Source organism: Stenotrophomonas sp. Steno-Z2 (assembly GCF_056393235.1).
This window is the reverse complement of the sequence record NZ_JBWJOY010000003.1, coordinates 1-55496: the sequence shown is the minus strand read 5'-3', so window position 1 is coordinate 55496 and position 55496 is coordinate 1. Positions and strand designations below refer to the sequence as shown.

General features: G+C 70.3%; 52 protein-coding genes and 4 tRNA genes (1 of these 56 running past the window's edge). 34 read left to right on the top strand and 22 right to left on the bottom strand.

The window, feature by feature from the left end; translation table 11 throughout:
* Positions 1-259: the start of an N-acyl-D-amino-acid deacylase family protein gene (locus tag AC06FP_RS09715; RefSeq protein WP_478075339.1), read on the bottom strand. The gene continues 1349 nt to the left of window position 1, outside the view; 259 of the gene's 1608 nt are visible here — the first part of the coding sequence; it begins with the start codon at positions 257-259; its stop codon lies beyond the left edge, outside the window.
* Positions 260-432: 173 nt separating this feature from the next.
* On the opposite strand from AC06FP_RS09715, the gene AC06FP_RS09710 reads away from it, so the two are divergent.
* The 3 genes from AC06FP_RS09710 to AC06FP_RS09700 are packed head-to-tail and all read left to right on the top strand — an operon-like array spanning position 433 to position 3078.
* Positions 433-630 (top strand): zinc-finger domain-containing protein, encoded by a 198-nt coding sequence (locus AC06FP_RS09710; protein WP_456118234.1) that lies wholly within the window; start codon positions 433-435, stop codon positions 628-630.
* An 8-nt stretch (positions 631-638) separates the two neighbouring features.
* Positions 639-1751, top strand: a complete 1113-nt coding sequence (locus AC06FP_RS09705; RefSeq protein ID WP_456118235.1) for a glycosyltransferase — start codon at positions 639-641, stop codon at positions 1749-1751.
* Complete coding sequence (locus tag AC06FP_RS09700) at positions 1732-3078, top strand: O-antigen ligase family protein (protein ID WP_478075338.1); 1347 nt, start codon at positions 1732-1734, stop codon at positions 3076-3078. The genes AC06FP_RS09705 and AC06FP_RS09700 overlap by 20 nt, the downstream gene beginning before the upstream one ends.
* Here the strand turns inward: AC06FP_RS09700 and AC06FP_RS09695 are convergent.
* On the bottom strand, positions 3060-3989 hold the full coding sequence (locus AC06FP_RS09695; protein ID WP_456118237.1) for an LpxL/LpxP family Kdo(2)-lipid IV(A) lauroyl/palmitoleoyl acyltransferase: 930 nt from the start codon (positions 3987-3989) through the stop codon (positions 3060-3062). The genes AC06FP_RS09700 and AC06FP_RS09695 overlap by 19 nt on opposite strands.
* 122 nt (positions 3990-4111) lie before the next feature.
* Between AC06FP_RS09695 and waaA the strand changes: the two genes are divergently transcribed.
* The gene (gene waaA, locus AC06FP_RS09690; RefSeq protein ID WP_478075337.1) at positions 4112-5407 is read left to right on the top strand and encodes a lipid IV(A) 3-deoxy-D-manno-octulosonic acid transferase; all 1296 of its coding nucleotides are present in this window, start codon (positions 4112-4114) and stop codon (positions 5405-5407) included.
* Between the two features lie 149 nt (positions 5408-5556).
* Here the strand turns inward: waaA and AC06FP_RS09685 are convergent, their stop codons facing one another.
* The 3 genes from AC06FP_RS09685 to AC06FP_RS09675 all read right to left on the bottom strand — a co-directional run bounded on the left by AC06FP_RS09685 (position 5557) and on the right by AC06FP_RS09675 (position 8383).
* On the bottom strand, positions 5557-6915 hold the full coding sequence (locus AC06FP_RS09685; protein ID WP_478075336.1) for a TolC family outer membrane protein: 1359 nt from the start codon (positions 6913-6915) through the stop codon (positions 5557-5559).
* 24 nt (positions 6916-6939) lie between these two features.
* Entirely contained in the window at positions 6940-7587 is a 648-nt protein-coding gene (locus AC06FP_RS09680) for a protein-L-isoaspartate O-methyltransferase family protein (RefSeq protein WP_456118240.1), read from the bottom strand.
* Positions 7588-7717: 130 nt separating this feature from the next.
* The gene (locus tag AC06FP_RS09675; protein ID WP_478075335.1) at positions 7718-8383 is read right to left on the bottom strand and encodes a TetR/AcrR family transcriptional regulator; all 666 of its coding nucleotides are present in this window, start codon (positions 8381-8383) and stop codon (positions 7718-7720) included.
* A 103-nt stretch (positions 8384-8486) separates the two neighbouring features.
* On the opposite strand from AC06FP_RS09675, the gene AC06FP_RS09670 reads away from it, so the two are divergent.
* From AC06FP_RS09670 to pip, 4 genes are all read left to right on the top strand, one after another.
* Entirely contained in the window at positions 8487-9608 is a 1122-nt protein-coding gene (locus AC06FP_RS09670; RefSeq protein WP_478075334.1) for an efflux RND transporter periplasmic adaptor subunit, read from the top strand.
* A 3-nt stretch (positions 9609-9611) separates the two neighbouring features.
* On the top strand, positions 9612-12773 hold the full coding sequence (locus AC06FP_RS09665; protein ID WP_456118243.1) for an efflux RND transporter permease subunit: 3162 nt from the start codon (positions 9612-9614) through the stop codon (positions 12771-12773).
* 189 nt (positions 12774-12962) lie between these two features.
* A complete protein-coding gene (locus tag AC06FP_RS09660) occupies positions 12963-15851 on the top strand; it encodes a ligand-binding sensor domain-containing protein (protein WP_478075333.1) in 2889 nt (962 codons plus the stop codon).
* Between the two features lie 61 nt (positions 15852-15912).
* Positions 15913-16854, top strand: a complete 942-nt coding sequence (gene pip / locus AC06FP_RS09655; RefSeq protein ID WP_456118245.1) for a prolyl aminopeptidase — start codon at positions 15913-15915, stop codon at positions 16852-16854.
* A 53-nt stretch (positions 16855-16907) separates the two neighbouring features.
* Here pip and AC06FP_RS09650 read toward each other — a convergent pair whose 3' ends face one another.
* The 4 genes from AC06FP_RS09650 to AC06FP_RS09635 are packed head-to-tail and all read right to left on the bottom strand — an operon-like array spanning position 16908 to position 19775.
* Positions 16908-17720, bottom strand: coding sequence for an N-formylglutamate amidohydrolase (locus tag AC06FP_RS09650; RefSeq protein WP_478075332.1), 813 nt, complete (start codon positions 17718-17720; stop codon positions 16908-16910).
* Positions 17717-18268, bottom strand: coding sequence for an NUDIX hydrolase (locus tag AC06FP_RS09645; protein WP_478075331.1), 552 nt, complete (start codon positions 18266-18268; stop codon positions 17717-17719). Before AC06FP_RS09645 ends, AC06FP_RS09650 begins: the two co-directional genes overlap by 4 nt.
* Positions 18265-19203 (bottom strand): 5'-3' exonuclease, encoded by a 939-nt coding sequence (locus AC06FP_RS09640; protein ID WP_478075330.1) that lies wholly within the window; start codon positions 19201-19203, stop codon positions 18265-18267. Before AC06FP_RS09640 ends, AC06FP_RS09645 begins: the two co-directional genes overlap by 4 nt.
* Positions 19200-19775, bottom strand: a complete 576-nt coding sequence (locus AC06FP_RS09635) for a nitroreductase family protein (protein WP_478075329.1) — start codon at positions 19773-19775, stop codon at positions 19200-19202. Before AC06FP_RS09635 ends, AC06FP_RS09640 begins: the two co-directional genes overlap by 4 nt.
* Positions 19776-20087: 312 nt before the next feature.
* Here AC06FP_RS09635 and AC06FP_RS09630 point away from each other — a divergent pair, with 312 nt between their 5' ends.
* Genes AC06FP_RS09630 through AC06FP_RS09620 form a run of 3 tightly spaced genes read left to right on the top strand, consistent with a single transcriptional unit; the run spans position 20088 to position 23892 of the window.
* Entirely contained in the window at positions 20088-22391 is a 2304-nt protein-coding gene (locus AC06FP_RS09630; protein ID WP_478075328.1) for a DUF1631 domain-containing protein, read from the top strand.
* Between the two features lie 57 nt (positions 22392-22448).
* Complete coding sequence (locus AC06FP_RS09625; protein ID WP_478075327.1) at positions 22449-23552, top strand: NAD(P) transhydrogenase subunit alpha; 1104 nt, start codon at positions 22449-22451, stop codon at positions 23550-23552.
* Between the two features lie 4 nt (positions 23553-23556).
* Positions 23557-23892: a hypothetical protein gene (locus AC06FP_RS09620; RefSeq protein WP_478075326.1), complete on the top strand. Its 336-nt coding sequence runs from the start codon at positions 23557-23559 to the stop codon at positions 23890-23892.
* Between the two features lie 170 nt (positions 23893-24062).
* Here AC06FP_RS09620 and AC06FP_RS09615 read toward each other — a convergent pair whose 3' ends face one another.
* The 3 genes from AC06FP_RS09615 to AC06FP_RS09605 are packed head-to-tail and all read right to left on the bottom strand — an operon-like array spanning position 24063 to position 25383.
* Entirely contained in the window at positions 24063-24482 is a 420-nt protein-coding gene (locus AC06FP_RS09615) for a DUF3106 domain-containing protein (RefSeq protein ID WP_478075325.1), read from the bottom strand.
* A gap of 5 nt (positions 24483-24487) precedes the next feature.
* Positions 24488-24844: a hypothetical protein gene (locus AC06FP_RS09610; RefSeq protein WP_456118254.1), complete on the bottom strand. Its 357-nt coding sequence runs from the start codon at positions 24842-24844 to the stop codon at positions 24488-24490.
* The gene (locus AC06FP_RS09605) at positions 24841-25383 is read right to left on the bottom strand and encodes an RNA polymerase sigma factor (protein WP_478075324.1); all 543 of its coding nucleotides are present in this window, start codon (positions 25381-25383) and stop codon (positions 24841-24843) included. The genes AC06FP_RS09610 and AC06FP_RS09605 overlap by 4 nt, the downstream gene beginning before the upstream one ends.
* 134 nt (positions 25384-25517) lie before the next feature.
* On the opposite strand from AC06FP_RS09605, the gene AC06FP_RS09600 reads away from it, so the two are divergent.
* From AC06FP_RS09600 to AC06FP_RS09590, 3 genes are read left to right on the top strand one after another with little or no spacing between them, the layout of a single operon-like run.
* Positions 25518-25826, top strand: a complete 309-nt coding sequence (locus AC06FP_RS09600) for an NAD(P) transhydrogenase subunit alpha part 2 (protein WP_456118256.1) — start codon at positions 25518-25520, stop codon at positions 25824-25826.
* Positions 25823-27280, top strand: a complete 1458-nt coding sequence (locus AC06FP_RS09595; RefSeq protein WP_478075323.1) for an NAD(P)(+) transhydrogenase (Re/Si-specific) subunit beta — start codon at positions 25823-25825, stop codon at positions 27278-27280. The genes AC06FP_RS09600 and AC06FP_RS09595 overlap by 4 nt, the downstream gene beginning before the upstream one ends.
* A 43-nt stretch (positions 27281-27323) precedes the next feature.
* Positions 27324-28037: a DUF4410 domain-containing protein gene (locus AC06FP_RS09590; protein ID WP_478075322.1), complete on the top strand. Its 714-nt coding sequence runs from the start codon at positions 27324-27326 to the stop codon at positions 28035-28037.
* A gap of 6 nt (positions 28038-28043) precedes the next feature.
* Here AC06FP_RS09590 and AC06FP_RS09585 read toward each other — a convergent pair whose 3' ends face one another.
* Complete coding sequence (locus tag AC06FP_RS09585; protein ID WP_478075321.1) at positions 28044-28466, bottom strand: hypothetical protein; 423 nt, start codon at positions 28464-28466, stop codon at positions 28044-28046.
* 107 nt (positions 28467-28573) lie between these two features.
* Between AC06FP_RS09585 and sufT the strand changes: the two genes are divergently transcribed.
* Both sufT and AC06FP_RS09575 read left to right on the top strand, forming a co-directional pair.
* Positions 28574-29125 carry a putative Fe-S cluster assembly protein SufT gene (gene sufT, locus AC06FP_RS09580; RefSeq protein WP_478075320.1) on the top strand — a complete coding sequence of 184 codons (552 nt, stop codon included), beginning with the start codon at positions 28574-28576 and terminating at the stop codon, positions 29123-29125.
* A 66-nt stretch (positions 29126-29191) separates the two neighbouring features.
* On the top strand, positions 29192-30289 hold the full coding sequence (locus AC06FP_RS09575; RefSeq protein ID WP_456118260.1) for a branched-chain amino acid aminotransferase: 1098 nt from the start codon (positions 29192-29194) through the stop codon (positions 30287-30289).
* Positions 30290-30546: 257 nt separating this feature from the next.
* Here AC06FP_RS09575 and ybaK read toward each other — a convergent pair whose 3' ends face one another.
* The 4 genes from ybaK to wrbA all read right to left on the bottom strand — a co-directional run bounded on the left by ybaK (position 30547) and on the right by wrbA (position 32672).
* A complete protein-coding gene (gene ybaK, locus AC06FP_RS09570; RefSeq protein ID WP_478075319.1) occupies positions 30547-31023 on the bottom strand; it encodes a Cys-tRNA(Pro) deacylase in 477 nt (158 codons plus the stop codon).
* A 1-nt stretch (position 31024) separates the two neighbouring features.
* Positions 31025-31510: an asparaginase domain-containing protein gene (locus tag AC06FP_RS09565; RefSeq protein ID WP_456119393.1), complete on the bottom strand. Its 486-nt coding sequence runs from the start codon at positions 31508-31510 to the stop codon at positions 31025-31027.
* Positions 31511-31746: 236 nt separating this feature from the next.
* Positions 31747-32082 (bottom strand): DUF2069 domain-containing protein, encoded by a 336-nt coding sequence (locus tag AC06FP_RS09560; protein ID WP_478075318.1) that lies wholly within the window; start codon positions 32080-32082, stop codon positions 31747-31749.
* A complete protein-coding gene (wrbA, locus tag AC06FP_RS09555; protein ID WP_456118263.1) occupies positions 32079-32672 on the bottom strand; it encodes an NAD(P)H:quinone oxidoreductase in 594 nt (197 codons plus the stop codon). Before wrbA ends, AC06FP_RS09560 begins: the two co-directional genes overlap by 4 nt.
* 77 nt (positions 32673-32749) lie before the next feature.
* On the opposite strand from wrbA, the gene AC06FP_RS09550 reads away from it, so the two are divergent.
* Entirely contained in the window at positions 32750-34024 is a 1275-nt protein-coding gene (locus tag AC06FP_RS09550; RefSeq protein ID WP_456118264.1) for a YihY family inner membrane protein, read from the top strand.
* Positions 34021-34605 carry a TlpA family protein disulfide reductase gene (locus tag AC06FP_RS09545; RefSeq protein ID WP_478075317.1) on the top strand — a complete coding sequence of 195 codons (585 nt, stop codon included), beginning with the start codon at positions 34021-34023 and terminating at the stop codon, positions 34603-34605. The genes AC06FP_RS09550 and AC06FP_RS09545 overlap by 4 nt, the downstream gene beginning before the upstream one ends.
* A 135-nt stretch (positions 34606-34740) precedes the next feature.
* On the opposite strand, the gene ppk2 is transcribed toward AC06FP_RS09545, so the two are convergent.
* Positions 34741-35520: a polyphosphate kinase 2 gene (gene ppk2, locus AC06FP_RS09540; protein WP_478075316.1), complete on the bottom strand. Its 780-nt coding sequence runs from the start codon at positions 35518-35520 to the stop codon at positions 34741-34743.
* A gap of 161 nt (positions 35521-35681) precedes the next feature.
* Here ppk2 and AC06FP_RS09535 point away from each other — a divergent pair, with 161 nt between their 5' ends.
* Genes AC06FP_RS09535 through AC06FP_RS09525 form a run of 3 tightly spaced genes read left to right on the top strand, consistent with a single transcriptional unit; the run spans position 35682 to position 38440 of the window.
* Positions 35682-36821, top strand: a complete 1140-nt coding sequence (locus AC06FP_RS09535; protein WP_456118267.1) for an SPFH domain-containing protein — start codon at positions 35682-35684, stop codon at positions 36819-36821.
* A 21-nt stretch (positions 36822-36842) separates the two neighbouring features.
* Positions 36843-38195: a TFIIB-type zinc ribbon-containing protein gene (locus AC06FP_RS09530; RefSeq protein WP_478075315.1), complete on the top strand. Its 1353-nt coding sequence runs from the start codon at positions 36843-36845 to the stop codon at positions 38193-38195.
* Positions 38192-38440, top strand: coding sequence for a hypothetical protein (locus tag AC06FP_RS09525; protein ID WP_456118269.1), 249 nt, complete (start codon positions 38192-38194; stop codon positions 38438-38440). The genes AC06FP_RS09530 and AC06FP_RS09525 overlap by 4 nt, the downstream gene beginning before the upstream one ends.
* Before the next feature lie 9 nt (positions 38441-38449).
* Here AC06FP_RS09525 and AC06FP_RS09520 read toward each other — a convergent pair whose 3' ends face one another.
* The 3 genes from AC06FP_RS09520 to hemA form a co-directional block, all read right to left on the bottom strand.
* Positions 38450-40150: an O-linked N-acetylglucosamine transferase, SPINDLY family protein gene (locus tag AC06FP_RS09520; protein ID WP_478075314.1), complete on the bottom strand. Its 1701-nt coding sequence runs from the start codon at positions 40148-40150 to the stop codon at positions 38450-38452.
* A gap of 103 nt (positions 40151-40253) precedes the next feature.
* Positions 40254-41339, bottom strand: a complete 1086-nt coding sequence (gene prfA / locus AC06FP_RS09515) for a peptide chain release factor 1 (RefSeq protein ID WP_456118271.1) — start codon at positions 41337-41339, stop codon at positions 40254-40256.
* Positions 41317-42600: a glutamyl-tRNA reductase gene (gene hemA, locus AC06FP_RS09510; protein WP_478075313.1), complete on the bottom strand. Its 1284-nt coding sequence runs from the start codon at positions 42598-42600 to the stop codon at positions 41317-41319. The genes prfA and hemA overlap by 23 nt, the downstream gene beginning before the upstream one ends.
* Before the next feature lie 68 nt (positions 42601-42668).
* Between hemA and AC06FP_RS09505 the strand changes: the two genes are divergently transcribed.
* The 8 genes from AC06FP_RS09505 (at position 42669) to ychF (ending at position 49556) form a co-directional block, all read left to right on the top strand.
* Positions 42669-44357, top strand: a complete 1689-nt coding sequence (locus AC06FP_RS09505; RefSeq protein WP_478075312.1) for a tetratricopeptide repeat protein — start codon at positions 42669-42671, stop codon at positions 44355-44357.
* On the top strand, positions 44354-45004 hold the full coding sequence (lolB, locus tag AC06FP_RS09500; protein ID WP_478075311.1) for a lipoprotein insertase outer membrane protein LolB: 651 nt from the start codon (positions 44354-44356) through the stop codon (positions 45002-45004). The genes AC06FP_RS09505 and lolB overlap by 4 nt, the downstream gene beginning before the upstream one ends.
* Complete coding sequence (ispE, locus tag AC06FP_RS09495) at positions 45001-45873, top strand: 4-(cytidine 5'-diphospho)-2-C-methyl-D-erythritol kinase (RefSeq protein WP_478075310.1); 873 nt, start codon at positions 45001-45003, stop codon at positions 45871-45873. The genes lolB and ispE overlap by 4 nt, the downstream gene beginning before the upstream one ends.
* A gap of 11 nt (positions 45874-45884) precedes the next feature.
* Positions 45885-45961, top strand: a tRNA-Gln gene (locus tag AC06FP_RS09490).
* A gap of 122 nt (positions 45962-46083) precedes the next feature.
* On the top strand, positions 46084-47043 hold the full coding sequence (locus AC06FP_RS09485; RefSeq protein ID WP_153190512.1) for a ribose-phosphate diphosphokinase: 960 nt from the start codon (positions 46084-46086) through the stop codon (positions 47041-47043).
* Positions 47044-47149: 106 nt separating this feature from the next.
* Positions 47150-47755 (top strand): 50S ribosomal protein L25/general stress protein Ctc, encoded by a 606-nt coding sequence (locus AC06FP_RS09480; RefSeq protein WP_433853766.1) that lies wholly within the window; start codon positions 47150-47152, stop codon positions 47753-47755.
* Between the two features lie 51 nt (positions 47756-47806).
* Positions 47807-48388, top strand: a complete 582-nt coding sequence (gene pth / locus AC06FP_RS09475) for an aminoacyl-tRNA hydrolase (protein WP_478075309.1) — start codon at positions 47807-47809, stop codon at positions 48386-48388.
* 76 nt (positions 48389-48464) lie between these two features.
* Positions 48465-49556, top strand: a complete 1092-nt coding sequence (ychF, locus tag AC06FP_RS09470; protein WP_456118277.1) for a redox-regulated ATPase YchF — start codon at positions 48465-48467, stop codon at positions 49554-49556.
* A 299-nt stretch (positions 49557-49855) separates the two neighbouring features.
* On the opposite strand, the gene AC06FP_RS09465 is transcribed toward ychF, so the two are convergent.
* Positions 49856-52651, bottom strand: a complete 2796-nt coding sequence (locus tag AC06FP_RS09465) for a TonB-dependent receptor plug domain-containing protein (protein ID WP_478075308.1) — start codon at positions 52649-52651, stop codon at positions 49856-49858.
* 188 nt (positions 52652-52839) lie between these two features.
* On the opposite strand from AC06FP_RS09465, the gene AC06FP_RS09460 reads away from it, so the two are divergent.
* The 5 genes from AC06FP_RS09460 to AC06FP_RS09440 all read left to right on the top strand — a co-directional run bounded on the left by AC06FP_RS09460 (position 52840) and on the right by AC06FP_RS09440 (position 55449).
* Positions 52840-53853: a cyanophycinase gene (locus AC06FP_RS09460; protein ID WP_478075471.1), complete on the top strand. Its 1014-nt coding sequence runs from the start codon at positions 52840-52842 to the stop codon at positions 53851-53853.
* A gap of 142 nt (positions 53854-53995) precedes the next feature.
* Positions 53996-55015 (top strand): isoaspartyl peptidase/L-asparaginase family protein, encoded by a 1020-nt coding sequence (locus tag AC06FP_RS09455; protein ID WP_456118279.1) that lies wholly within the window; start codon positions 53996-53998, stop codon positions 55013-55015.
* Between the two features lie 134 nt (positions 55016-55149).
* A tRNA-Tyr gene (locus tag AC06FP_RS09450) sits at positions 55150-55235 on the top strand.
* A gap of 27 nt (positions 55236-55262) precedes the next feature.
* Positions 55263-55336: transfer RNA gene (locus AC06FP_RS09445), tRNA-Gly, on the top strand.
* A gap of 37 nt (positions 55337-55373) precedes the next feature.
* Positions 55374-55449, top strand: a tRNA-Thr gene (locus tag AC06FP_RS09440).
* Positions 55450-55496: the final 47 nt, after the last annotated feature.

Sequence of the window (55496 nt, the reverse complement as noted above, 5' to 3'; positions counted from 1 at the left end):
CGATGAAGCCGGGCGCGACTATCCTGCCGGTGGCGTCGATGGTGCGCATGGCCGTGTAGCGCCTGCCGGCACCGGGGCCGACCGCGACCACCCGGTCGCCGGCGACGACCACGTCGCCGACCACCGCCGGCGCGCCGCTGCCGTCATGGACGTACCCGCCGGCGATCACCAGGTCGGCCGCCTGGCGGGCCGCGGCCCGGCCAGGGGAGCACAGCGACAGCAGGGCGATGGCGGCGGCAAGACGGACGATGGGCGGCACGGCGATTCCCCGGACGGCGCGATGGATGCCAGGCCACCATAGGAGGGCGCCGCCGCCCGGACCACTGAAAAGAGTGGCGACGGGCATGGCGCGCGGTTATGCCCGGCCAGGCTCATGCCCTGTCCGGCGCTGCTAGAATTGGCCGGTCCCGGTTTTCCTGTGTGAATGACGCCATGAGCCATACCGCCACCGCGCCCGCCAACGCGCAGAAACGCTACAACGTGCACCGTGCCGACCTGCCGTTGAGCTGCCCGACGCCGGAGATGGCGCTGTGGAATTCGCATCCGCGGGTCTACCTGCCGATCGAGAACGAACCCAACGGCGAAGCCGCCTGCCCGTACTGCGGCGCGGTGTTCGTGCTGGTCGACTGAACGCCCGCATGCGCCGCCTGACCGTGGTGCAGTTGCTGCCGGCGCTGCACTCCGGTGGCGTCGAGCGCTCGACGCTGGAAATCGCCCAGGCGCTGGTGGAGGCGGGGCATCGCGCCATCGTGGTCTCCGCCGGCGGTCGCCTGGTGCAGCCGCTGCTGGATGCCGGCGCCGAACACCTGGCGCTGGACATCGGCCGCAAGTCGCTGCTGACCCTGCGCCACGTGGTGTCGCTGCGGCGGCTGTTCGCCGAGACCGGCGCGGACATCGTGCACGCGCGTTCGCGGCTGCCGGCCTGGCTGGGCTGGCACGCGCTGCGCGGCCTGCCGCGCGAGCGGCGTCCGCACTGGGTCACGACCATGCATGGGCTGAACTCGCCGGGCCGCTACAGCGGCATCATGGCCAGCGGCGAACGGGTGATCTGCGTGTCCAGGACCGTGCGCGACTACCTGCTCGCGCATTACCCGGCCACCGACCCGCAGCGCCTGCGGGTGGTTCCGCGCGGCGTGGACCCGGCGCAGTTCCCGCACGTGGCGTCCACCGACCGTCGCCCGCGGCTGGCGGTGGACGCCCTGCATCCGGCGCTGGCCGGCGGCGGACCGCTGCTGCTGCTGCCCGGCCGCGGCACGCGCCTGAAGGGGCATGCGCACGCGCTGCGCCTGCTGGCGGCGCTGCATGCGCAATCGGTGCCGGCGCGGCTGTGGATGCCCGGTGCGCGCGAACCCGGGCGCGAGGCCTACGTGCGCGGGCTCGAGCAACAGGCCGCGGCGCTGGGCATCGCCGACGCACTCGCCATCACCGGGCCGACGGCGCGGATCGCACAGGCCTATGCGGCCAGCGACCTGGTGCTGCAGCTGTCGGACAAGCCCGAAGCGTTCGGCCGCACCGTGCTGGAAGCGCTGGCCGTGGGCCGCCCGGTGCTGGGCTGGGACCACGGCGGCGTGGGCGAACTGCTGGCCGAACTGCAGCCCGGCGGCGCGGTACCCAGGGGCGATGCGACGGCGTTGGCGGCGCGCGCCCTGGAACTGCTGCGGCAACCGCCGTCGCTGCCGCGACGGATTCCCTACACCCTGCGCGCGATGCAGCGCGCGACGCTGGATATCTATGGCGAACTTGTCGGTTGATTCCCGCCCGCCGTCCGCGACGCTTCCTGGGAAGTGGGCGCCGGCCTGGGTGATTGCCTTCGTCGCGGCGTGGCCGGCGCCCGGCATCGCCGAGGCGGTGCTGGCGCTGGGTGCACTGTTCACCGCGTCGCGCCTGCTGCAGCTGCGGCTCAACGGCGGCATCCGCCCCCTGCTCAGCGTGCCGGCGTGGGCGCTGACCAGCGTGCTGTTCTTCGCCTACTGGCTGCCGCAGCTGCTGTCGGCGATCGGTGCGGCCGATCCGTCCAGGGCATGGGGCAAGGCGGCCGCGGGCCTGCGCTATCTGCCCTTCATGTGGCTGGTCGCCATCGCGGTGGCGACGGCGGCGCGGCGCCGCATCACCTTCACCGGGCTGGCGGTCATCGTCGCGGTGTGGGTGCTGGATGCATTGGCGCAGGCGGCGGCCGGAACCAGCCCGCTGTTCTGGTCGATGGACCAGCTCAAATGGCTGGTCAACGGCCATGGCCTGTGCAGCGCCGAGGAAGTGGCGGCGGCGGACCGGCTCAGCGGCGTGTTCGGGCCCTGCAACCTGAAGTTCGGCCAGGTGCTGGCCAGCGTTTCGCCTTTCCTACTGTTCGCCAGCGCGTCGCGCTGGGGGCGCGCCGGCTGGTTGCTGTCGGCGCTGCTGGTCGGCGTGGTGATCGTCCTGGCCGGTTCGCGCGCGTCATGGATCACCTATGCGCTGGTGCTGCTGTTTTCCGGCTGGCGCCTGCTCGGCAGGAAGTGGATGGCGCTGGCGCTGCTGTCGGGCGCCTTGGGCATGGTGGTGCTGGCCGGCGTTTCCACGCAGGTGCGCGAGCGCATCGCGCGCACCACGCTGGCGATGAGCGGCGATGCCGCCGGCGTCGACGCGGCGCTGTCCGGGCGCAGCCAGATCTGGTCGGCGGCGCTGTGCATGGTGCGGGAGAACCCGCTCAACGGCGTGGGCGTGCGCGAGTTCCGCAACGCCTATCCGCACTGCGATCCGGCGGCCGGGCAGCAGGCCGCTTGGGGCGCGGGGCCGGCCTTCCACGCGCACCAGATCGTGCTGGAAATCCTGGCCGAAACCGGCCTGCTGGGGCTGTTGCTGTGGCTGGCCGGTGCGGCGATGGCATGGCGGGCCTGGCGCTATGCCGATGAGGCGGCGCGCGCGCGCGCGCGTCCGGCCGCGCTCGCGCTGGCGGTGACGGTATTCCCGTTCAACACCCACCTGGCGTTCTATTCGGCGTTCTGGGGCAGCCTGACCCTGCTGTTGGCGGCGCTGTTCGCCGGCGCGCTGCTGGCCGTATCCGACGACGCGGACGCGGGCGTTCAGCGCTTCCGTTCGTAGAAGCGGCTGCGCCCTTCCGGCTGCCGCTTGAAGCGGCGGTGGATCCACAGGTACTGCGCCGGCGCCTCGCGCACCATGTCCTCGATGGCGGCATTGACGCGCGCGGTGTCGGCGACCGCGTCTTCGGTGGGGAAATCCGGCAGCGGCGGGGCGATCTTCAACAGGTAGCGCCCGCCCTCGCGGCGATGGAAGTAGGGCACCACGGCGCAGCCGGTCAGGCGCGCGAACTGGTGCGTGGCGGTGATGGTGGACGCCGGCATGCCGAAGAACGGCACGAACACCGAATCCTTGCCGCGCATGTCCTGGTCGGGCGCGTACCAGAGGAAACCGCCCTTCTTCAGGTGGCGCACGGTGGCGCGGATGTCCTCGTTGGCGAACATCGCGCACGCATAACGCAGGCGGCCGCGCTTGACCGCCCATTCCATCACCGGATTGCGGTAGCGGCGGTACATGCCGGCCAGCGGCACGTGGTCGCACAGCAGGCGCCCGCACATCTCCAGGGTCATGAAGTGGCCGGAGACCAGCAGCACGCCGCGTCCTTCGGCCTGCAATGCCCGCAGGTGTTCCAGCCCTTCGATCTGCACCCGCGGGCGGATGGCGTCGATGCCGCCCCACCAGGCGCGCGCGAACTCGAAGATGCCCACGCCCAGCGCATCGAAGCTGTCGCGCAGCAGTTGCCGGCGCCAGGCCTCGTCCTGTCCGGGAAAGCACAGGCGGATGTTCACTTCGGCGGCATGCCGGCGGGAGCGGGCCAGGTGCAGCGCCAGCCAGCCGATGCCGCGGCCGATCGCACGCTGCAGGAACCAGGGCAGGCGCGCGCCGAGCATGGCCAGCGCCAGCCAGGCGAACGTCGGCCAGTGGCGGGGCTGCCACAGCGGTGGGCGGGTGGCGGTGGTGGGGCTGTCGGACATGGGGGGATTCTAATGAGGAACGCGTGCAGAAGAACGGGAACAGGTGGAAGCGGCTGTGCCGGGACGGTTGCTTTCACCCGTTTCCCCCCCACTCGTTCCCCGCACCTAGGTATCCTCGCCGCATGCGCAAGGATCCCGTCGAACTGCTGCTGCGGGGCCTGTATTCGGCCCTGCTGTACCTGCTGCTGCCCATCACCGTCTATCACCTGGTCTGGCGCGGTTTCCGCGTGCGCGAATACTTCCAGCGCTGGGACGAACGCTATGCGTCCTATCCGGAGAGCGGCCACCGGCCCTGCGTCTGGCTGCACGCGGTGTCGGTGGGCGAGGTCAATGCCGCCGCGCCGGTGGTGAACGCACTGCGCCGGCAGCGTCCGGACATCCGCTGGGTCATCACCACCATCACCCCGACCGGGTCGCAGCGGGTGCGCGCGCTGTGGGGCGAGGCGGTGGACCATGTCTACCTGCCGTACGACGTGCCGGGCAGCGCCGGGCGTTTCCTCGACCATTTCCGCCCGAGCCTGGCGCTGATCCTGGAAACCGAGCTGTGGCCGAACCTGCTGTTCGGCTGCCGCGACCGCGGCATTCCGGTCTACATCCTCAACGCGCGGCTGTCGGCACGGTCGCTGAAGGGCTACCGGCTGTTGCGGCCGCTGGTGGGGCGCGCGCTGCGCACGGTGGCCTGCGTGGCCGCGCAGTCGCGCGAGGATGCGCGCCGTTTCGTCGTGCTGGGCGCACGACAGGAGCAGGTCTGCGCGCTGGGCAACCTGAAGTTCGACATCCATCCGCCGGACCCGGCGCCGCTGCTCGTCGCCTTCCACGCGCATGTGCCGGCCGGGCGCGTGGTGTGGATCGCCGCGAGCACGCACGAGGGCGAAGAGCAGGCGGTCATCGACCTGCATGCGCGCGTGCTGGAGCGCCATCCCGACGCCCTGCTGCTGTGGGCGCCGCGGCACCCGGAGCGGTTCGGCAAGGTGGAAGCGTCGGTGCGGGCGCAGGGCTGGCGCGTGGCCACCCGCAGCGCGGAGCGTTGGCCAGGCGCGGACACGCAGGTGTTCGTGATCAACACGCTGGGCGAACTGGTGCCGTTCTTCGCCTGCGCGCAGGTGGCCTTCGTCGGCGGCAGCCTGCAGGCCATCGGCGGGCACAACCTGCTGGAGCCGGCGGCGATGGGCGCGGCGGTGATCACCGGTCCGCACCTGCACAACTTCGCCGAGATCTCGCGGCGCATGAGCGAAGCGGGCGCGCTGCGCATCCTCGAGGACGCCGCCCGGCTCGGCGACGAACTGCTGCATCTGCTGGGCGACGCGCCGGCCCGCCAGCGGATGGTCGAGGCCGGCGCCGAACTGGTCGCCAATGGCCGCGGCGCGCTGGAACGGACGCTGGAGCTGATCGGGCCGCGCCTGCCGGCACCGGAGTAGGTGCGGGGCCGGCCCCGCAGGAACGTCGCCGGAGGTCCATGCGGGCGAGCCCCGCATCTACAGAACCCGGCATCGCCGGTGGTTGCGCCAAATACGGAAAAGGCGGGCCGAAGCCCGCCTTTTCCGTTTCCACGCCGGGTGCGGCGGGATTACTGCAGGTTGCCCGGCGCCAGCTGCGCTTCGGCATCCTGGGTCAGCAGGCGGTTGACGTCCTGCACCTCGGCCACGTCCAGCGCGCCGATGGCCTGGCTGAGCTGCAGGCGGCTGAGCAGGAAGTTGTAGCGGGCCTGGGCATAGTCGAGCTTGGCCTGGAACAGGGTGCGCTGGTTCTGCACCACGTCCAGCACGGTACGGGTACCGACTTCCAGGCCGACCTGCGAGGCATCGTAGGCGCTCTGCGCGGACACCACGGCCAGGCGGCGCGCCTCGACCTCGCTGATGCCGGCCACCACCGCCTGGTAGGCGTTGCGGGTATTGCGGTCCAGCGCGCGCTTCTGCTGCTCGTAGCCGTCCTGGGCCATGTCGCGCTGGGCCAGGGCCTGGCGCACGTAGGACTGGGTGGCGCCACCGGCGAAGATCGGCACGTTCAGGGTCAGGCCGATCGAGTTGGTGGTCGCATCCGGGCCGGACGACGAGGCGCCGACGCTGTCGCCCCAATTGGCGCTCTTGCCCCAGCTGCCGCCCAGGGTGAGGGTCGGGTAGTGGCCGCCGCGGGCGGCCGAGACGCTGGATTCGGCGGCGTTGACCTTCAGTTCCTGCGCCTTCAGCGCCGGGTTCTGCGCGATCGCATCGGCCACCAGCTTGTCGACGTCGCCGCGGTTGGCCGGCAGTTCCGGACGGAAATCCTCCGGCAGGCTGCGCAGGCCCTGCACCGGCTGGCCGGTCAGCTCGCTCAGCGCCTGGTAGGCGTCGGCCAGCGTATTGCGGGCGAGGATGGTGTTGGCGCGCGCCTGGTCGTACTGGGCGCGGGCTTCGTGCACGTCGGTGATCGGCGCCAGGCCCACTTCCAGGCGCTTGTCGGCGTAGTCGAACTGCTTCTTGGCCGCCGCTTCGTTGGTCTGCGCCGCGCTGAGCGATTCGATCGCCACCAGCACGTTGAAGTAGGTGGTGGCGGTGCGCACGATCAGGTCGTCGTTCGCCGATTCCAGGTCGAAGTCGGCCGCCTTGCTGATCTCGCGCTGCGCGCGCAGGTTGGCGAACTGGGTCCAGTTGAACAGGGTCTGCTCACCGTTGATGCCGTAACGGCGCGCGGTGCCGGTGGTCGATCCGCTGACGCCTTCCAGCGAAGTGCGGGTACGGTTCAGCGTGGCCTGGCCGTTGAGCGAGGGCAGCAGCGCCGCGCGCGCCTGCACCTGGCCTTCCTTGGTGTACAGCCGGTTGGACTCTGCGGAGGCCAGCTGCGGATCGCCGTTGCGGGCCATTTCGTAGACCTGCAGCAGGTCGGCGGCGTTGGCCGCCAGCGGCGAGAGGGCGACAGCCAGCGCAAGGGCGAGGGATCGGCGGATCATTGCGGCTTCCTTGGATGTAGCGGATCAGAGATGGAACTGCGGGGCCGGAGCGGCACCCTGCAGATAGTCGATGTCGGTTTCGAACAGGGACTGCACGCTGCCGTCGGCCTTGACCAGCACCGCTTCCATCACCGGCGAGCGGCCCTGCACGACGAACAGGCGGCCGCCGGGGCGCAGCCACTTCAGGATGTGCGCCGGCACGGCATCCACCGCGCCGGTGATGCAGATGGCGTCGAAGTGGCGCTGGGTCTGCCACTGCAGCGCGTCGGCGACCTCGATGCGCACGTTGGAGCCCAGCTTGGCGGCATCCAGGCTGGCGCGGGCGCGCTCGGCCAGTTCCGGCTGGATTTCCAGGCTCAGCACTTCACGCGCCAGTTCGCCCAGGCAGGCGCTGATGAAACCGCTGCCGGTGCCGATTTCCAGTACTTCGTCGCCCGGCTGCAGGTCCAGCGCCTGCAGCATGCGGCCTTCGACGACCGGCTTCATCATCTTCTGGCCATGGCCCAGCGGCAGTTCGATGTCGGCATAGGCCAGGGCCTTGTGCGACTCGGCCACGAAGGCTTCGCGCGGCAACCGCGCCAGGACGTCCAGCACGCGCAGGTCCAGCACGTCCCAGGGACGTACCTGCTGTTCGACCATCAGTTCGCGGGCGTGGGAGTAATCGATCGTCATGGTGTCTCGTCAATCCGGCGCAGTGGGCCGGCCATTTTACCGGTTGGCGCGGGCAGTGCGGGGCAAGCATCGCCGTGCCCGTGGCAGGTCCGCAGTGCCGGAAGTCATCACGACCTCCGGTTCGTTCAGGTTACGGGCGGGGCGCATAGGCGCGGATGAAGAAATCGACCGTGGTGGCGATGTGGGCATCGGCGTCGCGCTGCTCCGGTGCCGGGCACAGCCCGCACATCATGTGCGCGTGCAGCTCGCCCTTGATCAGGCAGAAGAACTGGCGCGCGGCCAGGTGCAGGTCGTCGATGGCCAGCTCGCCGCGCGCCACGCGGGCGCCGAGGAACTCGGCCAGCGCCATCTCGGTGCGCTGCGGGCCGGCCTGCCAGAACATCTGCCGGATCCGGTCGTCGGTCTCCGGCGTCATCATCATGCGCTGGGTGGCGATGGCCGCGTCGCTGCTGATCAGGGCGAAGAACGCCTGGCCGATGCCGCGCAGCTGGTCGCGCAGCGGGCCTTCGCTGTCGGTCACGAACAACTCGTCCGGCATCATCTCCGCGCACTTGGCCTGGATCGCCTCGGAGAACAGGGCCTCCTTGTCGCCGAAATGGCTGTAGACGGTGAGCTTGGAGACGCCGGCGCCGGCGGCGATGCCGTCCATGCTCACGCCGTTGAAACCCAGTTCGATGAACATTTCCTTGGCCGTTTCCAGGATCGCGGCGCGCTTGCCCAGGTCCTTGGGGCGGCCGGGACCGGCGCCGCGCGGGGCGGGCTTGCCGGAGGTGGGGGAGGACGGATGCGAAGACATGCGCGAATACTAGACCAATTGGTTTTGTATTTATACTATACCGCGTCGTTCAGTAATGGCGGCGAACCCGCCATCCCTTTCCCCCACCCTGCGATCCTCACCCATGAAAACTGCTCGATGGATTGGCGGTTCCCTGTTGTTGGCCCTGCTGGCCGCCTGCGGCAAATCCGAGCCCGCTCCCGCACATGCCGTACCGGTCCTGGTCGTCCACCCGCAGGGAGGTGGCGACGCCGTCACCGCCTATCCGGGCGAAGTACGGGCCCGCGAGGAAGCGGCGCTGTCGTTCCGGGTGGGGGGCAACCTGCTGCGGCGCGAGGTCGACGCCGGCCAGCGGGTGAAGAAGGGCCAGCTGCTGGCCGAACTGGACGTGGCCGATTACGCGCTGCAGGCGCGCGCGGCGCAGGCGCAGTACGCCGCCGCCGAAGCCGACCTGGTGCGCGCACGCGACGAGCACCGGCGCTATGCCGCGCTGGCCGGGCAGCAACTGGTCAGCCGTTCGGCGCTGGACGCGCAGACCGCCGCGCTGAAGGCGGCGCAGGGGCAGGCCGACGCGGCCCGTTCCAACCTGGACGTGGCCCGCAACCAGGCCGGCTATGCGCAGCTGCGCGCGCCCGCCGATGGCGTGATCGCCAGCCGCCAGGCCGAAGCCGGGCAGGTGGTCGCCGCCGGCCAGACCATCTATACGCTGGCGGCCGACGGCGCCCGCGAGGTCGCCATCGCCCTGCCGGAAAGCGGCATCCGCGATTTCGCGGTGGGCCAGGCGGTGGAAGTGGAACTGTGGAACAGCCCCGGCAGGCGCTGGCCCGGCACGATCCGCGAGATCGCGCCGGCCGCCGACGCGCAGGCGCGCACCTACGCCACGCGCGTGAGCCTGGCGGCCGAGGCGCTGGATGCGGTGGAACTGGGGCAGAGCGCGCGCGTCTACGTGGCCCACGGCAAGGGCGGCGCGCTGAGCGTGCCGCTGGCGGCGGTGCAGCCGGGCAAGGGCCCGCAGCAGGCTGGCGTGTGGGTGGTGGACCCGGCCAAGGGCATGCTGCAGCTGCGCGAGGTGCGGCTTGGCGCCTACGGTGCGGACAGCGTGCCGGTGCTGTCGGGCCTGCAGCCCGGAGACTGGGTGGTCGCCGCCGGCGGCCACCTGCTGCGCGAGGGGCATCCGGTGACGGCGGTGGACCGGGCCAACAAGCCGGTGCTGGCCGCCCCTGCTTCCGCCAGGCAGGAGGACTGAGGCGTGCGCCGCTTCAACCTCTCCGAATGGGCGCTGGGCAACCGCGCGCTGGTGCTGTTCATGATGATCGCGCTGGCGGTCATCGGTGCCTGGTCCTACAAGCACCTCGGCCAGTCCGAGGACCCGCCGTTCACGTTCAAGGCGATGGTGGTGCAGACCGCGTGGCCGGGCGCCACCGCCGAGCAGGTCTCGCGGCAGGTGACCGAGCCGATCGAGAAGGCGCTGATGAACACCGGGCAGTTCGAGTTCATCCAGTCGTACTCGCGGCCGGGCGAATCGCAGGTGATCTTCATGGCGCGCGATTCGATGCGCTCCAAGGACGTGCCGGAGCTGTTCTACCAGGTGCGCAAGAAGGTCGGCGACATCCGCTCGCAGCTGCCGGCCGAGGTGGTCGGGCCGTTCTTCAACGATGAGTTCGGCGATACCTTCGGCAACATCTACGCGCTGACCGGCAAGGGCTTCGACTACGCGCTGATGCGCGACTACGCCGACCGCATCCAGCTGGAACTGCAGCGCGTGGCCGACGTCGGCAAGGTGGACCTGCTCGGCCTGCAGGACGAGAAGGTGTGGATCGAGCTGTCCAACACCAAGCTGGCCACGCTGGGCGTGTCGCTGCAGCAGGTGCAGCAGGCGCTGGCCGACCAGAACGCGATCACCCCGGCCAGCTGGTTCGAGACCGCCAGCGACCGCGTGCAGCTGCGCGTGACCGGCCAGTTCCAGTCGGTGCAGGACATCGCCGCGTTCCCGATCCGCGCCGGCGACCGCACCGTGCGCCTGGGCGACATCGCCCAGGTCAAGCGCGGCTTCGCCGACCCGGCCTCGCCGAAGATGCGCTTCATGGGCGAGGACGCCATCGGCATCGCGGTGGCGATGAAGGACGGCGGCGACATCCTCAAGCTCGGCAAGGCGCTGGACGACGAGTTCGCGCGGCTGCAGAAGACGCTGCCGGCGGGCATGGAGCTGCGCAAGGTTTCCGACCAGCCGCACGCGGTGAAGGAATCGGTGGGCGAGTTCGTCAAGGTGCTGACCGAGGCAGTGGTGATCGTGCTGTTGGTGAGCTTCTTCTCGCTGGGCTGGCGCACCGGGCTGGTGGTGGCGGTGTCGATCCCGCTGGTGCTGGCGATGACCTTCTTCGTCATGCACCAGTTCGACATCGGCCTGCACAAGATCTCGCTGGGCGCGCTGGTGCTGGCGCTGGGCCTGCTGGTGGACGACGCGATCATCGCGGTGGAGATGATGGCCACCAAGATGGAGCAGGGCTACGACCGCCTGCGCGCGGCCAGCTTCGCCTGGGAATCGACCGCGTTCCCGATGCTGACCGGCACGCTGATCACCGCCGCCGGCTTCCTGCCCATCGCCACCGCCGCCTCGAGCACCGGCGAGTACACCCGTTCGCTGTTCCAGGTGGTGACCATCGCCCTGGTGGTGTCGTGGATCGCCGCGGTGCTGTTCATCCCGTACCTGGGCGACAAGATGCTGCCGGACCTGCACAACCCGCAGCCGCCGAAGCCGGGCAGCCTTGCCGGGCGCTGGCACGCGCTGCGCCTGCGCTGGGCCGACCGCAATCCGGCGCTGGCCAACCTGGTGCGGCCAAAGCAGCTGGCGCACGACCACGACCCGTACAAGAGCGCGTTCTACCAGCGCTTCCGCGCGTTCCTGGACGCCTGCCTGCGCCGCCGCTGGCTGGTGATCTTCGCCACCATCGGCCTGTTCGTATTCTCGCTGGCGATGTTCCGTTTCGTGCCGCAGCAGTTCTTCCCGGACTCGACCCGGCCGGAACTGATGGTGGACATCGAGCTGGCCGAGGGCGCGTCGCTGACCGCCACCCAGGCGCAGGCGCGCAAGCTGGAAGCACTGCTCAAACAGCGCGAGGGCATCGCCAACTATGTCGGCTACGTGGGCAGCGGCTCGCCGCGCTTCTACCTGCCGCTGGACCAGCAGCTGCCGGCGACCAACTTCGCCCAGTTCGTGGTGCTGGCGCAGGACATCCATGCGCGCGAGGACGTGCGCGACTGGCTGCTGAAGGAAGTGGTGCCGCAGTTCAGCGACGTGCAGCTGCGCGTGACCCGGCTGGAGAACGGCCCGCCGGTGGGCTACCCGGTGCAGTTCCGCGTGTCCGGCGAGCACATCGAGCGGGTGCAGGCCATCGCCCGCCAGGTGGCCGACAAGGTGCGGCAGAACCCGCACGTGGCCAACGTCAACCTCAACTGGTCCGAGCCGAGCAAGGTGGTGCGGCTGGTGGTGGACCAGGACCGCGCTCGCGCGCTGGGCGTGAGCAGCGCGCAGATCGCGCACTTCCTGGGCAGTTCGCTGTCGGGCATGCAGGTCAGCACCTACCGCGAAGGCAACCGACAGATCGGCATGCTGCTGCGCGGCCCGGACGAGGAGCGCGCCCAGCTGGACCTGCTCGCCAGCCTGGCCATTCCCACGCCCAGCGGCACCGCGGTACCGCTGTCGCAGGTGGCCCGGCTCGAGTATGTGTTCGAAGACGGCATCATCTGGCACCGCAACCGCCTGCCCACGGTCACCGTGCGCGCGGACATCGCCGACGGCCTGCTGCCGCCGGAGGTCACCGGGCAGATCCTGCCGACCCTGGACGGCATCCGCGCCGCGCTGCCGGACGGCTACCTGCTGGAAGTCGGCGGCACGGTGGAGGATTCGGCGCGCGGGCAGAACTCGATCAAGGCCGGCATGCCGCTGTTCCTGATCGTGGTGGTGACCCTGCTGATGCTGCAGCTGCGCAGCTTCTCGCGCGCGGCGATGGTGCTGGTCACAGCGCCCTTGGGCATCATCGGCGCGACCCTGTTCCTGCTGATCTTCCGCGTGCCGTTCGGCTTCGTGGCGCTGCTGGGCACCATCGCGCTGGCGGGCATGATCATGCGCAACTCGGTGATCCTGGTGGACCAGATCCAGCAGGACATCGACGCCGGCCACGACCGCTGGCACGCCATCATCGACGCCACCGTGCGCCGCTTCCGCCCGATCGTGCTGACCGCGCTGGCCGCGGTGCTGGCGATGATCCCGCTCTCGCGCAGCGCGTTCTACGGCTCGATGGCGATCTCGATCATGGGTGGGTTGATCGTCGGCACGGTGCTGACCCTGGTGTTCCTGCCGGCGCTGTACGCGGCCTGGTTCCGGGTGCGGCCGGACGAAGCGGCAAGCTGAACACGCGTCCGCCGGGGGCGCCGGCGGGTGCCCATGCCTTCGCGGTGGTAGATTGGCGCGGCGCGGCGGGCCTCGGTGGCCGGCCGCGCCAAGCCGCGAAGGGGGACGGTTCTGTTGGCCCGTAGTATCGAGATCGCCCGGGGCAGGAGTTCCCGCTTGCGCGCCGCGGGGCGGGCGCCGTGGTGGTGCATGCTCCTGGTGCTCGCCGCCCTGGTCCTGCCGGCGGCGCGGGCCGCGGATGGCCGCCATTACATGGTCAGCGACTGGACCATGGCCGACGGGCTGCCGCACAACCTGGTGCATGCGCTGGCGCAGGACCGCGACGGTTTCATCTGGGCCGGCACCTGGGAAGGCGTGGTCCGCTTCAACGGCCGCCACTTCACCGTTTTCGACCGCCAGAACACCCCGGGCGCGGAACTGTCGGGCGTGTTCTGCGTGCTCGCCGAAGCCGATGGCGGCGTGCTGTTCGGCACCGCCGCCGACGGCGTGTTCCGCTATCACCGCGGGCGCTGGCAGCACCTGGGCGGGCCCGCCGCGCGGCGCCTGCCGGTCACCGCGCTGCTGCGCGACGCCGCCGGCAGCCTGTGGATCGCCTCGGCCAACCGCCTGCTGCGGATGGATGGCGGCGGCCGCCTCCATGACGTGGGCGCCGACGCCGGCTTGCCCGGCGTGCGGGTCAACGCGCTGGCCCGCGGCGGCGACGGCGCCGTCCTGGTCGGCACCGACGCCGGCGCCTACCGGCTGCAGGGCGGGCGCGCCGTGCCCTGGGCCGCCGACTGGGCGGGCACCCACGCCGTGCGCGGCATCGCCGCCGACGGCGCAGGCGGCTGGCTGCTGGCCACCGACGACGGCGTGTACTGGCGCGACGGCAATGGCCGGGTCGAACACCTGCAGGCCGGCAAACGCGTCGAAGCCGCCCTGCGCGACACGGTCGGCGCGATCTGGATGAGCCTGTCCAGCGGCGACCTGCTGCGGCATGCCGGCGGCAGCGACGAGCGCCTGGCCATCGCCGGCCCGGTGAGCCCGGCGCTGCTCGCCGACCGCGAAGGCCTGATCTGGAGCGGCAGCACCGACGGCCTGCACCGCGTGGCGGAAGTGGCCGCGGTGGGCTTCACCCGCAAGGACGGGCTGGGCAGCGACTACGTGCGCGTGGTGCTGCAGAGCGAGGACCGGTCATTGTGGATCGGCCATGCCGACGGCCTGGACCGCTGGTACCAGCGGCGCATGCACCCGGTACGGCTGGGCGACGGCAGCGGCCGCGACCCGTCGGTGCTGGCGCTGGCCTGGCGCGACGGCACGCTGTGGGCGGGCACCTACGACAAGGGCGTGTTCCGGCTGGACGCGCAGGGCAGGGTGCAGCAGCGGATCCGGCTCGGCACCCACGGCGAGCCCATCGTGCGCGCCCTGCTGGCCGATCCCGACGGCGGGCTGTGGATCGGTGGCACCCACGGCCTGAGCCATTATCGCGATGGGCGCCTGCAGCTGCGGCTGGACAGCAGGGGCCAGCCATCGGCGACGGTGCAGGCGCTGTACCGCGACGACGACGGCACGTTGTGGATCGGCACCGCCGGCGGCATGGCCGCGCTGGGCGCCGACGACCAGCTGCGTACCTGGAACGCCGAGGTCGACATTCCCGCGCAGTACGTATTCGACTTCCTGCGCGACCCGGACGGCGACCTGTGGATCGCCAGCGACCGCGGCCTGCTGCGCATGCACGACGGCGCCTTCCGGGTCTACGACCACCGCCACGGCCTGCCGCGCGACAAGCTGTTCCGCATCATCGACGACCAGGCCGGCAACCTGTGGCTGCCCAGCAACATCGGCGTGTTCCGCATCGCCCGCAGGGAGCTGGACCAGATCGACGCCGGCACACGCAGGCAGCTGTCGGTGCACGTGCTGGACCACAGCGACGGCATGCCCGGCAGCCAGGGCAATGGCGCCTCGATGCCGGCCGGCTGGCGCGCCAGCAACGGCGCGCTGCTGTTCCCGACGTCGGCGGGGCTGGGGCTGATCGATCCGCAGATCGCCGGCCGCTACGACGGCAAGGCCTCGCCGGTGGTGTTCGAGGCGGTGGCGGTGGACGGCGTCGCCCAGGCGCCGACCGCGCGCCTGCGGCTGGAGCCGGGCGCGCGCCGGCTGGCGGTGGCCTACGCGGCGCTGAACTTCCGCGCGCCGGACAAGATGCGCTACCGCTACCGGCTGCGCGGTTTCGATGCCGGCTGGGTGGAGGCGGGAACCGGCACCGAGGCGGTCTTCACCAACCTGCCGCCCGGCCAGTACCGGCTGGAGGTGCAGGCCATGGCGCTGCCGCTGGACTGGGCGCGGCAGCCCGAGGTGGGCACGGCGGTGATGGAACTGGAGGTCGTGCCGCCGCTGTGGAAGCGCACCTCCTCGCGGGTGCTCGCCAGCCTGGCGCTGGTGGCCGCCGTGGTGCTGGGCTTCTGGCTGCGCACCGCCAGCTACCGGCGCAGCCAGCGCCGGCTCAGCCGGGTGATCGCCGCGCGCACCGAGGAACTGAGCGACAAGAACCGCGCGCTGGAACTGGCCGGCATCGAGCGCGACCGCCTGCTGCAGCAGCTGGAACACCAGGCCACGCACGACGTGCTGACCGGCCTGCCGAACCGGCGCGCGGCCGACATCCACCTGCGCCTGGCGCTGGAACGCGCCGGCGACCGCGGCGAACCGCTGTGCGTGGCCCTGATCGACATCGACCATTTCAAGCAGATCAACGACCGCTACGGCCACCACAGCGGCGACCGGGTGCTGCGCGAGGTCGCCGAGCTGCTGCGCCTGCATCTGGACGGCGAGCAGTTCGTGTCGCGGCATGGCGGCGAGGAGTTCCTGGCGGTGCTCCCGGGCATGACCCTGGAACAGGCGCTGGAGCGGCTGCAGGCGCTGCGCGTGGCGCTGGCCCGGCAGCGCATGGACGAGGTGGACCCGGGTCTGGTCGTCACCGCCAGCATCGGCGTGGCCGAGTGCCGCCCGGGGCAGGAATCGCAGCGCACCCTGCTGGCCGCCGCCGACCGCCAGCTGTACCGGGCCAAGCGCGAGGGCCGCAACCGGGTCTGCGGCGGGTAAACGCCATGCCGGGCGGGCCCGGCCTCTACAATCGGGTGTCCCCAAGCCAGTGAGTCCGCGCATGCGCACGCTTTATCCCGCCATCACGCCCTACGACACCGGTACCCTCCAGGTCGACGGGCGCCACACCCTGTACTACGAACAGTGCGGCAACCCCGACGGCAAGCCGGTGGTGATGCTGCACGGCGGCCCCGGCGGCGGCTGCACGGCGAAGATGCGCCAGTTCCACGACCCGGCGAAGTACCGGATCATCCTGTTCGACCAGCGCGGTTCCGGTCGCTCCACGCCGCATGCCGACCTGGTGGACAACACCACCTGGGACCTGGTGGCCGACATCGAGAAGCTGCGCGCGCACCTGCAGGTCGAGCGCTGGCAGGTGTTCGGCGGCAGCTGGGGCTCGACCCTGGCGCTGGCCTACGCGCAGACCCACCCGCAGCGCGTGACCGAGCTGGTCCTGCGCGGCATCTTCATGCTGCGCCGCTGGGAGCTGGAATGGTTCTACCAGGAAGGCGCCAGCCGCCTGTTCCCGGACGCATGGGACCACTACGTCAACGCGATCCCGCCGGTGGAGCGGCACGACCTGATCTCGGCCTTCCACCGCCGCCTGACCAGCGACGACGAGGCCACCCGCCTTGCCGCGGCCAGGGCGTGGAGCGTGTGGGAAGGCGCCACCAGCTTCCTGCACGTGGACGACGACTTCATCAACAGCCACGAGGACCCGCAGTTCGCGCTGGCCTTCGCCCGCATCGAGAACCACTACTTCGTCAACGGCGGCTTCTTCGAGGTCGAGGACCAGCTGCTGCGCGACGCGCACCGCATCGCCGACATCCCCGGCGTGATCGTGCACGGCCGCTACGACGTGGTGTGCCCGCTGGCCAACGCCTGGGACCTGCACAAGGCCTGGCCGAAGGCGCAGCTGCACATCACCCCGGCCTCGGGCCACTCGGCGTTCGAGGCCGAGAACGTGGACGCGCTGGTGCGCGCCACCGACAGCTTCGCCTGAGCCTTCGCGGGGTGCCGGCCGCTAGCCGGTACCCCGCATCTACGGCATGCCCGCTACGCGCTGGCGCAGGCCAGCAGCGCGGGCTGCAGGGCGGTGAAAACCCGCGCCAGCCGTTCCGCCCAGGCCTGCTGGCCGGCGTCGCCGGCGATCAGGTCCTGGCGGATCTCCAGTTCCACGTGCACCAGTCCGCGGCCTTCGCCATGCACCGGCACCGCGTAGTCGCTGGTGCTGCTCACCGAATACGGCTGGTTGTCGCCGACCACCAGGTCGCCCTCGTCGCGCAGCGCCTGCAGCAGCGCATGGGCGAAGCGCGTGTCGCGGTGGTAGAGCACGCCGGCATGCCACGGCCGCTGCGTGCCGTTCATCGCCGGGGTGAAGCTGTGCATCATCACCAGCAGCGTCGGCCTGCCGGCAGCGCGGCGGCGGTCCAGCTCGGCGGCGATGCGCGCGTGGTAGGGCGCATGGATGGCGCCGATGCGCTGCTGCCGCTGCGAGCCGCTCAGGCCGGCGTTGCCGGGGATGGCGGTGCCGTCGCTGGTCTCGGGCATCAGCGTCGGCGAGGCCAGCGGCCGGTTGCAGTCGATCACCAGCCGCGAATAGGTCTGCTCGATGGCGAAGGCATCCAGCCGCCGCGCCAGCGCCCGGGTGGTGCCGGCGATGCCGATGTCCCAGCCGATGTGCCGGTCCAGTTCCGCCTGCGCCAGGCCCAGATCGCCCAGCGCCGCCGGAACGCGCTGCCCGGCGTGGTCGGCCAGCAGCAGGAAGGGCGAACCGCCGTGCGGGTTGTGCACGATGAACGGCGGCGGATCCTGGGCGCCCAGCAGCGGCGTGGCCAGCAGGTCGGCGGGGCTGTCCAGCCGGCTCATCGCGGGCGGCCGTCCAGGTGGTGCTCGATCATCCACAGCCCGGCCCAGAGCTTGGCGTCCAGTTCGTAGCCCTGGCCCATCTTCTCCACCAGCCACGCCGCGGCGCGGCTGCGCGGAACGCGGTGCACGGTGATGTCCTCGCTGTCGTCGCCGCCGCCTTCGCCGACCCGGCGCAGGCCGGTGGCGCGCACGAAGGCGATCTTCTCGCTGCTGGCGCCGGACGAGGTCGGGCCGATCATCAGCACCTCGGCGTGGTCGGCGGTCCAGCCGGTTTCCTCTTCCAGCTCGCGGACCGCCGAGGCCTCGATCGATTCGCCGGCGGTGATGTCGCCGACCAGGCCGGCCGGCATCTCGATCGTGCGCGCCTGCAGCGGCACGCGGAACTGCTCGACGAACAGCACCTCGTCGTCCGGGGTGACGGCGATGATGATCGCGGCCAGCCCGCCGGCGTGGGTGCGCTCGCTGTATTCCCAGGTGCCGCGCACGACCATGCGCTGGTACCTGCCTTCGTAGACGACGCGGGGTTCGGAAGTGGGGTCGTGGCTCATGCGAACTCGTTGGCGGACGGGGAGGCGGTTTCCAGCCCGGCGGCGGCCAGCAGCCGGCGCCGGGTCAGCGGGCCGAAGCGCAGCGACCCGCACAGGCCGTCGAGCATGGCCGCGTCGGCCGCGCCGCGGGTGAAGGCGGGCGTGGCCGCGGCCAGCGGCGCGTCCACGGCGATGGTGGTCAGCTGCCGGAACAGCAGCGCCAGTTCGCGCTGCTCGCGCAGGCGCAGCGCCATCTGCGCGGCGCCGCGCAGGCGCAGGAAGGGAATCTCGTCGATCCGTTCCAGCAGCGCGTCGAGGCTGCCGAAATGGGCCAGCAGCACCGCCGCCGACTTGGCGCCGATGCCGCTGACGCCGGGAATGTTGTCCACCGCGTCGCCGCACAGCGCCAGGTAATCGGCGATCTGGTGCGCGTGCACGCCGTGGCGCGCCTTGACCCCGGCCGCGCCCCAGCGCTGGTTGCGGGCGTAATCCCACTGTTCGTCGTGTTCGAGCAACAGCTGCGACAGGTCCTTGTCGGCCGAAACGATCACCCCGCGCAGCGCGTGGCCGCGCCCGGCGTGCAGCGCGCTGCCGATCAGGTCGTCGGCTTCGTAGTCGCGGTCGGCCAGGACTTCCAGCCCCAGTGCGGCGCACAGCGCCTTGCAGTGCGCGAACTGGCGGCGCAACGCTTCCGGCGCAGGCTCGCGGTTGGCCTTGTAGGCCGGGTAGAGGCGGTGGCGGAAGCAGCTGTCCAGCGCCTCGTCGAAGGCCACCGCGATATGCGCGGGGCGCTCGCGCTCGAGCAGGTCCAGCAGGAAGCGGGCGAAGCCGTGCACGGCATTGGTCGGCCAGCCCTGCGCGTCCTGGAAGCTGTCGGGCATCGAGTGCCAGGCGCGGAACACGTACAGGCTGGCATCGACCAGGTAGAGCGGCCGCTTCGCCGCCAGGTCCGTCACGGCCGCCAGTCCTCCAGCAGGCCGGCCGGGTCCGGGCGCTCGCGCTCGGGCACCTGCAGCTTCGGCGTGCCGATATGGATGAAGCCGACGATGCGCTCGTTGCCGGCCAGCCCGAGGTGGCGCGCCACCCCTTCGTCGTAGGCCATCCACGCGGTCAGCCACTGCGCGCCGAAGCCGAAACCCTGCGCCGCCTGCAGCAGGGCGAAGCACACGCAGCCGGCGGTCAGCAGCTGTTCCTGCTCGGGCACCTTGGGGTTGTCCTGCAGGCGCGCGATCACCGTCAGGATCAGCGGCGCGTGCGAAAAGCGCTGGCGGTCCTTCTCGACCACCGCCGGCGAGGCGTCCGGCGCGCGCTCGCGGCTGCGCTGGGCCAGGTACTCGCCCAGCGCGTGGCGGGCATCGCCCTGCAGGCGGAGAAAGCGGAACGGCACCAGCTTGCCGTGGTCGGGCACCCGCACCGCCGCGGACAGCATGCGCAGCACGGTGGCCTCGTCCGGCGCCGGCTCGCCCAGTTGCAGGGAAGGGACCGAGCGGCGCTGGCCCAGCGCTTGCAGGAAGCAGGAATCGGACATGATGCACAGGCGGGGAAGGTGGCCGTGGATTATAGACGCCGGGGTGCGGGGGCCCGCCGGCCACGGGCGGCGCCGAATCTGAGCAGTCCGTCGGCGGGGTTGCCTGGCAGCTTTCTCGCCAATTCACCGTGGTGCGCTTAGCATGGCGGCAGATGCCGGGTCGCCGGCGGCGAGGTACAAAGTGCGGACTGCATCACTGGCCCTGTTCAGCTTCTCCCCCTACCATGCGTGGGCGGAAACCGGGGGGCTGTCCGCTTTCTTCCATACGATTCCCACAGGAGCAGCGCCTGCGAAGGTGCGGAGCCACTGCGCATGATGTCCCAGCCGCATCTTCCAGAGCGCCCTGGCCATAACCCGGAGCTGCTGGCGCTGGCGCGCGAAGCCGCCCTGCCGCCCCTGTCGGCCACTTTTGCGCGGGTGCTGGCCGGCTTCGACGATGCCCTGTTCGACCGTGCCGAAACCGCGGGCGCGTCGCAGCTGGTGTTCCTGGACGGCATGCGCGAGCTGCGCCGGCGCCGCGAGGACATCACCGCGCGTTTCGGCGCCCACCTGCGGCAGGCGTGGGCAGCGTTGGAGGCCGCCGCCCCGCTGTCGGCCGAGGCCGTGCTGGCACAGGCCGGGCAGGGAGACGCCGGGCTGAGCCTGGTGTCCGAACACGAACTGGAGTCGCGGCTGGCGGTGCGCAATTTCGCCGCGGTGGTGCTGCGCGAATGGAAGCCGGTGCTGGCGCGGCTGGACCGCCGCCTGGCCTGGATCAGCGGCGTGGAAACACTGGATATCGACACCAACCCGATCGGCCCGGAACACATCGGCGTGGCCGTGCACGAGGCGTTCGGCGTCTGCGACCTGGCCGCCGAGGTCCGCCTGGTGCTGATCAAGCTGTGCGAGCGCGAGTTCGCCGTGCAGGTGGGGCGCATCTACCGCGAGGTGGACGAGCGCCTGGCGCAGGCCGGCGTGATGCCGGGCATCTCGCAGGCGCCGCCGCAACGACCGGCCGCGCCGCGTGCCGCGCGCGCGGCCGACGCCGAGGCCGGCATGGCGCAGGACGGGGAGGAGGATTTCTCCGATCCGCAGCACGCCCCGGCCTGGGCGCGGCGCTTCACCGAGCGCTGGGCCCGGCACCGCGGCGAACTGCAGGCCGGCAGCCATGGCGGCCATGAAGGCGAGCCGTCGCAGGGCGGCCAGAACATGATCCTGGAGGCGCTGCACGAGCTGCTGGCGCAGACCCGCCATGTGCGCGAGGACGCCACGGCCGCCGCGCAGGTGGCGGTCGGTCAGCAGCGGCCGCTGAGCCAGCACGAAATGATGTCGGTGCTCTCGCTGCTGCAGGCCACGCCGACGGCGACCCTGCGCGCGGCGGTGGGCGACCAGAGCGAATCGCTGGCGCAACGGCTCAAGAACGAAGTGATTTCCGGCGCCACGCGCCTGGGTGTCGACCCGGGGCAGGCGCGGCTGGACCCGCAGGACGAGGACGCCATCGACCTGGTCGGCATGCTGTTCGACGTGATGCTGGACGAGCGCGAACTGGAAGGCCGCTCGCGCGAGCTGATCGGCCGCCTGGTGGTGCCCTTCGTCAAGGTCGCGCTGCTGGACCGGCGCATGTTCGTGCAGAAGACCCATCCGGCGCGGCGCCTGCTCAACTCGCTGGCCGAGGCCTGCGAAGGCAATGCCGGCGAAAGCCAGGCCGAGCGCGCGCTGATGGGCAAGGTCGAGGAGATCATCGACCGGCTGATCGCCGAGTTCAACGAGAACCTGGCGATCTTCCTGACCCTGGAAGAGGAATTCCGCGAGTTCCTGGCCCAGCACCGCCGCCGCATCGAGATCGCCGAACGCCGCGCCACCGAGACCCAGCGCGGCCAGGAAAAGCTGGAGATGGCGCGCAGCCGCGCCCAGGCCGAACTGGAGCGGCGGCTGCAGGGCGCGCCGCTGCCGGCGGCGATCGAGGCTTTCCTGCGCCAGCCCTGGAACCACCACCTGACCATGAGCCTGCTGCGCGAAGGCGACGACGGCGACGCCGTCGGCGAAGCGCTGGCGCTGGCCGACGTGCTGCTGGAGGAAGTGGCCGAGGCGCGCCGGCACGTGGTCGGCAAGCCCTGGCTGCAGTCCGTCCAGCCGGGCCTGCGCAAGGTGTTCGCCAGTGTCGGCCTGCACGGCGAAGGCAGCGTCGGTGCGATCGACGCGCTGCATGACACGCTGCAGGCCATCGCCGAAGCGCGTCCGGAGCTGGAGCGCGCGCTGCCCGAACTGCCGCAGGTCAGCCTGCCCACGCCGCCGACGCAGGAATCGGCGGCGCTGGACCTGGGCGAGGCGCGCCCGGAGGGCGTGGACCATGCCGATGCCGCCCGCTTCCGCGCCATGGACATCGGCACCTGGCTGGACTTCATCGACAAGGACGGCAAGGTGCAGGCCGGCAAGCTGTCCTGGGTAAGCCCGATTTCCTCGCGCCTGCTGTTCGTCAACCGCCGCGGCATCCGCTTCTGCGTGGCCTCGCCGGAAGAGCTGGTGGTGATGGAGCGGCTCGGCCGCCTGCGCCCGCACGTGGACGACGGCGCGTTCGACAGCGCCATGCAGGGCGTGATCAACCGGCTCGACCCGCAGACGCCCACGGTGCACTGAACCCCGGGCCGCTTTGCTACGATCCGGCGGGTATTCCACTGCGCATCGGGGACGGGCATGGCCGTTGAGGTACGGGTGTTGAAGGAAGCCGCGGCGGGCGAGCGGCGCGTGTCGGCCACGCCGGAAACGGTGAAGAAGCTGCTGGCGGCCGGGGCCAGGGTGCAGGTGCAGGCCGGTGCCGGCCTGGCCGCCGGGTTCACCGACCAGGCCTACCGCGATGCCGGCGCGCAGATCGACGATGCGGTGGACGCCGCCGACCTGGTGCTGTGCGTGCAGGCGCCGCCGCCGCAGCTGATCGGGCAGCTCAAGCCCGGCGCCGTGCTGGTCGGCACCCTGCATCCGCAGGCCGATGCAGCGCGTGCCGCCGCGCTGCAGGCGCGGCAGCTGGTGACCTTTCCGCTGGAGCGGCTGCCGCGCACCACCCGCGCGCAGGCCATGGACGTGCTCAGCTCGCAGGCCGGCATGGCCGGCTACAAGGCCACCCTGATCGCCGCGCAGCTGGCGCCGCGCTTCTTCCCGATGCTGACCACCGCCGCCGGCACCATCCGCCCATCGAAGGTGCTGGTGGTCGGCGCCGGCGTGGCCGGCCTGCAGGCCATCGCCACCGCCAGGCGGCTCGGCGCGCAGGTGGAAGGTTTCGACGTGCGCCCGGAAACCCGCGAGCAGATCGAGTCGCTGGGCGGCAGGTTCCTGGACCTGGGCGTCAGCGCCGCCGGCGAGGGCGGCTATGCGCGCCAGCTCACCGACGCCGAGCGCGCCGAGCAGCAGCGGCGCCTGGCCGAACACCTGAAGGGCGTGGACGTGGTGATCTGCACCGCCGCCGTGCCCGGCCGCCCGGCGCCGAAGATCGTCACCGCCGCGATGGTCGCGGGCATGCGCCCGGGCAGCGTGATCGTCGACCTCGCCGCCGAGACCGGCGGCAACTGCGAAGCGACGCGGCCGGGCGAAACCGTCGACGTGGGCGGCGTGACCGTGGCCGGCCCGCTCGACCTTGCCAGCATGGGCGCCGTCCACGCCAGCGAGATGTACGCGCGCAACGTGCTCAACTTCGTCTCGCTGTTCCTGAAGGACGGCGCGCTGGCCTTCGACTGGAACGACGAACTGCTGGCGAGGACGGTGTGGCCCGAGCGCCCGGCGGCTGGCGAAATTCCGCCGGTCTGAGCCGATGCCCGGAATCGGACTGGCCGCCGGCGAGACGCTGCTGCGCGAGGGCGTGGCCAATCTCCAGCGCGGCCTGGGGGCGGTCGGCCGCTTGCTCCTGACCGACCGGCGGCTGCTGTTCCGCTCGCACGGATTCAACGTACAGGACGGGGATATGGAAATCCCGCTGGCGCGGATGCGTGGCGCGCGGCCATGTGGGACCCGTGTTTCCGGCGCGCTGCCGCTGGTACCCGGTTCGCTGGCGGTGGCGGCCGATGAGCGCGACTACCGTTTCGTCCTGTTCGGCCGCCGCCCATGGTTGGCGGCCATCGAAGCGCAGATGCCGCCCGCCGGACGCTGACGCTCCCTGCCGGTCGCGGCATCCGCAACGATCATTGCCGCAAAGGGTGCGCGGCCTGCCTGCGGTGTCTATGGGCGCGTGAGACCGGCATGGCCGGCGGCGCCGCATCGTACCTTCCACGCCGCGGGCCGCGCGGCAACCGCCCGTCACGAGACGACCGGGCGGGGCGGCTACCTGTCGCGCGGCGGTGGCGGGTTTGCTTCCATCCACTGCTGGCGCTGCTCGGGCGTCATGCGGTGCCACTGCTCGCGCAGCTGTTCGCGCTGCGCCTTGTCCATGGTGCGCATCTTCGAGAACAGGGCACGCGCCTCGCGCTGCTGCTGCGGCGACATGTTCTGGAAACGGTGCATGCCGCGCTGCGCCTGCAGGCGCTGCTCGGGGGTCATCTGCTGCCAGCCGTGGGCATGGTCGTACATGCGCTGGCGGCGCTCGGGCGACGCGTTCCAGCGGTCGCGCAGCGGCGCGATCAGGGTTTCGCGCTGGGCCGGGGTGAGCTGGTCCCATTCGGGCAGCGTCTGCTGCTGGGAAAACGCCGGAGCGGCAAAGGCCAGCAGCAGCGGCAGCGAAAGCACGGAAAGGCGGGTATTCATGGTTCTCACTCCATCGCCAGGGCGTCCGAGCCCAGCCACAGATACAGCTCGGGGCTTTCGTCGAACAGCAGCGCGTCATCGGACGGATCGTCGCCGGCGTCGGCCGCCACGCTGGGCGGCAGCGCCGGCGGCGTGCGGTTGAACTGCACGCCCACGGTGACGGCCAGCACCGCCGAGCAGGCGGTGGCCAGCCACCAGCCGCGGCGGCGCCATGGCGAGGCATCGGCGCCGGACGTGGCGTGCCGGCGCGCCTGGCGCAGGCGCGCCAGCGTGGCCGGGGAAACCGCGCCGTCGGCATGCTGTTGCAGCTGCCGCAGCGAGCGGTCGAAGTCGTCGTGCGGGGATGTGGGCAGGCGGTTCACCGCGTGGCCTCCAGTTGTTTCTGCAATGCGTCGCGCGCGCGCGACAGATGGGTTTTCACCGAACCTTCCGAGCAGCCCATGATCCGCGCCGTGGTCGCCACGTCCAGCTCCTGCAGCACACGCAGGCTGAACGCCTCGCGCTGGCGTGCCGGCAGCTGCCGCAGCGCCTGCACCAGCCGCGCATAGTCCTCGCGCTGCTCGTGCCGTTGCGCCGGGCCGGGGCTGTCGTCGGCCCAGTCGATGGGGCTGTCCTCGTCCTGGGCCGGCGCCCAGAACTTCAGCCGGAAGCCGCGCCGGCGCTGCAGGTCGATGATGCGCCGGCGCAGGATGCTCCAGAACAGCGGCGTCCATTCCTCTGCCGGCTGGTCGCGATAGCCGAGCATGCGCTCCATCGCGTCCTGCACCGCGTCCAGCGCATCGTCGCGCTGGCGCAGGCCGGCCTCGGCGAAGCGGAACGCGCGCGGCCCGACCCCGGCCAGGAAGGCGTCCAGCGAGGCGGGGGCGGCAGCGGGCGGCAGGGGGGGGCTGGTCACCAGCACAGGGTAGCGTTCCGGTCGGTCCTGACGCTGATAACGCCCGGCGGCCGGATTGGTTGACACGGCAACGGTCGCGCCGGCGTTCATCGCATGGTTATGATGCGGGACGGGCAGTTCCGGCCTTGGAGAGGGCAGCAATGAGCGACGGGTTCGTGGCGTTGTACATCTTCATGCTGGCGGCGATCGCCGGCCACGTGATCATTTCGCGGGTGCCGGTGATCCTGCACACGCCGCTGATGTCCGGTTCCAACTTCATCCACGGCATCGTGCTGATCGGCGCGATGGTGGTGCTGGGGCATGCCGACACCACGCTGGAGAAGGCCATCGGTTTCATCGCCGTTGCCCTGGGCGCGGGCAACGCGGCCGGTGGCTACGTGGTCACCGAGCGCATGCTGGAGATGTTCAAGGCCAGCAGGAAGCCGGGCAGGGCGGAGGACAAGGCTTGAACATGACCACCGCACAGCTGCTTTCGTGGCTGGTGGGCGCCAGTTACCTGGTGGCCGCCACGCTGTTCCTGCTGGGCCTGCAGCGCATGGCCTCGCCGAAGACCGCGCGCAGCGGCATCCACTGGGCGGGCGTGGGCATGCTGCTCGCTACCGCCGCCACGTTCTTCCTGCCTGGCCTGCACAACATCGCGCTGATCCTGGTGGCGCTGGTGCTGGGCACCGGCCTGGCCTGGGTGTCGGCGAAGAAGGTCGCCATCACCGACATGCCGCAGATGGTGGCGCTGTACAACGGCATGGGCGGCGGCTCGGCCGCGGCCATCGGCGCGGTGGAACTGCTGCGCTTCGCCGATGTGGCCGGCCGCGATACCAGCCACTGGAGCGCGGACGCCATCGCCGCGCTCGCGGCGCGGCAGCCCTCGGCCACCGTGCTGGCGCTGGCGGTCATCGGCTCGGCCATCGGCGCGGTGTCGCTGTCCGGTTCGATCATCGCCTGGGCCAAGCTCGACGGCCGCCTGGACAAGCGCGTTACCTTCCCCGGGCAGCAGGCGTTCAACCTGCTGGTGGCCGTGGCGATGGTGGCGCTGGGCGCGTGGGCGGCGGCCAGCCTGCAGCCGGTGGCGATCATCGCCTTCTTCGTCGCGGCGCTGGCGCTGGGCGTGCTGATGACCCTGCCCATCGGCGGCGCCGACATGCCGGTGGTGATCTCGCTGTACAACGCCTTCACCGGGCTGGCCGTGTCGTTCGAAGGCTACGTGCTGGGCAACGAGGCGCTGATCATCGCCGGCATGATGGTGGGCGCGGCCGGCATCCTGCTGACCCGGCTGATGGCCAAGGCGATGAACCGGCCGATCAGCGGCGTGCTGTTCTCCAACTTCGGCGGTGGCGGGCAGGGCGCGGCGGAAATCAGCGGCAGCCAGAAGCCGATCGAGGCCGCCGACGTGGCGGCGATGATGGCCTTCGCCGAGCGGGTGGTGATCGTGCCCGGCTACGGCATGGCGGTGGCCCAGGCCCAGCACAAGATCTGGGAGCTGGCGCAGCGGCTGATCGAGCGCGGGGTCAAGGTGAAGTTCGCCATCCACCCGGTCGCCGGGCGCATGCCCGGGCACATGAACGTGCTGCTGGCCGAAGCCGGCGTGCCCTACGACCTGATCGCCGACATGGACGACATCAACCCCGAGTTCGCCAGCACCGACGTGTCGCTGGTGATCGGCGCCAACGACGTGGTCAACCCGGTCGCCAGGACCGACCCGGCCAGCCCGATCTATGGCATGCCGATCCTGGACGTGGTGGATTCGAAGAACACCATCGTCATCAAGCGCGGCAAGGGCACCGGGTTTGCCGGCATCGAGAACGCGCTGTTCTACGCCGACAACACCCGCATGCTGTACGGCGACGGCGCCGAGGCGGCGGGGGCGCTGGTCAGCGAACTCAAGGCGCTGGACGGCGGGCACTGAGCCGGCGTCGCGGCAGTAGTCGTTCCACACAGGGGGAAAGAATATGCGGGAGCGTTCCATGCGCGCGGCGTGCTGCGCGTTTCTGATGCTGTGCGGCGGTGGCGCCGCCGCGCAATCCGGTGCGCAGTCCAGCGGGGGCTGGTGGGCGCAGAACCGCGCCGATGGCGGGACGGAGACCGGCGCTCAGGCGCCCGCCGCATCGTCGACGGATGCATCGTCGCCGGCACCGGCGCCCACGGACGGCGCTGCTCCCGCAACGCAGGCGGCACCGGCGGTGCCGTTGTCGGCGGCGGTCTTCGATTGTGTCGAAGTGGCCCGGTTCGAGGTCAACCAGGGGCTGATCAGCAGCAAGCAGGAAGCCCGGGCTGCCATGATCCCCGCAGAAAAGCTCGCCGATATCCAGCGCAGCGTGGCCGGCAACATTCCGGAGAAGATTCCGGGAATGCGCGCCGCGCTCGAGGGCGGCGGAGTCGCTTGCCCGGACCCGCAGCGCACGATCTCGCTGACCGGGCACATCATCGATTTCAAGAAGGGCAACCAGGCGTTGCGTTATTTCGTCGGCTTCGGCGCGGGAGCGCAGAAGTTCTCGGTGACGGCGCGGGCGGTGCGCAAGTCGGACGGGGCGCTGCTGGCCGAGGGCGATGTTACCGACCGCAAGGTGGGTGGCTGGGTCGGTGGCAACGACGACAAGGGACTGGACGACTTCGGCGAGAAGGTCGCCCTGTTCCTGAAGCGTTCCCTGCCCGCGTCGCGCTGAGCCGGTTCAGCGCGCCAGCCACCAGGCGACCGCCAGGCCGGCCAGCAGCCAGAGGATTTCGGCGGTGCCGTTGGCCAGGCCGATCAGGGTCCAGGCCAGGTGCGGGCCCAGGCGCAGCGCCGATTCCCACGGCGCCAGGCCCATCGGGCCGCCGATGTAGGCCGCGGCGATGCCCCAGTTGGCGGCCAGCGCGATCAGCAGCGTCGCCAGCAGCGCCACGGCGATCCGGGTCCTGCCGCCCGGCAGCGCGCCCAGGCGCAGCATCCACGCCGCTTCCGCGGCGGCGGCGATCGCCATCCAGCCGGCCTGCGAGCCGGTGGCCAGGGCGACCATCAGCCAGGCGATGGCCAGGGTGACGCTTCCCAGCAGCAACAGCAGGGGCCAGAGCCAATGCTGGGGGCGGCTGGCCGGCGATGGGGCAGGAGACATGCGGATTCCCGGAAAGGTCACGCAGCATAGCCCTTCAGCGGCCGGCGCGCCCAGTCGGCTAAAATGGCCGCCTTGCGGGTAGCGTCCGCGTCCCCATATCGATCCACATGTATTCCCGCAGCAGCGAACCCGTCCATTTCGAACGCGATTGCCCGGCCGTGATGGTGCCGCAGGGCGACAGCGTGACCCTGCCGGCCGGCAGCTACGGCTATATCACCCAGGCGCTGGGCGGCAGCTATACCGTGTTCGTCGAAGGCAACCTGTTCCGCATCGCCGGCAAGGACGGCGACGCCATCGGCAAGGAGCCGCCGCCGGGGCTGGAACTGCCCGACAACGCCGGCGATGAGGACGTGGAAAAGCTGGTCTGGGAACAGCTCCGCACCTGCTTCGACCCGGAGATCCCGTTCAACATCGTCGATCTCGGGCTCGTCTACGACGTCGACATCAAGCACCTGGACGACGGCCGGCGCGAGGTGGACGTGCGCATGACCCTGACCGCGCCCGGCTGCGGCATGGGCGAGATCCTGGTCGACGACGTGCGCAGCAAGCTGGAAATGATCCCGACCGTGGCCGAGGCCGATGTCGAACTGGTGTTCGACCCGCCGTGGGGCCGGCACATGATGTCCGAGGCGGCAAGGCTCGAAACGGGCATGCTGTAAGGTGTGCAACGCGTCGGCCCGTGCGCGGGCCGGCTTCAAAAACCGCAATCTGGAAGGAAACATCCGGTGTCCCAGTCTCTGAGCTTCCACGTCACCCGTTCGGACCACCCGCGTAGCGCCGAAGAGCGCGCCAAGATCCTGGAGAAGCCGGGGTTCGGCCTGCACTTCACCGACCACATGGTGGCCGTGCGCTGGGACAAGGACACCGGCTGGCATGACGCGGCGGTGATGCCGTACGGCCCGATCGCGCTGGACCCGGCCGCGGCCGTGCTGCACTACGGCCAGGAGATCTTCGAAGGCATCAAGGCCTACCGCCACGCCGACGGTTCGGTGTGGACCTTCCGCCCGGACGCCAACGGCCGCCGCCTGCAGCGCTCGGCCGCGCGCCTGGCGCTGCCGGAACTGCCGGTGGAGATCTTCGTCGAGTCGCTGAAGCAGATGATCGCCGTGGACAAGGACTGGGTGTCCGGCGCCGACGAGGCCAGCCTGTATTTCCGTCCGTTCATGATCGGCGACGAGGCCTTCCTCGGCGTGCGCGGCGCGCACAAGGCCAGCTACTACGTGATCGCCAGCCCGGCGGGCCCGTACTTCGCCAAGGGCGTGGCGCCGGTGGCGATCTGGCTGTCCACCGACTACGCGCGCGCGGCCAAGGGCGGCACCGGCGCGGCCAAGTGCGGTGGCAACTACGCCGCGTCGCTGCTGCCGCAGCAGCAGGCGCAGGCGCAGGGCTGCTCGCAGGTGCTGTTCCTGGACCCGGTCGAGGGCAGGTACCTGGAAGAGCTGGGCGGCATGAACGTGTTCCTGGTCTACGGCAAGGAAAACAGGCTGGTCACCCCCGCGCTGTCGGGTTCGATCCTGGAAGGCATCACCCGCGAATCCATCCTGCAGCTGGCGCGCGACCGCGGCATGACCGTGGAGGAGCGCAAGGTGTCCATCGACGAGTGGAAGCAGGGCGTGGCCTCGGGCGACATCACCGAGGTGTTCGCCTGCGGCACCGCCGCGGTCATCACCCCGATCGGCCAGCTCAAGGGCGAAGGTTTCTCGGTCGGCAACCTGGACGCGCCGGCCGGCGAGGTCACCATGTCGCTGCGCAAGGAGCTGACCGACATCCAGTACGGCCGCCTGCCGGACCGCCATGGCTGGCTGGTGCGCCTGGACGGCTGAGCCAGCTGCTTTGTTGCAAACCGAAAGCCCCGCCCACGCGGGGCTTTCCGCTTCCGTAGGAGCGGCTTCAGCCGCGAAGGGGCTTTCCCGACTGACGGGAGCTCGTGTGTTGGTGCAGGAATGGCCTGGAGCCTGCAGCTTCCGCCCGGCCACGATGGCATTGTCGATGGTCGGGCGTCCTTGCGGACTTATGTCGGGAAAGCCCCATCGCGGCTGATGGCCCGAGGCCACCCGGAGCCGCTCCTACGCGGAGCGGGTCATTCTTCGCAGAGGTCGGCCAGCCGCGCCTGCAGGAAGCGCAGCGCGTCGGCCGGGGCGACGTCCAGCAGCAGGCCGCGCTGGCCGGCGTTGATCCAGATGCGTTCGTGCGCCTGCGCCGCGCTGGCGAACAGCACCGTGGCCGGGCGCTGCTGCGCGAACGGGCTGATGCCGCCGACCCGGTAGCCGCTGCGGCGCTCGGCCTCGGCGATCTCCATCATCTGTGCGTGCTTGCCGGCGCAGGCGGCGGCAAGCTTCTTCAGCGACAGCCGCTGGTCGGATGGGATCACCGCCACCACCGGCTGTTTGTCCACCCAGGCCATCAGCGTCTTGAACATGCGCGCCGGGTCGATGCCCAGTGCCTGCGCCGCGGCCAGGCCCTTGCTGTCCACCTCGGCCGAGTAGTCGTAGGCATGCAGGCCGTGGGCGATCCCGGCCTTGTCCAGCGCGGCGGTGGCGCGGGTGCCCCTGGCCATGTCAGAGCGATTCGAAGCGGTTGGCCTCGACGTTCTTGCGCACCTTGTCCGGATTCCACACGCGGCCGTTCATGGCGATGTAGACGCCTTCGGGCAGCGACTGCACCGCGCCGATGGCGCAGCCGATGTTGAACTCGGCATCCGAGCCGCGGAAGCGCGCCGGGCTGAGCGCGCCGGTCATCACGATGGTCTTGCCGGGGATGGTCTGCAGCACCTTGCCGGTAGCGACCATCGAATCGGTGCCGTGGGTGACCAGCACGTGGCGCGTGGGCTGCGCGGCGATGGTGGCGCGGATCAGCTCGCGGTCGGCGTCGGTGATGTGCAGCGAATCCTTGCGCAGGATCGGGATCACGTTGAAGCGGAAGGTCACGCCCAGCTCGCGCAGGATCATGCCGATCTGCGGGTCGCCGATCTGGTAGTCGGACTTGTCGTCGAAATAGATCTTGTCGATCGTGCCACCGGTGGTGACGATCAGAAGGTCTTCCATCATTGCGGTGAATCCAGGTGCGAGGTGGCAATGATAAGGCCCCCCGAACGCCCGTAGGAGCGGCTTCAGCCGCGATGGGGCTTTCACGCCTGTCCGGCACCCACCGCGCCTGCGGAAAAGTCTGGTGCGCAGGCCACGTCGCGGCTGAAGCCGTTCCTACGGGGGCACTGCAGGTTGGGATGCGCGCCCGAAGATTCCTGCTCGCGGCGTCAAGGCGCCGGAGGCGTAGCCGCGAGCTACCTCCCGCGCCTGCCGAAGCGCGCGCGCAGGCCCGGCAGGCTGGCCAGGGCGATCACCAGCAGCGACAGCAGGATTTCCATCCAGGCCAGCCGCGCGGTTTCCGGGTGGCTCCAGGCGCTCATCACGCCATGGCTGAACCAGCCCAGCGCGCATACGCCGGACCAGAACGGCGCCAGCCGCCAGCCCAGGCGCAGGGCGATGGCCAGCAGCAGCGGCGGCCCGGTGAACACCAGCTGCGTGGCCAGCCAGTGCTTGTCGTCCAGGAACCACCAGGTGTAGAGCGCGGCCAGCGCGATCAGCGCCAGCAGCAGGGTCGGGCGTTGCCGGTTCATGGGGCCAGCCTCCGGGCGATGTCGGCCACGCGCCGGCCCAGCACGCGCGCCAGGTGGGCCTCGTCGTCAGTGGGCTGCGGGTCGTCCTGGGCGCCGGCCACGTGGCTGGCGCCATAGGGCGTGCCGCCGCCGGTGGTGTGGCTCAGCGCCGGCTCGGTGAAGGGGATGCCGACGATCAGGCAGCCGTGGTGCAGCAGCGGCAGCTGCATCGACAGCAGGGTCGATTCCTGGCCGCCATGCATCGACGCGGTGGAGGTGAATACGGCCGCCGGCTTGCCCGACAGGGTGCCGTTGACCCACTCCGCGCCGAGGCCGTCGAGGAAATGCTTGACCGGCGCGGCCATGTTGCCGAAGCGGGTCGGGCTGCCGAGCACGATGCCGTCGCATTCGGCCAGGTCGGCCACCTCGACATAGGGCGCGCCGTCCTCGGGCACCGGCGGGGCGCTGGTCTGGGTGACCGCGGCCACCGGCGGCACCGTGCGCAGGCGCGCGCTCATGCCCGGCACCTCGCCGATGCCGCGGGCGATCTGCCGCGCCAGCCGCGCCACCGAACCGCCGCGGCTGTAATACAGCACCAGGATTTCCGCCATCGCACCATCCACTCATCACGCAGGGAGCGGCAGTATCGGCGATGCGGGCCACGCTTTGCATCGGGTACCCTTGCCGCATGGAACCCCTGGATTCGCTCAATCTATGGATGGAACGGGTCCGTGACCGCGGGCGCCGGGCCAGCTTCGCCCGTTTCCTGTGGCACCGTTTCCTCGACGACCGCCTGTTCGAGGCGGCCGGCGCGCTGGCCTATACCACCGTGTTCGCGCTGGTGCCGCTGGCCATCGTGGTGTTCGGCGTGCTGTCGGCGTTCCCCATGTTCGACCGCTGGAGCGAGGCGCTCAGCGACTACGTGTTCTCCAACTTCGTGCCCTCGGCCGCGCGCGCGGCGGAAGGCTACCTGCGGCAGTTCTCGGCCAGCGTCGGCCAGCTCACCGCGGCCGGTTTCATCGCGCTGGTGGCCTCGCTGCTGATCACCCTCAACAGCATCGAGCAGATCTTCAACCGGATCTGGCGGGTGGCCTCGGCGCGGCCGCGGCTGGCCCGCTTCCTGGTGTACTGGACCGTGCTGACCCTGGGCGCGATGCTCGCCGCCGCCTCGCTGGCGGTGTCGGCCAAGGTGTTCGCGCTGCCGCTGTTCGGCACCGTCGAGGGCCGCTGGCTGGCCGACCTGGCGCTGCGCCTGGCGCCGGTGCTGATCGAGTTCGCCTGCGTGATGCTGGTCTACCGGGTGGTGCCGCACCACAGCGTGAAGTGGCGCCATGCCATCCCCGGCGCGCTGCTGGCGGTGGTGATGCTGGAGCTGGTGAAGTGGGGCATGGGCCTGTACCTGGGCAGCTTCCAGTCCTACCAGAAGCTCTATGGCACGGTGGCCTTCGTGCCGATCCTGCTGCTGTGGATCTACCTGGGCTGGGTGTCGGTGCTGCTCGGTGCCTCGCTGGCCTCGTCGATCGCCGCGTTCCGCTACCAGCCGGTCGCGCTGCGCCTGCCGCAGGGCTGCGAACTGTACGGCCTGCTGCGCCTGATCGGACGCTTCCGCGAGGCGCGCGAGCACGGCCGCGGCCTGGGCGAGGAGGAACTGCTGGCGCTGGAGCCGATGCTCACCGATTCGCTGCTGCAGGAACTGCTGTGCCAGATGGAGGCCATCAACCTGCTGCGCCGCGACGAGCGCGGGCAGTGGCTGCTGGCGCGCGACCTGGAGCGCATTACCCTGCGCGAGCTGTACGAAAGCTCGCAGCTGCGCATCCCGGTCGCCGAGGAATACCTGCCGTTCCGCGAGGACGCGCTGGGCCAGGCGGCGTGCCGCGCGCTGGACGAACTGCGCGTGCCGCTGCGCGAGCTGCTCAAGCGTCGCGTGGACGACATCTATGCCATCACCGGAGACGAACGATGACCATCCGATTGCTTCCCGTCGCGCTGCTGGCGCTGGCGCTGGCCGGCTGCAGGCAGCCCGGCGCCGAGGCGCCCGCAGCGCCCGCAGCGCCGCCGCCCTCCGCGCCGGCCGAAGCCCCGGCCGGCGCACCCGATGCCGCCACCAGCGGCGTGGTGGCCAAAACCGCCGAGATGCCGCGCTTCCAGGCCAAGGCCGTGGACGGCAAGGACTACGACCTGGCCAGCCACCGCGGGCAATGGGTGGTGGTCAATTTCTGGGCGACCTGGTGCGGGCCGTGCCTGCAGGAGATGCCCGAACTGTCGGCGCTGCATGCGATGCGCGGCAACGTCGAAGTGGTGGGGCTGGCCTACGAGGACATCGAACCGGAGGAGATGCGCGCCTTCCTGGACAAGCACCCGGTGGCCTATCCGATCGTCATCCTCGATCCCTACAACCCGCCGGCCGATTTCGCCACGCCGCGCGGCCTGCCGATGACGTACCTGATCGCGCCTGACGGCAAGGTCGCCCGGCAGTTCCTGGGCCCGGTGGATGCGCGGAAGATCGAGCAGGCCATCGCCGAGGCGGGCGGCAAGGCGGTCTGAAGCGCCGCCGGCGTGCAGCGCGGGACGGCGCTCGGCCGGTAAGCGTCATTCGCAGGCAGCGGTGGTCTCGCAGGTGCCGGGCTCGCCCCGGCACAGGCTTTCCCGACGCCCCCCGCGCGGAGCAAGTTCCCGTATCTATGCCACCGGGTAGGACGGCAGCGGCTTCACCACGCCGTACTTTTCCTTCTTCGGCCTGCCCGGCAGCGGCGGCAGCTCGATCGGCGCTTCGTCCAGGCGCGTTTCCGGCAGGCGGTCGAGCAGGTCGCGGATCAGGGTGAGGCGGCCGCGCTTCTGGTCGTTGAAATCCACCAGCGTCCACGGCGCGTGCCGGGTATGGGTGGCCTCCAGCATGGCTTCGCGCGCCTGGGTGTAGGCGCCATATTCCAGGCGTGACTTGAGGTCCACAGGCGACAGTTTCCAGCCCTTGAGCGGGTCCTCGCGGCGCTCGGCGAAGCGCTTTTCCTGCTGTTCCTGGTCCACGCACAGCCAGTACTTGAACAGCAGGATGCCGTCGTCCACCAGCAGCCGCTCGAAGACCGGCGCCTGCTTGAGGAAGGCCTGGTACTGGGCATCGGTGCAGTAGCCCATGACCTTTTCCACGCCGGCGCGGTTGTACCAGCTGCGGTCCATCAGCACGATCTCGCCGGCGGCGGGCAGGTGCGCGGCATGGCGCTGGAAGTACCACTGCGTGCTCTCGCGGTCGGTCGGCCTGGGCAGGGCGACGACGCGGCACTGGCGTGGGTTCAGGTGCCGGGCGACGTCCTGGATCGCGCCGCCCTTGCCGGCGGTGTCGCGGCCCTCGAACAGCACCAGCAGGCGCTGGCCCGAATGCTGGACCCAGCGCGCCATCGCCGCCAGTTCCAGCTGCATCGGTTCCAGCAGCCGTTCGTACTGCTTGCGCTTGAGCTTGCCCATGGCGGCTCCCTGTCTGGAAGGGCGAGCCTAGCGCAGTCGCCGTGCGGGCGCCGTCGCCGCACGCCGGCCGGCAGGCGGGGTGATGGTCCCGGCCATCGGTTTTCATGTAGTTTTGCGCATGCGCCGGGCGTGGTGCCCGGCAATGGATCAGGAGCAGTGCGATGGGACTTGTCCAGGCAGCAAAGGGTGCGATCGGCGGCGTGCTGGCCGACCAGTGGAAGGACTTCTTCACGGTGCCGGACGGCCTGCCGGCGACGGCGGCGCTGTTCGCCGCGGTGCCGCGCGGCACCAATGCCGGGCGTGGTTCCAATACCGGTGGCTCGTCCAACATCATCACCAACGGCTCGAAGATCGTGGTGCCGGAAGGCTACGGCCTGCTGCTGTTCCAGGACGGTGCCATCACCGGCTTCGTCGCCGAGCCGGGCGGCTACGAGTGGCGTTCGGACGACCCGAACTCGCAGTCGATCTTCGCCGGCGACGGCCTGGTCAGCACCTTCATCAGGCAGAGTTGGGAGCGCTTCAAGTTCGGCGGCCAGCCGGGCGCGCAGCAGGCGGCGTTCTTCGTCTCGCTGAAGGAGCTGCCGGACAACCGCTTCGGCACCCAGTCCGAGATCTACTGGGACGACGGCTTCCTCAACACCCAGGTCGGCGCGGTCACGCGCGGCTCGTACACGCTGAAGATCGTCGACCCGATCCTGTTCGTGAAGAACTTCGTGCCGGCCAGCTACCTGCGCCCGGGCCAGGTGTTCGATTTCACCGACCTGGACAACGCCGCCGCCAGTCAGCTGTTCAACGAAGTGGTGGGCTCGCTGGCCCCGGCCTTCAGCCTGTATACCAACGATCCGGGCAAGGGCAACCGCATCACCAGATTGCAGCAGGATTCGATCGGCTTCGCGCAGAGCCTGTCGGCGGCCGTGGAGCAGGCCTACCAGTGGCAGTCCGGCCGCGGCCTGGCCATCGTCAAGACCGCGATCGTCTCCATCGAGTACGACGCCAACACCCGTGAGCTGCTCAAGACCGTGCAGCGCGCCGATGCGTTGTCCGGCGCGCGCGGCAATTCCAACCTGCAGGCCAGCGTCGCCCAGGGCATCCAGTCGGCCGGCGAGAACGGCGGCGCGGCGGGGCTGGTCGGCGTCGGCATGGCTTCGGGCATGCTCGGCGTCGGCGGCATGCAGCAGCCGGTGGCGCCGGCCGCCGACGACCCGGTGGCCAGGCTCAAGAAGGCCAAGGAAATGCTGGACCTGGGCCTGATCACCCAGGGCGACTACGACGCGCTGAAAGCCAAGGCGCTGGGCCTGTAACCGGCGGGACGCACGACGCCCATGTCCGAACCCAGAAACGGCCCGCCGCCGCTGCCCGGCTCCGTCCCCCCGCCGCCGCCGCCGCTGCCGGCGGCGGCGCTGGACGGGCCGGGTTCGCCGCGCGATGTCCCGCCGCCGCCCGGCAGTTTTCCGGTGGATACCGCCCGCCTGCCGCAGGCCATCCGCGACGAGGTAGAGGCGCCCGACCCGGTCGCCATCGATACGTCGGCCACCGAATTGAAGGACGGCCTCAACCGCTGCCCCAAGTGCGGCGCCACCGACATCCGCCCCCGCGCCGGCACCGACGTGCTGGTCTGCCTGTACTGCCGCCATGAATGGCACGGCGCGCGGGTGGAGGAGGAGTTCGGGCTGGGCGAGGCCATCGACCAGCTGCGCGGCACGGTCATCGCCTCCGGCGCGCGCGACATCGACGCCGATACCTCCAGCCTGATGAGCTTCAAATGCGGCGGCTGCGGCGCCGAGGTCACGGTCAATACCGAAAGCACCATGACCGCGCGCTGCCACTGGTGCCGCCATGTGTTCGGCGTCAACGAGCAGATCGCCAACGGCGCGGTGCCCGACGCGGTGCTGCCGTTCCACATCAGGAAGGACGATGCGGTGGCGCGCATCCGCCAGTTCGTGGACAAGCGCCGCCTGTTCGCGCTCAAGGCGTTCAAGGAACAGTTCACGCCCGAGAACGTGGTGGGCGTCTACCTGCCTTACATGATCGTCGACGGCAACGTCAGCGCGGCGGTGGCCGGCAAGGGCGAAATCAAGACGCGCGAATACACCCGCGGCACCGAGAAGAACAGGCAGACCTACTACGACGCCGACGTCTACCAGGTGGAGCGGCAGGTGGATTTCACCGTCGACGACCTGCCGCTGGAATCGTCCGCCGGGCGCGGCAACCTGGACACGCGCGCCAACACCAACAACATCATCAACACCATCCTGCCGTTCGACACCAAGAACGCGCTGAAGTGGAACGCCTCCTACCTGGCCGGCTTCACCTCGGAGAAGCGCGACCTCGACGTCGAGAAGCTGCGCCCGCGCCTGGAGGACCAGCTGCTGTCGATCGCGCGCGCGCAGGTGGCGCCCTCGGTGCGCCGCTACGACCGCGGCGTGCGCTGGGAGCAGGAGCAGCTGGAGGTGCACGGTACCCGCTGGGTGTCGATGTACCTGCCGGTGTGGCTGTATTCCTACCACCAGCCCGGCCGCAACGGCGGCATGCTGCACTACATCGCGGTCAACGGCCGCACCGGCGAGACCATGGGCAGCGTGCCGGTGCAGCAATGGAAGCTGCTGCTGGCCGCGCTCACCGCCGGCACGATCATCGAAACCCTCGCAATCGCATTCCTGGTGGCTGCCTCATGAGCGACGACAGTGGACTCTGGTTGCTGGCCGCAGGCCCGGCCGGCGCGACCGCGCTGTACTGGGCGCTGTACCGGTACTACCGCAACACCGACAAATCGCATGCCTTCGAGCACGAGACCGACATCGTGGCCAAGCCGGTGGCCGGGTCGGACCGGAAGGTCGGCGAGGTCAGGGGCACCCAGCAGCGCCGCATCGACGGCGACAACGTGGGCGACTACCGGCAGCGGGTGAAACGGCTGCGGTAAGCCCCGCGCCTACGGGCGCTGCAGGTCCTGCAACAGGGCGGCGAAGTCGCGGGCGAAGCCGGCCATGTCGAACAGGCCGGCATCGCGGCGGGCGTCGGCCAGGCGCTGGCGCAGCCTGGCCAGCGCCGCCGGGTCGTTGCCCAGCCGGACCGCGGTGGCGATGAAGGCCGCGTCGTCGGCCACGTTCATCTCGTCCAGCCCCAGGTGGTGGTTGAGGCTGCCGGCCACGCGCGCGGCGAAGGTCTGGCCGGGCGTGGTCAGCACCGGGCAGCCGGCCCACAGCGCGTCCGAGGCGGTGGTGTGGGCGTTGTAGGGATGGGTGTCCAGGAACAGGTCGGCGTGGCGGTAGCGCGCCAGGTACTGCGGGTGCGGCAGCCTGGGCATGAAGACCAGCCGCGCCGGATCGATGCCCTGCGAACGCGCCACCTCGCGCAGCCGGTCGTCGGCCAGGCCCGGCCCGGACAGCAGCCACAGCACGCCGCCGGGCACGCCGCGCAGCACTTCCAGCAGGCGCGCGACGCTGCGCGGGTTGAGCTTGTAGCTGTTGTTGAAGCAGCAGAACACCACGCCGCTGCCGTCATCGCCCCGTTCGGGCAGTCCGCACTCGCGGCGCGGCGGCGGCTCCTCGACCACGCGGGTGTTGTCCGAGGGCTGGAACGCGCGCGGCAGGCGCAGCACCTGTTCGCTGAACGCCGGTTCCAGCGCCGGCGGCAGCACGAAGCCATCGGCCAGCACATGGTCGATCCATGGCGCGCCGGAGGTGCCGGGGTAGGCCAGCCAGTTGATCTGCAGCGGCGCCGGCCGCATCGCCAGCACTTCCGGCGTGCCGCCGCCGCCCCAGCCGCGCAGGTCGAACAGCACGTCGATGCCTGTTTCGCGGATGCGCCGGGCGATGGCCGCGTGCGGCACGCCGGCGACCTCGTGCAGCGCGTGCGCCGCGGCGTGCAGGCGCTGGCGGATGCGGCTGCCGTCGTCGCGGTTGAGCGCGAACAGGTGCACCTGCAGTCCGTCATGGGCGCGCAGCTGCTCGAACAGCGCCACCGTCAGCAGCCCGGTGGGGTGCGCGCCGAAACCGTTGGAAAGGAAACCCACGCGCACTGGACCGTCCGCGCGTGGCGTCGCCGGCGGCAGCGGCGGCGTCGACGCGGCGATCACCTGCGCGCGCTGGCGGGCGCAGGCCAGCTGTTCGGCGGCGCTGGCGTCCTCGCTGAGGAAGGCGAACGGCTCCACCGCCGGATTGCCCCGCGCCACCGCATCGCGGACCTGCCGCGACAGTGACTCCAGCCCGCGCCAGTCGCACAGCCGCCGCTGCCAGTTCAGGCGCTGCGCGGCCATGTAGGCCTCTTCCGGCATCAGCGCATGCGCGCGCCGGTAGGCATCGGCCGCCGCTTCCGGCTGGCCCGCGTCTTCCAGCGCGTGGCCCAGCCACAGCGCGATGCCGGGATGCTGCGGCACCTGCCGCGAGGCGTGGCGTAGCAGGTTGGCCGCCTCCTCGTGGCGGCCCTGCATCCAGCGCGCGCGGCCCAGCCGCGCCAGCGCTTCGGGATGGTCGTGGCGCAGCTGCAGCGCGCGCCGCGCGGCCCGTTCGCCGGCGGCCAGGTCACCGGCGCCCAGCTCGGCGTCGGCCAGCATCACCCAGGCGATGAAGTCGGCGGGCTGGCGCTGCACCGCGATGCGCAGCTGCTGGCGTTCGTCGTACGGGACATTCATGCGGTGGCGGGATCCTTTGCTGCGATATGCCGATTCTGCCGCCATTCCGGCGCCGTGCCGGCGCGTCTGCGGCAGGGCGGCGTGCGCGGGACGACGGCGCGCCTCAGCTGCCTTCGGACAGGCGCGCCAGTTCGTCCACCTGGTGCTCGTGCTGCAGGCGGCCGACCAGGGCGTCCAGGTCGCCTTCGATGATGTTGGGCAGGTCGTACAGGGTCAGGCCCTCGACGCGGTGGTCGGTGATGCGGCCCTGCGGGAAGTTGTAGGTGCGGATGCGCTGGCTGCGGTCGCCGCTGCCGACCTGCAGGCGCCGCGATTCGGCCTGCGCCGCCGCCTGCCTGCTGCGCTCGGCATCGAGCAGCTGCGCCTTCAGCCGCTTCATCGCCTTGTCGCGGTTGGCGTGCTGGCTGCGCTCGGTCTGGCATTCGACCACCACGCCGGTCGGCACGTGGGTGATGCGGATGGCCGATTCGGTCTTGTTGACGTGCTGGCCGCCGGCGCCGGAGGACCGGAAGGTGTCCACCTTCAGGTCGGCCGGGTTGATGACGATGTCTTCCACGTCGTCGGCCTCGGGGATGATCGCCACGGTGGCGGCCGAGGTGTGGATGCGGCCCTGCGATTCGGTGGCCGGCACGCGCTGCACGCGGTGGGTGCCGGACTCGAACTTCAGCTTCGAATACGCGCCGCGGCCGACCACGCGCGCCACGACCTCCTTGTAGCCGCCGTGCTCGCCCGGGTTGTCCGATTCGACCTCGACCTTCCAGCCCTGGCGCTCGGCATAGCGGGCGTACATGCGGAAAAGGTCGCCGGCGAAGATCGCCGCCTCGTCGCCGCCGGTGCCGGCGCGCACTTCCAGGAACAGGTTGCCTTCGTCGCGCGGGTCCTTCGGCACCAGCAGCAGGGCCAGTTCCTCGTCCAGCGCCTGCAGGCGCGCCTGCGCCGCGGCGATTTCCTCCTCGGCCAGCTCGCGCAGCTCGGGGTCGGCGCGCATCGCCTCGGCCGAGGCCAGGTCTTCGCGGGCGCGGGCCTCGGCGGCCAGCGCGCTGGCCACCGGCTCGAGCTGGGCGAATTCGCGCGAATGGTCGCGGAAACGCGCGTTGTCGGCGACCACGTCCGGGTCGGCAAGCAGGCGTTCCAGTTCTTCGCGGCGCTCGGCCAGGGCCAGCAGCTTACGGCGCAGGGTCGGCGTCATCGGTCCTCGCAACGGGGTGGCGGTATCCCGGCGTGGCCGGGAACAGGCGCTCGGCGGCGCGGGCCAGGTCGGCGTCGCCTTCCAGCGCGGCCTGCCGCAGCGCGGCGGTAGGGGGGTGCAGCAGGCGGTTGGTCAGGCCGTGGGCAAGCTGTTCCAGCACCTCGTCGGCGGACCTGCCGTTGGCCAGCTGCTGCCGCGCCTTCTCCAGCAGCTCGACGCGGGTGGCCTCGCCGAACGCGCGCAGCTGCTTGATCGGCGCCTGCAGGTGGGTGGCGCGCAGGTTCTCCATGTAGCGCGAGACCTGCAGGTCGATGATGGCCTCGGCCTCGGCGGCGGCCTCGCGGCGGCTGCGGCGGTTTTCCTCCACGGCGCGTTCCATGTCGTCGACCGTGTAGAGATAGGCGTCGGCCAGCTCGCCCACGCCGGCCTCGATGTCGCGCGGCACCGCCAGGTCGAACAGCAGCATCGGCTTGTGCCGGCGCGCGCGCAGCGCGGTGGCGACCTGGCGCTGCAGGATCACCGGCTCGCGCGCGGCGGTGGCCGAGAACACCACGTCGGCCTCGGCCAGGTGGCGTTCCAGTTCGGTCAGCGGCAGCGCCACGCCGCCGTGGCGGCTGGCCAGGTCCTGCGCGTGGGCGAGGGTGCGGTTGGCGATCAGCAGCCGCTTCACCCGCGCTTCGCCCAGGTGTCTGGCGGCCAGCTCGATGGTCTCGCCGGCGCCGACCAGCAGCACGGTGGAATCGTCCAGCCGCGCGAACGAATCCTGCGCCAGCCGTACCGCGGTCGAGGCCACCGATACCGGGTTGGCGCCGACGCGGGTATCGGTGCGGGCGCGCTTGGCCACCGAGAAGGTCTGCTGGAACAGCCGGTCCAGGTGGTGGCCGATGGCGCCGCTGTCGTGCGCCAGGGCCCAGGCGTCCTTCACCTGGCCCAGGATCTGCGGCTCGCCCAGCACCATCGAATCCAGCCCGGTGGCGACGCGGAACAGGTGGCGCACGGCCTCATCGTCGCGGTGTTCGTACAGATACCCCCGCAGGTCGCCGGCATGGCTTTCCAGCCATTGCGCCAGGGACTGGCCGTCCTCGGCCACGGCGTACAGTTCGGTGCGGTTGCAGGTGGACAGCAGCACGGCCTCGGCCAGCTGCGGCGACTGGCGCAGCGAGGCCATCGCGCGCGACAGCGCGTCGCCGCCGAAGGCCGCGCGTTCGCGCAGTTCCACCGGCGCGGTCTGATGGTTCAGTCCGAGCACCCACAGGGTCATTCTGTTCAGTTGCTTGCGATAAGCTGCTGGCTGTTGATGGCCGCCATTTTACGGCCCGATTGCCGCTGATGCCCATTTCCAGACCAAACCGGCTCAACCGTGCATGCAGCGTCCTGCTGCTTTTCCTGGCGTCGGCGCCCCTGCTGGCGGCTGCGCCGCAACCGGCCGAGCGGGCCGCCGCCGCCTCGCTGACGCCGGTGCTGGCGGGGGAGTTTTCGCTGCAGGCGGGCAAGCTGGCCGATGCCGCGCACTGGTACCTGCAGGCCGCGCGCGAAGGCGCCGGCGACGTCGGGCTGGCCGAGCGGGCCACCCGCATCGCCATGCTGGCCGACGACGAGGCCAGCGCCGCCCAGGCGCTGGCGCTGTGGGCGCAGCGCGACCCCGGCTCGCTGGCGGTGCGCGGCACCCGCGCCTCGCTGGCGCTGCGCCAGGGCGATGCCCGGCTGGCCCGCAAGGAGCTGCTGGCGGTGCTGCGCTCGCGCGAGCCGCGGGCCTGGCGCTACGCGGTGCTGGCGCTGGCCACCGGCGGCCGCGACCCGGCCGTCCCGGCGCAGGTGCTGGACGGTCTGGTCGATGCCAATGCGATCCCCGACGACCTGGAAGCCTGGCAGGAGTTCGGCCGGCTGGCGCTGCGCATGGAGCGCCCGGAGCTGGCGCGGCGCATGGTGGGCGAGGTGGTCAGGCGCTTCCCCGACGAGCCGCGGGTAGCCCTGCTGCATGCCACCCAGCTCAACCAGGCCGGCAGGAAGGACGAAGCGCTGGCGCTGTTGAAGGACATCGAGCCCAGGGCCGCGGGCGATGAAGAGCTGCGCAACGCGCTGGCCTTCGCCTACGACGCCTTCGGCGAACCGGACGCGGCCGAGCGCATGCTCGCCATCGGCGAGCAGAACGTGCAGACCTGGGGCATGCGCGCCTCGCTGCTGGCCAAGCAGAAGGACGATGCGCGCCTGCTGGCGCTCTACCAGGACATTTCGACCAGGGCCAGCAGGCCCGACCCGGACCAGCGCCTGCTGCTGGGCCGGATCGCCGAATACCTCAAGCGCTACCGCGAGGCGGTGGACTGGTACCACGGCGTGCCGGGCGGCCCGCAGCGCAGCGAGGCGCGGCTGCGCGCGGTCAATGCCCTGCACGAACTGGGCGAGAAGGCGCAGGCGGCCAATGAGGTCCACGCCATCCAGGCCGACGCCTCGGTGGACGACGACGTGCGCCGCGACGCCTACCTGCTGGAAGCCGAGCTGCAGCAGCGCGACCAGCGCGACGAGGCCGAGGTCGACATCCTGACCCGCGGCCTAGCCGCCTACCCGGACGACAGCGCGCTGCTCTACGCGCGCGCGCTGGCCTGGGAGCGGCGCGACGACATTGCGCGCGCCGAGGCCGACCTGCGCAAGATCCTGGTCGCCGAACCGGAGAATGTGGCCGCGCTCAACGCGCTGGGCTACACCCTGGCCGACCGCACCGCCCGCTACCAGGAGGCGCTGGAGCTGATCGACCGCGCGCGCGTGGCCGAGCCGGACAATGCGGCCATCATCGACAGCTATGGCTGGGTGCTGTACCGGCTGGGGCGCAGGGAAGAGGCGCTGGTGCAGCTGCGTCGCGCCTGGGGCCTGAACAAGGACCCGGAAATCGCCGCGCATGTCGGCGAGGTGCTGTGGGTGCTGGGGCAGAAGGACGAGGCGCGGCGCTTCTTCGACGAGGCCCGCAGACTGGACCCGGACAACCGCGCCCTGCAGCGCGCGATCGAGGCGCTTGGCGTATGACGGTGATGGTGTGGCGGTGCATGGCGGTGCTGCTGGCGGCGGGCGCGCTGGCCGGTTGCGGTTCGATGGCGACGCGGCAGGCGCCGCCGGCCGCGCCGGTGCATACGACCTCGGAGCCGGCCACCGAGACGGCGCGGCTGGCGGTACTCGATACCCTGCCGGCGTGGTCGTTCCAGGGCCGGGTCGCCATCAGCAAGGGCCGCAACGGCGGCAATGGCCGCATTGACTGGCAGCAGCAGGGCGACGCCTACCAGGTCAGCCTGGCCGCGCCGGTGACCCGGCAGAGCTGGCAGCTGAGCGGCGGCGCCGGGCAGGGGGTGCGCCTGGATGGACTGGAAGGCGGCCCGCGCAGCGGCGCCGATGCCGGACAGCTGCTGCTGCAGGCCACCGGCTGGGAGATTCCGGTGGAACAACTGGCCGCCTGGGTGCGCGGCATGCGCGCCGCGGGCGCGGCGGCGCCGGCCTACCAGGGCTATGACGCCGAAGGGCTGCCGCGCGTGCTGGAGCAGGACGGGTGGCGCATCGACTATCTGGACTGGTATCCGCAGGATGCCGGCCGCCCGGCCCTGCCGCGCCGCATCGAGGCGGTCAACGGCGACGCCAAGGTGCGGCTGATCGTCGACGAATGGAGCATGGACGGCCCATGAGCACCGTCGTGGACGCGGCCGGCTGGTCGTACTGGCCGGCGCCGGCCAAGCTGAACCTGTTCCTGCACATCACCGGCCGCCGCGCGGACGGCTACCACGAGCTGCAGACCGTATTCCGCCTGCTGGACTGGGGCGACCGCATCGGCCTGCGCCTGCGCGACGACGGCCAGGTCCGCCGCGACGGCCCCTCCGTTCCCGGTGTGGCCGAGGCCGACGATCTCGTGGTGCGGGCAGCAAATGTGCTTAAAAGTGCAGCCAACTGCACGCAAGGTGTGGATGTCCGCGTCGAAAAGCGCATTCCGGCCGGCGGTGGCTTCGGTGGCGGCTCGTCCGACGCGGCCACCGTGCTGGTCGCACTGAATGCGCTGTGGAACACCGCGCTGGACGAGGACGCGCTGGCGGCGCTGGGCCTGCGCCTGGGGGCCGACGTGCCGGTATTCGTGCGTGGGCGCAACGCCTGGGCCGAGGGCGTGGGCGAGCGACTGGTGCCGCTGGATCTGGCGCCGGCCTGGTACCTGTTGGTAGACCCGGGCGTGCACGTGCCCACCGCCGACCTGTTCCGTTCCCCGGATTTGACGCGGGATGCCGCGCCCGCGAAAATAGCGGACTTCGCTTCCGGGACCGTCCTCGGGAATGCGTTCGAGCCGGTGCTGCGTAGCCGGGAACCCGCCGTCGAAGCGGTGTTCCAGGCGCTTTCGCGCGTCGGCCGGGCACGCCTCACGGGGTCGGGAAGCGGTTGTTTCGTCGAGTTCGCCACGCGCGCTGCCGCAGAGCAGGCGCTGGCGGAATTGCCGGGCCAGCTGCGGGCCTGGGTGGTTACGGGCGCCGCGCGCTCGCCGCTGCTCCAGGCGCTGGAAGCGATGCAGTGATGGATTGATGCAGGGGCGTCGCCAAGAGGCCCAAGGCACCAGGTTTTGATCCTGGCATTCGTAGGTTCGAATCCTACCGCCCCTGCCACTCACGCGAGTCTTCTCGCGAACCCGTACTCGCCCGTGCGGGGATTCAAGGAAAGCCCGGCGTTGGCCGGGCTTTGCGTGACACCCGCTCCCGCTCTTTCGCCGCCGCCCGAGAAAGCCGACATGCAAGACGCACAGAACCTGCTGGTTTTTTCCGGCAACGCCAACAAACACCTTGCGCAGAGCATCTGCAAGGAACTGGGCGTGCAGCCGGGCAAGGCGCTGGTCTCCAAGTTCTCCGACGGCGAAGTGCAGGTCGAGATCCAGGAGAACGTGCGCAAGCAGGACGTGTTCGTGGTGCAGCCGACCTGCGCGCCGAGCGCGGAGAACCTGATGGAGCTGCTGGTGATCATCGACGCGCTCAAGCGCGCGAGCGCCGCCTCCGTCACCGCGGTGGTGCCGTACTTCGGCTACGCCCGCCAGGATCGCCGCATGCGTTCCTCGCGCGTGCCGATCACCGCCAAGGTCGCCGCCAAGATGTTCTCGGCCGTGCACACCGACCAGATCCTCACGGTCGACCTGCACGCCGACCAGATCCAGGGCTTCTTCGACATGCCCGTGGACAACGTGTACGCCTCGCCGCTGCTGCTGGCCGACATCTGGCGCGCCTACGGCACCGACAACCTGATCGTGGTCAGCCCCGACGTCGGCGGCGTGGTGCGCGCCCGCGCGGTGGCCAAGCGCCTGGACGACGCCGACTTGGCGATCATCGACAAGCGCCGCCCGCGCGCCAACGTCGCCACGGTGATGAACATCATCGGCGACGTCGAGGGCAAGACCTGCGTGATGGTCGACGACATCGTCGACACCGCCGGCACCCTGTGCGCCGCCGCCGCCGCGCTGAAGGCGCGCGGCGCGGTGAAGGTCGCCGCGTACTGCACCCACGCCGTGCTCTCGGGCCCGGCGGTGGACAACCTGAACAACTCCCAGCTCGACGAGTTGGTGGTGACCGACACGATCCCGTTGTCCGACGTGGCCCGTGTCTGCACCAAGATCCGCCAGATCAGCGTGGCCGAGATGCTGGCCGAGACGATGCGCCGCATCGCCTTCGGCGAGTCGGTCAGCTCGATGTACGTGGATTGACGAACCCCGGTCCCGGCATGTCGCCGGGACCGACAACGGCATTCCTGGTCGCGGGAATGTCTTCACCACGCACCGCCTGCGGTGCAACAACCAAGAGTAGTCAACAATGGCAAAGTCCCACGAAATCAAAGTCGCCCGTCGCGACGTGCAGGGCAAGGGTGCGAGCCGCCGCCTGCGTCACGCCGGCCTGGTTCCGGGCATCGTCTACGGCGGTGACCGCGAGCCGGCGATGGTCGAGTTCAACCACAACGAAATCTGGCTGGCCCAGCAGAACGAGTGGTTCTACTCCTCGATCATCGACCTGAACCTCGACGGCAGCATCTACAAGGTGCTGCTGCGCGACATGCAGCGTCACCCGTACAAGCAGCTGGTCATGCACCTGGACTTCCAGCGCGTGAACGAGAATGAAGTGCTCAACGCCACCGTGCCGCTGCACTTCATCAACGAGGAGATCTCCCCGGCCGGCAAGACCGCCGACGTGCTGGTCACCCACGAGCTGAAGGAAGTGCACATCGCCTGCCTGCCGAAGGACCTGCCGCAGTCGATCGAAGTCGACCTGGCCGCCCTGACCGCCGGCGACATCATCTACCTGTCGCAGCTGAAGCTGCCGGCGGGCGTGGAAATCCCGGCGCTGAAGCTGGGCAAGGACCACGACGATGCCGTCGTCATCGCCAAGGCGCCGAGCGCCGCCGCCGAGGAAGCCGCCGAGTAATCGGCCGGCTGCGTCCGCCCGCACCGGGCGGACGCAGCCAACGGTGGACGCATGACTGGCCTGCGATTGATCGTCGGTCTGGGCAATCCCGGAACCGAACACGCCCGGACCCGGCACAATGCCGGGTTTCATTTCGTTGAGGCCCTGGCCGAGCGGGCGGGCGCGCGCTGGACGCTCGAAGGCAAGCTGTTCGGCGAAGTGGCCAAGGTCGATGTCGGCGGCCAGCCGGTATGGCTGCTCAAGCCGGCCACCTTCATGAACCTGTCCGGCAAGTCGGTCACCGCCGCGCAGCGGTTCTGGAAGATCGAACCGGAACAGACCCTGCTCGCGCACGACGAACTGGACCTGCCGCCGGGTGCGGCGCGGCTGAAGTTCGACGGCGGCCATGGCGGCCAGAACGGCCTGCGCGACACCATCCGCCTGCTCGGACATGGCAGGTTCCACCGCCTGCGCATCGGCATCGGCCATCCCGGTCACAAGGACCGCGTGGTGCCGTGGGTGCTGGGCCGTCCCTCCAGGGACGACGACGTGCTGATCTCGCGCGCCATCGACGACGCCATCGACGTGATGCCGCTGGCGGTAGGCGGCGATTTCAACGAGGCCATGAAGCGGCTGCACACGGGCAAACCGTGATTGCGGCCTGCGCTTTCGCGGGCGGCGACGCCACCGGAGAGCGCAGGCCGGAATCCCGAATCGTGGAGTTTGTTGCATGGGTATCAAATGCGGCATCGTCGGCCTGCCCAACGTCGGCAAGTCGACCCTGTTCAATGCGCTGACCAAGGCGGGCATCGCCGCGGCCAATTTCCCGTTCTGCACGATCGAGCCGAATACCGGCATCGTGCCGGTGCCGGATCCGCGGCTCGATGCGCTGGCGGCGATCGTCAAGCCGGAGCGGGTGATCCCGACCACGATGGAGTTCGTCGACATCGCCGGCCTGGTCGCCGGCGCCTCCAAGGGCGAAGGCCTGGGCAACAAGTTCCTGGCCCACATCCGCGAGACCGACGCCATCGCCCACGTCGTGCGCTGCTTCGAGGACGGCAACGTCATCCACGTCGCCAACAAGGTCGACCCGATCGCCGACATCGAAACCATCGACACCGAACTGGCGCTGGCCGACCTGGAGTCGGTGCTGAAGGCGCTGGACCGCGCCAATCGCGCGGCCAAGGCCAACGACAAGGATGCGCTGGCGCGCAAGCCGGTGCTGGAGAAGCTCGCAGCGGCGCTCGACCAGGGCCGCTCGGCGCGCTCGGCCGGCCTCGACGCGGAGGAGAAGGCGCTGGTCCGCGACATGTTCCTGATCACGCTCAAGCCGCTGATGTACATCGCCAACGTCGCCGAGGACGGCTTCGAGAACAACCCGCACCTGGATGCGGTGCGCGCCCGCGCACAGGCCGAGGGCGCAGAGGTGGTGCCGGTGTGCGCGGCGATCGAGGAAGAACTGGCGCAGCTGGACGACGCCGACCGCGACGAGTTCCTCAAGGACCTGGGCCTGGAAGAGCCTGGCCTGAACCGCGTGATCCGCGCCGGCTACAGACTGCTCGGCCTGCAGACCTATTTCACCGCCGGCGTGAAGGAAGTCCGCGCCTGGCAGCTGCGCGCCGGTTCCACCGCGCCGCAGGCCGCGGGCGTGATCCACACCGACTTCGAGCGCGGCTTCATCCGCGCCGAGACCATCGGCTACGACGACTTCATCAACCTCAAGGGCGAGCAGGGCGCCAAGGAAGCCGGCCGCCTGCGTCTGGAGGGCAAGGACTACATCGTCAAGGAAGGCGACGTGCTGCACTTCCGCTTCAACGTCTGATTCCACGCGATGCCGGAAGCGCGAGGGCCCCGCGATGCGGGGCCTTCGCGCATCTGGCGCCGGGGCGAACACCGCTGCCGGACTGGCGCCTGGCCAGAATTTCGCCAGCCTGGGCGCAACCCCCGTGGTGTCGCCGTGCGCCGGTGTTTTCCACAGGCTTTTCCCGGCCTTCTGCACACGCGTTGTGGAGAACCATCGGAGAGTGCCAGCCGGCCTTGATGCGGCCGGCCAGTCCTCCGGAAACGACAAGGCCCGCATCGCGGGCCTTGTCGTTGTCGCGGTGGCGGGTGGTCCGCGCCTTACAGCGGCTGGCCGCCCAGCTTCCAGGTGACCTGGACGAAGTAGCTGCGGCCCATGCTGTCGAACCAGGCCGTGTCGTAGTACGGGTAATTGGCCCAGGTCGCATCCTTCGGCGGCATCTTGTCGAACAGGTTGTTGATCGACAGCGACACCCGCAGGTGGTCGTTGATGTCGTAGCGCGCGCCGGCGTTGAAGCGCCAGGTAGCCTGGGTCCACGCATCGTCGTCGTAGTTGGGGACGCGGCCGAGGTAGTTGCCGAACAGGCTGGCACCCCAGGCGCCCTTGTCCCAGTTCACGCCCACGTTCGCCTTGATCCGGGGCAGGGCGGGGCTGAAGGTCTCGTAGTGCAGCATGTCCTCGGACGCGTCGCCCGGATAGCGCTGGAAGGTATGGTCGCGCACCCAGGTGTAATTGCCGTTGATGCGGAAATCGCCGGCCCGGGTCTGCAGCCGGTAGTTGGCGGCGACGTCGATGCCCGAGGTTTCCTCCTTGGCGATGTTGATCGGGGCGAAGTGCACGCTGCTGATGTCGCCATCGGCGTCGCGGATGACGCGGGCAAGCGCGTCCTGGCAGGTCGGCGAGTTGATGTCGACGGCCTGGCCGGTGTCGGTCCTGCCAAGGCGGCAGTTGGCTTCGGTGATGCGCAGCCGCTCGCGGTCCTGGACCTGGACCTGGTTCATGACCTTGATCTGGTAGTAGTCCACCGCCAGGTCGAAGCCGTCCAGCGGCGACCAGACGAAACCGGCCGAGAACGACTTGCTGGTTTCCACGCCCAGTTCGATGTTGCCCCGGTAGACGTCGAAGGTGCTGACGTCCCAGCCGCCGTCGTCGTAGCAGTCGCCGTCGCTGAAGCCGGGCTCGTCGCTGCGGCACTGGAAGTAATCGGTGGCGTAGCGGGTGCGGTAGTAGTCGTCGCCGGCGAACAGGTAGTGCATGTCCGGCGCGCGGAAGCCGGTGCCGTAGGAGCTGCGCACCAGCAGCGTGTCGAGCGGGCGCCATTCCAGGCCGGCGCTGTAGGTGAACTTGCCCGGGTGCTTGCCGCCATAACTGTAGCGGTCGTAGCGGCCGGCCATGCTGGCCTGCAGGGTGGACAGGATCGGCAGGCGCAGTTCGCCGGCGGCGCTCCAGCGGTTGCGGCTGCCATGCCCGTCGCCATAGCGCGGGCCGGTATAGGCATCCTCGGTCAGGGCCAGCGGGTCGGGATTGATGCGGTAGGACTGGCGGCCATACTCGAACGCGCCGGCAAAGCCCACGTCGCCGGCCGGCAGCGAGAACAGGGACGTGGTGTCGGTGGTGAAGCTGAGGTTGTCGTTCTTGGCCACCGGGCGGAACGTGGACATGGCCGCGATGGAGGCGAACTCGGCGGGCGTCAACGGCGTGAACAGGCGCGTCGGGTCCGGGTTGTAGATCGCGTAGCCGCTGCTGGTGTAGCCCAGCCGTTCGCCCAGGAAGAAGCGGTTGGCCGCATCGGCCTTGATGCGCGGCATTTCCACGTCGGCCTTGTACTGGGAGTGATTCCAGGCCGCTTCCCAGTTCCAGGTGTCGGCGAACATGCCCTTGAAGCCGGTGGTCACCGCCAGCGTCTTCTGCGTGGTGGTGTTCATGCGGTTCTTCAGGCCGCCGATTTCCTCCGGCGAGAACTGCCGCGACCAGATCTCGCGGTTGCCGGTGGCGGCGTTGTAGAACACCTTGTTGCGGTAGTTGTTGGTCGACGCCGGGTCATGGAATTCCCAGCCCATGACGTCGCTGACCACGTCGTTGCCGTTGGTGCCGGTCAGCAGGCGCACCGTCTGGTGGCCCATCTGCACGTCGGCGAACCACGACAGCTCGTCGTTGAAGCGGTACTCGAACGAGCCATAGGCATTGACGCCCTTTCGCTCATTCTGGATGGTGCGGTATGCGATGGCGCGCTCGCTGCCGCAGTACGGCTCGCCGAAGCGGTCCTCGGCCAGGTGGGTGGTGCCGTCGTTCAGGCCGGACAGCGCCTTGCAGCCGTCGGCGGGCGCGATGTTGACGTCGTCTTCCCAGTTGGTGATCTGGGCGATCAGGCGCGGCAGGCGGCGGCGCTCGGTCGGGGCATCGAGCGTGGAATCCTGCACCTTGCGCTGGGTGCCCCACAGCGGGCGCTTGTTCAGCAGCTCCACCCCGACGATGCCGCTGAAGTTGCCCTGCTCGAAGCCGGTGGTCAGGGTCAGGTCGTGCGACTCGCCGCCACCGCGGCTGGTGTCGCCGTAGCGGTAGTCGATGGTGGTGCCGTCGGTGGACTTCTTGAGGATGAAGTTGATCACGCCGGCCATCGCGTCCGAGCCGTAGACCGCCGAGGCGCTGCCGGTCAGTACCTCGATGCGGTCGATCATGCCCAGCGGGATGTTGCCGATGTCGGTGAAGTTGCTCCTGCCGTTGAGCGGCAGCGGGAAGTCGGCGATGCGGCGGCCGTTGATCAGCACCAGGGTGTGGTTGGGACCGAGGCCGCGCAGGTCGACCGCCTGCGCGCCGGGCGTCGATTGCGCACCGGTGGTGTTCTGCTGGCCCTGCACGGTGCCGCTGTTCTGGCTGAGCGAGCGCAGTACGTCCGGGACCGAGGTGAAGCCGGCCGACTGGATCTGCTCGGCGGTGACCACGGTGACCGGCGCCGGGCCCTCCACCTGCGCGCGCGGGATGCGCGAACCGGTGACCTGCACGGTATCCAGCTGCTTGGTTTGATCGTTGTCGGTGCTCTGGGCCAGAGCCATTGCGGGAGCGGCCATGCCAAGCAGGGCCAACTGGATTGAACGCACCATTGCGTGTCTGCGCATGAATCAGGTCTCTGCTGAAAGTGTTCCGGAAAGTGTCTGGCCGGCCCGCGCAAGCGCCGGAGCCCCGGTAAAACGTGAATGGGGCGGGTCCATCTAACACCTTTTTCACATGCTTGACCACTGCCGGAAAGTCTGGCATTACGCAGTGAAAGCGATTACATGATGTCCTGGAGAGCAGCGTGAAGCGGATGGTTTTCCGAGGTGGGCGGTTGGCTCTGGTGCTGTTGGCGCTGGGCATGGCGGGTGGCGCCGTCGCCGCGGGTGGCAGTGGGCTGCCCGATCCGGGCTACCAGTACTACGAAGTGGGCGACCTCGATGCCGCGCGTCCGGGCCAGACCCAGGCGGCGATGATGCTGATGGGCGGTGGCGACTGGGTTCCCGAAGCGTTCCGCTGGTGGGTCGAGCGCGCGGGCAACGGTCGCGTGGTGATCCTGCGCGCCTCCGGCGACGACAGCCTGCAGAACGAGCTGTATCACGACATCGGCGGGGTCACGTCGGTGCAGACTCTGGTATTCGACAGCCGCAAGGCGGCCGACGACCCGGCCGTACTGCGCATCGTGCGCGGAGCCGACGCGATCTTCATCGCCGGCGGCGACCAGGCCCGCTACATCCGTTTCTGGAAGGGCACCGGGCTGAACCAGCTGCTCAACGAGCATGTCGCGGCGGGCAAGCCGATCGGCGGTACCAGCGCCGGCCTGGCGATCCTGGGCGGTTACAGCTATGGCGCGCTGGATGGCGGCAGCGTCGATTCGCAGTCCGCGCTGAGCGACCCGTTGGGCAGCAAGGTCACGATGGACCGGGATTTCCTGGCCATGCCGTACCTCTCCAACGTGGTCACCGACACCCACTTCGCCAAGCGCGAGCGCCTGGGGCGGCTGATCGTATTCGTCGCACGCGCCGCCCAGGACAAGGGCCAGGACGACATCGTCGGCATCGGCGTGGACGAGGACACCGCGCTGTGCGTGGAGGCCGATGGCCGAGGCCGCGTCTACTCGCTCGACGGCGGCTATGCCTGGCTGGTGATGCCGCACCATCCCGCCGACCGCCTGAGCAGTGGCCAATCGCTGGAGTTCAGCGCCATTCCTGTGACCGGGGTGGGGGTGGACAGCCGCCTGCACCTGGACGGGTTCAAGGTCGACAACCCGGCATTCACCGCCATGGCCAGCGTGGTGGATGGCGAACTGGCGCTGCAGCCGGATTGATTCCCGGCGCTCGCCCGCAGGCGCGGAAGGGGCTTCGGCCCCTTTCTGCTTTTCAGGAGGCGCCCCGGGCCTGCGCCGCCCGTGGCTGTTCAGACCGGCGATGGCGTGCCTAGAATCGGGCACCTTTCCAGAGTGAAGAAACATGAAGCTGACTTCCGCGGTATTGCTGGGCCTGGCGTCGTTGTCTTCCGCGGCGGCCATGGCGGCGCCGGCCTCTCCCCTGCTCGTGATCCACGGCGGAGCCGGCGTGGAGCGCCAGGACCTCAACCCGGAAGAGGTGCGCGCCGCGCGCGCGGCGCTGGAAGCCGCCCTGCGCAAGGGGCACGAAGCGCTCGCGGCCGGCAAGCCGGCGATGGACGCGGTGACCGCCGCGATCACCGTGCTGGAGAACGACCCGACCTTCAACGCCGGGCGTGGCGCGGTCTTCACCCATGACGGCAGGAACGAGCTCGACGCCTCGCTGATGGACGGCGCCACGCTGCGCGCCGGTGCGGTCGCCGGCGTGCACACCATCAAGAACCCGATCCTGCTGGCGCGGGCGGTGATGGAGCACTCGCCGCACGTGATGATGGTCGGGCAGGGGGCGGAGATGTTCGCCGCCGAGCAGAAGATCGAACAGGTCGATCCCTCGTATTTCCGTACCGAGAAGCGCTGGCAGCAGCTGCAGCGGGCCTTGAAGGAGGAGGCGGCCGGGCAGGCGCATGCCGACCTGGAGACGGCCAAGCACTTCGGCACCGTCGGCGCGGTCGCGCTGGATGCGCAGGGCAAGCTGGCCGCGGGTACCTCCACCGGCGGCATGACCAACAAGCGTTACGGGCGCGTGGGCGATTCGCCGATCATCGGCGCCGGCACCTATGCCAGCGACAACTGCGCGGTGTCGGGCACCGGCTGGGGCGAGTTCTACATCCGCCTGGCCGCGGCGCATGAAATCTGCTCGCGCATGAAGTACCTCGGCGAGACCCCGGCACAGGCCGGCGACGAGGTCATCGTCAAGCGCCTGCCGGAGATGGGTGGCGATGGCGGCGCGATCGTGCTGTCGGCCGACGGCAGGGCGGCCACGCCGTTCAACACCGAGGGCATGTACCGGGGCTGGATCGGTGCCGACGGGGTGCCGCACGTGGCGATTTTCGCCGACGAAAAGCTGAAGATGCCGGGTGAGTGAGGGGTGCGGATGCGGGGAACGGAAATTTCGCGGAATGTGAAAATTTCTGTTGACAGCATCCCGTGCCATCACCAGAATAGCGGGCTCTCCCACCCCTGACCGGTTAGGCCAAGGTCATCAAAGAGGGGTGGAGCGGAGGGATACCCAAGCGGCCAACGGGGGCAGACTGTAAATCTGCTGGCTTACGCCTTCGGTGGTTCGAATCCACCTCCCTCCACCAGTTTCATGTTGTGGCGTTGTTCCCGGTGCGGGAGTAGTTCAATGGTAGAACCTCAGCCTTCCAAGCTGATGGTGCGGGTTCGATTCCCGTCTCCCGCTCCATTGAACGAAATTCAAAACATGCCATAATACAAAACTCGCTCACGTAGCTCAGTCGGTAGAGCACCTCCTTGGTAAGGAGGAGGTCGAAGGTTCGATTCCTTTCGTGAGCACCATCTTGCTCAAAGCGCCATAACCAACCTGTTACCGAGAAGAAGCAGCC

Coding starts and splice junctions, on each gene's coding strand:
- AC06FP_RS09460 (WP_478075471.1), top strand. CDS start 52,840: ATGGTTTTCCGAGGTGGGCGGTTGGCTCTGGTGCTGTTGGCGCTGGGC.
- AC06FP_RS09705 (WP_456118235.1), top strand. CDS start 639: ATGCGCCGCCTGACCGTGGTGCAGTTGCTGCCGGCGCTGCACTCCGGT.
- AC06FP_RS09670 (WP_478075334.1), top strand. CDS start 8,487: ATGAAAACTGCTCGATGGATTGGCGGTTCCCTGTTGTTGGCCCTGCTG.
- AC06FP_RS09590 (WP_478075322.1), top strand. CDS start 27,324: ATGCGGGAGCGTTCCATGCGCGCGGCGTGCTGCGCGTTTCTGATGCTG.
- AC06FP_RS09695 (WP_456118237.1), bottom strand. CDS start 3,989: ATGTCCGACAGCCCCACCACCGCCACCCGCCCACCGCTGTGGCAGCCC.
- AC06FP_RS09550 (WP_456118264.1), top strand. CDS start 32,750: ATGGAACCCCTGGATTCGCTCAATCTATGGATGGAACGGGTCCGTGAC.
- AC06FP_RS09645 (WP_478075331.1), bottom strand. CDS start 18,268: ATGAGCCACGACCCCACTTCCGAACCCCGCGTCGTCTACGAAGGCAGG.
- AC06FP_RS09585 (WP_478075321.1), bottom strand. CDS start 28,466: ATGTCTCCTGCCCCATCGCCGGCCAGCCGCCCCCAGCATTGGCTCTGG.
- waaA (WP_478075337.1), top strand. CDS start 4,112: ATGCGCAAGGATCCCGTCGAACTGCTGCTGCGGGGCCTGTATTCGGCC.
- AC06FP_RS09630 (WP_478075328.1), top strand. CDS start 20,088: ATGATGTCCCAGCCGCATCTTCCAGAGCGCCCTGGCCATAACCCGGAG.
- AC06FP_RS09455 (WP_456118279.1), top strand. CDS start 53,996: ATGAAGCTGACTTCCGCGGTATTGCTGGGCCTGGCGTCGTTGTCTTCC.
- AC06FP_RS09485 (WP_153190512.1), top strand. CDS start 46,084: ATGCAAGACGCACAGAACCTGCTGGTTTTTTCCGGCAACGCCAACAAA.
- AC06FP_RS09465 (WP_478075308.1), bottom strand. CDS start 52,651: ATGCGCAGACACGCAATGGTGCGTTCAATCCAGTTGGCCCTGCTTGGC.
- AC06FP_RS09480 (WP_433853766.1), top strand. CDS start 47,150: ATGGCAAAGTCCCACGAAATCAAAGTCGCCCGTCGCGACGTGCAGGGC.
- pip (WP_456118245.1), top strand. CDS start 15,913: ATGCGCACGCTTTATCCCGCCATCACGCCCTACGACACCGGTACCCTC.
- AC06FP_RS09635 (WP_478075329.1), bottom strand. CDS start 19,775: ATGTCCGATTCCTGCTTCCTGCAAGCGCTGGGCCAGCGCCGCTCGGTC.
- ybaK (WP_478075319.1), bottom strand. CDS start 31,023: ATGGCCAGGGGCACCCGCGCCACCGCCGCGCTGGACAAGGCCGGGATC.
- hemA (WP_478075313.1), bottom strand. CDS start 42,600: ATGACCCTGTGGGTGCTCGGACTGAACCATCAGACCGCGCCGGTGGAA.
- prfA (WP_456118271.1), bottom strand. CDS start 41,339: ATGACGCCGACCCTGCGCCGTAAGCTGCTGGCCCTGGCCGAGCGCCGC.
- pth (WP_478075309.1), top strand. CDS start 47,807: ATGACTGGCCTGCGATTGATCGTCGGTCTGGGCAATCCCGGAACCGAA.
- AC06FP_RS09535 (WP_456118267.1), top strand. CDS start 35,682: ATGGGACTTGTCCAGGCAGCAAAGGGTGCGATCGGCGGCGTGCTGGCC.
- AC06FP_RS09620 (WP_478075326.1), top strand. CDS start 23,557: ATGCCCGGAATCGGACTGGCCGCCGGCGAGACGCTGCTGCGCGAGGGC.
- lolB (WP_478075311.1), top strand. CDS start 44,354: ATGACGGTGATGGTGTGGCGGTGCATGGCGGTGCTGCTGGCGGCGGGC.
- AC06FP_RS09625 (WP_478075327.1), top strand. CDS start 22,449: ATGGCCGTTGAGGTACGGGTGTTGAAGGAAGCCGCGGCGGGCGAGCGG.
- AC06FP_RS09600 (WP_456118256.1), top strand. CDS start 25,518: ATGAGCGACGGGTTCGTGGCGTTGTACATCTTCATGCTGGCGGCGATC.
- AC06FP_RS09675 (WP_478075335.1), bottom strand. CDS start 8,383: ATGTCTTCGCATCCGTCCTCCCCCACCTCCGGCAAGCCCGCCCCGCGC.
- AC06FP_RS09560 (WP_478075318.1), bottom strand. CDS start 32,082: ATGAACCGGCAACGCCCGACCCTGCTGCTGGCGCTGATCGCGCTGGCC.
- AC06FP_RS09505 (WP_478075312.1), top strand. CDS start 42,669: ATGCCCATTTCCAGACCAAACCGGCTCAACCGTGCATGCAGCGTCCTG.
- AC06FP_RS09700 (WP_478075338.1), top strand. CDS start 1,732: ATGGCGAACTTGTCGGTTGATTCCCGCCCGCCGTCCGCGACGCTTCCT.
- ychF (WP_456118277.1), top strand. CDS start 48,465: ATGGGTATCAAATGCGGCATCGTCGGCCTGCCCAACGTCGGCAAGTCG.
- AC06FP_RS09520 (WP_478075314.1), bottom strand. CDS start 40,150: ATGAATGTCCCGTACGACGAACGCCAGCAGCTGCGCATCGCGGTGCAG.
- AC06FP_RS09545 (WP_478075317.1), top strand. CDS start 34,021: ATGACCATCCGATTGCTTCCCGTCGCGCTGCTGGCGCTGGCGCTGGCC.
- AC06FP_RS09525 (WP_456118269.1), top strand. CDS start 38,192: ATGAGCGACGACAGTGGACTCTGGTTGCTGGCCGCAGGCCCGGCCGGC.
- AC06FP_RS09710 (WP_456118234.1), top strand. CDS start 433: ATGAGCCATACCGCCACCGCGCCCGCCAACGCGCAGAAACGCTACAAC.
- AC06FP_RS09530 (WP_478075315.1), top strand. CDS start 36,843: ATGTCCGAACCCAGAAACGGCCCGCCGCCGCTGCCCGGCTCCGTCCCC.
- sufT (WP_478075320.1), top strand. CDS start 28,574: ATGTATTCCCGCAGCAGCGAACCCGTCCATTTCGAACGCGATTGCCCG.
- AC06FP_RS09615 (WP_478075325.1), bottom strand. CDS start 24,482: ATGAATACCCGCCTTTCCGTGCTTTCGCTGCCGCTGCTGCTGGCCTTT.
- ispE (WP_478075310.1), top strand. CDS start 45,001: ATGAGCACCGTCGTGGACGCGGCCGGCTGGTCGTACTGGCCGGCGCCG.
- AC06FP_RS09680 (WP_456118240.1), bottom strand. CDS start 7,587: ATGACGATCGATTACTCCCACGCCCGCGAACTGATGGTCGAACAGCAG.
- wrbA (WP_456118263.1), bottom strand. CDS start 32,672: ATGGCGGAAATCCTGGTGCTGTATTACAGCCGCGGCGGTTCGGTGGCG.
- AC06FP_RS09685 (WP_478075336.1), bottom strand. CDS start 6,915: ATGATCCGCCGATCCCTCGCCCTTGCGCTGGCTGTCGCCCTCTCGCCG.
- AC06FP_RS09650 (WP_478075332.1), bottom strand. CDS start 17,720: ATGAGCCGGCTGGACAGCCCCGCCGACCTGCTGGCCACGCCGCTGCTG.
- ppk2 (WP_478075316.1), bottom strand. CDS start 35,520: ATGGGCAAGCTCAAGCGCAAGCAGTACGAACGGCTGCTGGAACCGATG.
- AC06FP_RS09660 (WP_478075333.1), top strand. CDS start 12,963: ATGCTCCTGGTGCTCGCCGCCCTGGTCCTGCCGGCGGCGCGGGCCGCG.
- AC06FP_RS09565 (WP_456119393.1), bottom strand. CDS start 31,510: ATGGAAGACCTTCTGATCGTCACCACCGGTGGCACGATCGACAAGATC.